General features: G+C 56.5%; 31 protein-coding genes (1 of these 31 cut by a window edge). 9 read left to right on the top strand and 22 right to left on the bottom strand.

Annotation, left to right across the window (positions count from 1 at the left end; translation table 11 throughout):
• Window positions 1-492: 492 nt before the first annotated feature.
• From ABSG47_RS00840 to ABSG47_RS00815, 6 genes are all read right to left on the bottom strand, one after another.
• Window positions 493-1,419: a proline dehydrogenase family protein gene (locus tag ABSG47_RS00840; RefSeq protein ID WP_424165113.1), complete on the bottom strand. Its 927-nt coding sequence runs from the start codon at window positions 1,417-1,419 to the stop codon at window positions 493-495.
• Window positions 1,420-1,461: 42 nt separating this feature from the next.
• Window positions 1,462-2,835 (bottom strand): glycoside hydrolase family 27 protein, encoded by a 1,374-nt coding sequence (locus ABSG47_RS00835; protein WP_424165111.1) that lies wholly within the window; start codon window positions 2,833-2,835, stop codon window positions 1,462-1,464.
• 481 nt (window positions 2,836-3,316) lie between these two features.
• Window positions 3,317-4,282 carry a ferrochelatase gene (gene hemH, locus ABSG47_RS00830; protein WP_424165109.1) on the bottom strand — a complete coding sequence of 322 codons (966 nt, stop codon included), beginning with the start codon at window positions 4,280-4,282 and terminating at the stop codon, window positions 3,317-3,319.
• Window positions 4,275-5,357 (bottom strand): uroporphyrinogen decarboxylase, encoded by a 1,083-nt coding sequence (gene hemE / locus ABSG47_RS00825; RefSeq protein ID WP_424165107.1) that lies wholly within the window; start codon window positions 5,355-5,357, stop codon window positions 4,275-4,277. The genes hemH and hemE overlap by 8 nt, the downstream gene beginning before the upstream one ends.
• A gap of 33 nt (window positions 5,358-5,390) precedes the next feature.
• Window positions 5,391-5,816 (bottom strand): hypothetical protein, encoded by a 426-nt coding sequence (locus ABSG47_RS00820; RefSeq protein ID WP_424165104.1) that lies wholly within the window; start codon window positions 5,814-5,816, stop codon window positions 5,391-5,393.
• Between the two features lie 107 nt (window positions 5,817-5,923).
• Window positions 5,924-6,286, bottom strand: a complete 363-nt coding sequence (locus ABSG47_RS00815; RefSeq protein ID WP_424165102.1) for a (2Fe-2S) ferredoxin domain-containing protein — start codon at window positions 6,284-6,286, stop codon at window positions 5,924-5,926.
• A 120-nt stretch (window positions 6,287-6,406) separates the two neighbouring features.
• Here ABSG47_RS00815 and ABSG47_RS00810 point away from each other — a divergent pair, with 120 nt between their 5' ends.
• The 3 genes from ABSG47_RS00810 (at window position 6,407) to ABSG47_RS00800 (ending at window position 9,504) form a co-directional block, all read left to right on the top strand.
• Window positions 6,407-6,883 carry a hypothetical protein gene (locus ABSG47_RS00810; RefSeq protein WP_424165100.1) on the top strand — a complete coding sequence of 159 codons (477 nt, stop codon included), beginning with the start codon at window positions 6,407-6,409 and terminating at the stop codon, window positions 6,881-6,883.
• 44 nt (window positions 6,884-6,927) lie between these two features.
• Window positions 6,928-8,676, top strand: a complete 1,749-nt coding sequence (gene recJ, locus ABSG47_RS00805) for a single-stranded-DNA-specific exonuclease RecJ (RefSeq protein WP_424165097.1) — start codon at window positions 6,928-6,930, stop codon at window positions 8,674-8,676.
• Between the two features lie 93 nt (window positions 8,677-8,769).
• Window positions 8,770-9,504: a Stp1/IreP family PP2C-type Ser/Thr phosphatase gene (locus ABSG47_RS00800; protein ID WP_424165095.1), complete on the top strand. Its 735-nt coding sequence runs from the start codon at window positions 8,770-8,772 to the stop codon at window positions 9,502-9,504.
• Between the two features lie 268 nt (window positions 9,505-9,772).
• Here the strand turns inward: ABSG47_RS00800 and ABSG47_RS00795 are convergent, their stop codons facing one another.
• Together ABSG47_RS00795 and ABSG47_RS00790 are read right to left on the bottom strand one after the other, a co-directional pair.
• Window positions 9,773-11,518, bottom strand: a complete 1,746-nt coding sequence (locus ABSG47_RS00795; RefSeq protein ID WP_424165092.1) for an MFS transporter — start codon at window positions 11,516-11,518, stop codon at window positions 9,773-9,775.
• A gap of 44 nt (window positions 11,519-11,562) precedes the next feature.
• The gene (locus tag ABSG47_RS00790; RefSeq protein WP_424165090.1) at window positions 11,563-12,444 is read right to left on the bottom strand and encodes an ROK family protein; all 882 of its coding nucleotides are present in this window, start codon (window positions 12,442-12,444) and stop codon (window positions 11,563-11,565) included.
• Window positions 12,445-12,560: 116 nt separating this feature from the next.
• Here ABSG47_RS00790 and ABSG47_RS00785 point away from each other — a divergent pair, with 116 nt between their 5' ends.
• Genes ABSG47_RS00785 through ABSG47_RS00765 form a run of 5 tightly spaced genes read left to right on the top strand, consistent with a single transcriptional unit; the run spans window position 12,561 to window position 19,459 of the window.
• Window positions 12,561-13,889: an NAD(P)-dependent oxidoreductase gene (locus ABSG47_RS00785; protein WP_424165088.1), complete on the top strand. Its 1,329-nt coding sequence runs from the start codon at window positions 12,561-12,563 to the stop codon at window positions 13,887-13,889.
• A 2-nt stretch (window positions 13,890-13,891) separates the two neighbouring features.
• A complete protein-coding gene (preA, locus tag ABSG47_RS00780; RefSeq protein WP_424165086.1) occupies window positions 13,892-15,274 on the top strand; it encodes an NAD-dependent dihydropyrimidine dehydrogenase subunit PreA in 1,383 nt (460 codons plus the stop codon).
• Between the two features lie 25 nt (window positions 15,275-15,299).
• Window positions 15,300-16,700, top strand: a complete 1,401-nt coding sequence (gene hydA / locus ABSG47_RS00775; protein ID WP_424165083.1) for a dihydropyrimidinase — start codon at window positions 15,300-15,302, stop codon at window positions 16,698-16,700.
• Entirely contained in the window at window positions 16,690-17,943 is a 1,254-nt protein-coding gene (locus ABSG47_RS00770; RefSeq protein WP_424165081.1) for a Zn-dependent hydrolase, read from the top strand. Before hydA ends, ABSG47_RS00770 begins: the two co-directional genes overlap by 11 nt.
• Window positions 17,944-17,947: 4 nt before the next feature.
• Complete coding sequence (locus ABSG47_RS00765) at window positions 17,948-19,459, top strand: CoA-acylating methylmalonate-semialdehyde dehydrogenase (protein ID WP_424165078.1); 1,512 nt, start codon at window positions 17,948-17,950, stop codon at window positions 19,457-19,459.
• Here ABSG47_RS00765 and ABSG47_RS00760 read toward each other — a convergent pair.
• The 8 genes from ABSG47_RS00760 to ABSG47_RS00725 all read right to left on the bottom strand — a co-directional run bounded on the left by ABSG47_RS00760 (window position 19,398) and on the right by ABSG47_RS00725 (window position 30,995).
• A complete protein-coding gene (locus tag ABSG47_RS00760; RefSeq protein WP_424165076.1) occupies window positions 19,398-19,700 on the bottom strand; it encodes a cytosine permease in 303 nt (100 codons plus the stop codon). The two genes, ABSG47_RS00765 and ABSG47_RS00760, sit on opposite strands and share 62 nt — an antisense overlap.
• 235 nt (window positions 19,701-19,935) lie before the next feature.
• Window positions 19,936-20,712, bottom strand: coding sequence for an SCO family protein (locus ABSG47_RS00755; RefSeq protein ID WP_424165074.1), 777 nt, complete (start codon window positions 20,710-20,712; stop codon window positions 19,936-19,938).
• A 67-nt stretch (window positions 20,713-20,779) separates the two neighbouring features.
• Window positions 20,780-21,085, bottom strand: coding sequence for an ASPIC/UnbV domain-containing protein (locus ABSG47_RS00750; RefSeq protein WP_424165119.1), 306 nt, complete (start codon window positions 21,083-21,085; stop codon window positions 20,780-20,782).
• 253 nt (window positions 21,086-21,338) lie between these two features.
• Window positions 21,339-22,490, bottom strand: a complete 1,152-nt coding sequence (locus ABSG47_RS00745) for a twin-arginine translocation signal domain-containing protein (RefSeq protein WP_424165072.1) — start codon at window positions 22,488-22,490, stop codon at window positions 21,339-21,341.
• 445 nt (window positions 22,491-22,935) lie between these two features.
• Window positions 22,936-25,242: a beta-glucosidase BglX gene (gene bglX / locus ABSG47_RS00740; protein WP_424165070.1), complete on the bottom strand. Its 2,307-nt coding sequence runs from the start codon at window positions 25,240-25,242 to the stop codon at window positions 22,936-22,938.
• A gap of 142 nt (window positions 25,243-25,384) precedes the next feature.
• Entirely contained in the window at window positions 25,385-26,533 is a 1,149-nt protein-coding gene (locus ABSG47_RS00735; RefSeq protein ID WP_424165068.1) for an acyltransferase family protein, read from the bottom strand.
• Between the two features lie 209 nt (window positions 26,534-26,742).
• Complete coding sequence (locus ABSG47_RS00730) at window positions 26,743-28,956, bottom strand: beta-glucosidase (RefSeq protein WP_424165066.1); 2,214 nt, start codon at window positions 28,954-28,956, stop codon at window positions 26,743-26,745.
• Between the two features lie 809 nt (window positions 28,957-29,765).
• Entirely contained in the window at window positions 29,766-30,995 is a 1,230-nt protein-coding gene (locus ABSG47_RS00725) for a hypothetical protein (RefSeq protein WP_424165064.1), read from the bottom strand.
• A gap of 327 nt (window positions 30,996-31,322) precedes the next feature.
• Here ABSG47_RS00725 and ABSG47_RS00720 point away from each other — a divergent pair, with 327 nt between their 5' ends.
• Window positions 31,323-34,733: a TonB-dependent receptor domain-containing protein gene (locus ABSG47_RS00720; protein WP_424165061.1), complete on the top strand. Its 3,411-nt coding sequence runs from the start codon at window positions 31,323-31,325 to the stop codon at window positions 34,731-34,733.
• A 118-nt stretch (window positions 34,734-34,851) separates the two neighbouring features.
• Here ABSG47_RS00720 and ABSG47_RS00715 read toward each other — a convergent pair whose 3' ends face one another.
• The 6 genes from ABSG47_RS00715 to ABSG47_RS00690 form a co-directional block, all read right to left on the bottom strand.
• Window positions 34,852-35,304: a DUF2147 domain-containing protein gene (locus tag ABSG47_RS00715; protein ID WP_424165059.1), complete on the bottom strand. Its 453-nt coding sequence runs from the start codon at window positions 35,302-35,304 to the stop codon at window positions 34,852-34,854.
• 61 nt (window positions 35,305-35,365) lie between these two features.
• Window positions 35,366-36,526, bottom strand: a complete 1,161-nt coding sequence (locus ABSG47_RS00710; RefSeq protein ID WP_424165057.1) for an NAD(P)/FAD-dependent oxidoreductase — start codon at window positions 36,524-36,526, stop codon at window positions 35,366-35,368.
• Entirely contained in the window at window positions 36,523-37,293 is a 771-nt protein-coding gene (locus tag ABSG47_RS00705; protein WP_424165055.1) for a methyltransferase domain-containing protein, read from the bottom strand. The genes ABSG47_RS00710 and ABSG47_RS00705 overlap by 4 nt, the downstream gene beginning before the upstream one ends.
• A gap of 514 nt (window positions 37,294-37,807) precedes the next feature.
• Window positions 37,808-38,611, bottom strand: coding sequence for a WecB/TagA/CpsF family glycosyltransferase (locus tag ABSG47_RS00700; RefSeq protein WP_424165053.1), 804 nt, complete (start codon window positions 38,609-38,611; stop codon window positions 37,808-37,810).
• Window positions 38,599-39,675, bottom strand: a complete 1,077-nt coding sequence (locus ABSG47_RS00695; RefSeq protein ID WP_424165051.1) for an NAD-dependent epimerase/dehydratase family protein — start codon at window positions 39,673-39,675, stop codon at window positions 38,599-38,601. The genes ABSG47_RS00700 and ABSG47_RS00695 overlap by 13 nt, the downstream gene beginning before the upstream one ends.
• Before the next feature lie 148 nt (window positions 39,676-39,823).
• Window positions 39,824-40,971, bottom strand: the 3' portion of a protein-coding gene (locus tag ABSG47_RS00690) for an exopolysaccharide biosynthesis polyprenyl glycosylphosphotransferase (RefSeq protein ID WP_424165049.1). It continues 325 nt past the right edge of the window; only the last 1,148 of its 1,473 coding nucleotides appear in the window; its start codon lies beyond the right edge, outside the window; its stop codon occupies window positions 39,824-39,826.

Here is a 40,971-nt window from a genome sequence, read left to right as displayed (position 1 = left end):
ATGCTTTACTCAGAATCAGCAGGAGAAAAAGCCACGGCCCGAACCCAAAAAGGATTCGGGCCGTAGCTCTTTCAAGGCAGCCGCGAAATTTTTTTTTCGAGGGTGTCCCCTCAAAAGTAACCACTCATGATAATCAATTAGTAAACACCGTAAATAATCGGTAAATTACACAAAAACAATCACATAGCGGCATAATTTCCCACTCTTCAAAAAACAGCCCTGCAGGGAAAACAAAAAGCGAAAGTTACTCCTGAAAAATCCTCAAACGCTGCCGTCCCAGGCCGCAACATGAGAGCATCTCTCCCCAAGGTATAAAGTTCGTGTGCCCCACCCTCGCCGCGTATTTGCTTTTGCGGCCAGGGGTCGCTCCACAGCAAGAGGAGAAATGCTCTAAAGGCTAAGGGGCTTTGGGACCAGAGGGCTAAGGGACTATCAAAAACCACCCGCTCGGAATTGATCCGAGCGGGTTTTACGTTCTTCCCTTTTCCGTCGTTATGATTTCAGCAGACTTTTCGCCAGGAACAATACATTCGCGGGCCGCTCAGCCAGCCGGCGCATGAAGTATGGATACCACTCGCGGCCGAAGGGAATGTAGACGCGCACGTTGTAGCCCTCGTGGATTAACTGCCGCTGCAGATCTCGCCGCACTCCAAACAGCATCTGAAACTCAAAGCGGCTGGGCTCTATGCCATGCTGCGAAGCGTATGATTTTGCCGCTTCAATCATCTTCGGATCGTGCGTTGCCAAACCGTGATAGACCGCGCTGTCCAACAGCTTGCAGCTCAAGCGGATGTAGTTGGCATCCACATCGGGCTTGTTGGGGAAAGCCACACCGGCCGGCTCCTTGTACGCGCCCTTGCATAGCCGCACGCGGATGCCGTCAGCCAGTAGCTGCTCAATATCTGCCTGTGAGCGATACAGGTAGGACTGGATCACAATGCCGATGGCGCCGCGCATGCCCGCCTGCGCGTGGACGCGCCGCACAATGTCCAGCGTGACCTGCGTCAGCGAGGAGTCCTCCATATCAACGCGGACAAAGGAGCCGATAGAGCGCGCGTGCTCGGCAAGATTGCCGGCAATTGTCTCCGCCAGATCGCGCGAGAGCTCGAGGCCCATCTGGGTCAGCTTGACGCTCACATTTGCGTTCAGTTTGCGCGCGGCAATCGCATCCAGAAGCTGGTGATAAATCTCAGCGGCCCGTTGCGCTTCGGCTTCGTTATTGACGCTCTCGCCCAGGGCGTCCAGCGTTACTGCCATTCCCTGGCGGTTTACGGCTTCAGTCACGCGCAGCGCATCGTCAATCTCCATTCCTGCCACAAAGCGGGAGCTGAGTTTGACGCCTATGCGGGAGCGCTCGCCAACGCGGCGAAGGCTGCGATTACGGGAGAATGCGATAAAAGTGGAGCGCAAGAAAGGCATACGTCTACAGCGTTATTTTCTCATGTTCAGCCGGCATCCTGGCTACTCCACGCGGTACAGTGCGCAAGCATGCGGCGCAAGCTCCACATGCAGCGCTTTTGATACGGGGATCTTCTTGGCTGCCCACACATCGTAGGCCGAATGCGGCTTATCCGTAAGGTGGAAACTGAGCCATGCGACATCTGTTTTGATGGGTGCGTCGCTAACATTGAAGACCGCGGCATAGGTTTTGCTGCCGACATGCGCGTACCACGCCCGCCACGGCAGCGGAGAACCGTCGTTCATGGGCATGACAGCGGGTCCGCTCTTGTCAGCCTTCTGGTCGATCTCCAAGGCCTCTTTGTTGGTTAGTAATGACCGGTTGAAATCGTCCAGCTTGGTCAGGCTTCCACCATAGATCAGCGGCGAGCGGGAGATGGCCCACAGGGTGAACTCCGTCCGCTGCTCGTCCTGCGTGTAGCGGGTCTGGCGCGGCTGGCCCCAGCCGGGATGCGGCATCAACGATCCTTCGGGCAACATATCCGGATCGGGCCAGAAGCCGGGCCGCGAATATTTGTTCCACGCTGCGATGCGATCGAACTCCTCGCTCAAACCGAAGGGAAACTCTGACTTCGTGTCGGAATTCTTCCACAAATCCCAGTGATCGTCGGTAATGCGCGACATCTGCGCGTATTTCATGACTACGTCCGCATTGGAGAGATTTGTCGGTCCCGGTGAAAGGCTCAGCACGATTGGCCGCCCGGTCTTGCGGATGGCTTCGGCGATCTGCCGAATCTCAGTGGGACGGTACTTGTGGTCGGAGATGCAATCCACCTTGATGAAGTCCAGGCCCCACTCGGCGTAGCGCTTCAGCATGGAGTCGTAATAGGCCTGGCCGGCGGCGTTGTCCTTCACGCCGTAGTTGGCGTCGTCCCAGGGGCAGGTCTCGGTGGTATCTGCCGCGTCTGCCGCGTGAAAGGCTGAACCGCCGATGGGCAGATTGGCCTCAACCACCTGTTTGGGAATGCCGCGGATAATGTGAATGCCGAATTTGAGGCCCTGACTGTGTACCCAGTCGGCAATCGGCTTGAAACCTGCGTTACTTGCCGCTGAGGGAAAACGAGCCTCGTCCGGCTCAAGCAGGCCATTGGCATCGTAAAGATAGTTGCGCTCCGCCAGGTTATGCCCAGCCGGATTCCGCATATACCAGCCCTCGTCGACGACGGCATATTGCCAACCCAACGCGCGCATGGAAGCCAATACCTGCACGTTAGCCTTGAACTGCGCTTCATCGATGGTGAAGCCGTAGGCATCCCAACTGTTCCAACCCATTGGTGGAGTAGTAGCCAATTTCTGCGCAAAGGACAAGGCGCACAGCGCCAGGACAAAAGACAAAACACCTGCCGTACGCTTGAGCGGAAGGAAAGTTAGATTCACGATGGATGCGCTCCGGTTAATTCTGGAGAATTATACCGGCTCCTGCGCAGTGGCAGAACGCTTGTGCTTGCGTTCACCGCGGCAGCGGAAGAGAGTCGTCTTGCGGCACTGGCCGCACTCCCAGGGATACATGCCGAAGTGCGTCCAAAATTTGAGTTGAAAAAAGCCTTCACGCTTGATGCGACGCAAATGGCCGCTTCCGCAGCGCGGACAAATCAATCCCGCAGGATTGCGCTCTGATCCCGGTTTGTACGGTCGTGCCTGCACGCCTTTGCCACCTGCAATAGCCGTAGCTTAGAGCTTCGGCCTGAAAGATTTCCAGCCCGCTCTCGCCTGGAATCCGTTCATCCGGATACCTGCATAGAGAACGTTCTGTTCATCTTGGTTTGACACAAAACGCGTAAATTGATTGCAGGCAATCTAAGAAATTTAAGGTAACGAAAGTTTCAACTTGGAAACGTTACTTCCGGTTCCATTCCGGTCAAGCGGTGCGGAGCTTTTTTAGCCCTCTTTCCGCCAGATCCGCAAGCGCGCGCGCCAATGTGGCCGAAGCATTCAGAGATTCCGGGCGCTCAAGACGAATTCCCTTCCCGGCGGCATATCTCCTAAACGCTACATCCACATCGTACAAGATTTCAACGTGATCGCACAGAAATCCTATCGGCTGCAGAATCAGATTCTTGACGGATTGTGACGCCAGTGAATCCAGCATTTCTTCCACTGTCGGCCCAATCCACGGGCCACCACTGGCCCCTTGACTCTGAAACGCAAAGTGCCATGCTGGAATTTCCGGCACGCGCATTGCTACCAGCTCCGCCGTTGTACGCGCGTCCTGTTCGTAGGGGTCGGCGCCCTCGCCCGGCCAGTGCCGCGGGTGGTTTTCGTCGGGAGCCGGCGGCTGGACCGTCCGCGCAGGCACGGAATGTGCGGTAAAGAGCACCGGAGCATAGCCGCCTGTTTCAGCTTTCATGCGAGCCTGCGCATCGTGTAGCCGCTCCGCAAAGGCGTCGGCCAGCAGCGGATGCTCGGCCCAGCCATCTGTAAAGTCGATCCGCATTGCGCCGGCCTCGGCCAGCGCTGCCCGCCGGTAGAGCCCTACACTGGTGCGCGAGTTCTGCGGCGCCAGGCAAATGACCGCGGCCTCTTCTACGCCGTCGGCGCGCATCTGTTGAACCACATCCGGTATATAAGGACGCCAGTTCCGCATGCCGACATAGACCCGCACGGCCTGACCGGCTTGCGCCAACTCCGCCTCAGTCAGCCGCGCCTGTTCGAGTGTCAGCTCCGTCAGCGGACTGTGGCCAATCAGCGAATACCGCTGCTGAATCTCCTCCACCACGTGCTGTGGCATGGGCCGCCCGCTCACCACGTTCCGCAGATACTCCGGAATCTGCTCCACCGTCTCCGGCGTGCCATGCGCCAGCAGCAGAACGGCCTGCTTAAGCATTTACGCTCTCCCACTTAAAATCCCGCACCATCTTCGCCACCGCCTGCACGTTTTCTACCGGCGTTCCAGGTACGATTCCATGACCCAGGTTGAAGATATGCCCCGGTCTGCCCGCCGCCGAGCGCAGAATCTCCTTTACCCGCGTCTCCAGAATCTCCACCGGCGCAAAAAGCGTAATGGGATCGAGGTTTCCCTGCACCGCTCGCGTGTGTCCCACCGCAGCCCAGCCTTCATGCAACGGCTGCCGCCAATCGAGGCCAATCACATCCGCACCGGTTTCCGCCATGGTTCCAAGCAGCCCTGCCGTATCCACGCCAAAGTAGATCACCGGCACTCCCATCTCCTGCACGGCGCGCACCAGCCGCTTGCTTACCGCAAAAGCGTAATCGCGATAATCCGCAAGCGAAAGCGAACCCACCCAACTGTCGAAGATCTGTATGACATCGGCTCCAGCCTGCACCTGCTGGCGGCAATACTCCGTGAGCACAATCACGATCTTATCCAGCAGGAGGTTCCATGCCGGAGGGTTCTGATACATCAGTTTCTTTGTCTCGATGTAATTCCTTGATCCGCCGCCCTCAATCATGTAGCTGGCCAGCGTATACGGCGCGCCGCAGAAGCCGATGATTCCCAGCCGGTCGCGGAAATGCCCCGCCACCTTCTGAATTGCGATAGACACATATTCCAGATCACTCGTGCGGTCGGTCCGCAGTGCGCGCACGTCCTCAGCCGTTCGTACCGGCCGATGCACCACTGGTCCTTCACCTGCTTGAAACTCAAAGTCCAGGCCCATAGGCTCCAGCGGCAGCAGCAGATCGGCAAAGATGATGGCCGCATCCACGCCGAGCTTTTCAGCGGCGGTAATAGTCACCTCGGCGGCTAGCTGCGGTTGTTTGCAAATCTCCACCAGCGTGTGATGCTTCCGTACCTCGCGGTACTCCTGCATGTAGCGCCCCGCCTGGCGCAGAAACCAAACGGGCGTACGATCCACGGGCTTGCGCAGGCAAGCACGTACAAAGCGGCTGCCGGCAAGCAGCGAGTCAGCGTTCGAATCAGTATTCTCTGTAGAGGTCATCCGGTATTAATTTTACCGGGCCTGACGCAACCATCAAAAACTCAGCTCTATGTACGCCTTGGTGTCGGCCATCGGTGCCGGTAGCGGAAGGCCATCTCGTTCCACGGATCGCAGCACGCGTCCATCCACGCTGACTGCATCCACCTCGTAGCTCAGCGTTGCCGCCGGCTGCGGGCGGTTCGCCTGCCAGGCGAACGGAATCTCAAGAGCACATCCCGCGCTGTTGCCAGAACCCTTCGCCGGCTGCTCCGCATTCGCGCCCGGCATGATCCGCGCGCGGCATACATAGATCGCGCCTGGTGGCAGCTCGCCCACTTCCGGATGAAACGCGAGCGCATAGATGCTCGTCACTGAAGCGCCCACATCCGCGCTGGGATCGGTCGCATTCGAACCATTCCGGTCCGGCTGCACTGCGACCGCCAGCATCCCGCACAACACAATTGCGCATATCGTTTGCATTGGAGTCCTCCATCTTTATCCATCGGACTCCCGCATCTGCTGCTTAAGAAAAATCTTCGTCTGGCAGGTAGGCGATACGGTACGAAAGTGTTCTTATGCCCTTATTCTCACGATTTGTGCGGGCATGTCTTGGCGTTCAAACAATCATCGGCAATCCGCAGGCGCTCTACTGGCCGCCCGTTCACAAGATGCTCTTCCACAATCTCCGCGGCGTCCGCTGCCGTCACGCCGCCGTACCATACACCCTCTGGATAGACCACCACCGTCGGGCCATGCTCGCACTGATCCAGGCATCCGGCCTTGTTGATCCGCACCGGACCTTTGAGAAATCCTGCCTGACTCGCTGCCCTTGTACGCTTCTGCAACTCCGCGAGCAGCTCGCTCTTTCCATCCACAGTGCACGATGCACGCGGCGCGTCTTCCGGCCTGCTGTTCTGGCAGACAAATACATGATGCTCAAAAACTGGCAATCGAAATTTCCTCCACCTTCAGACTAATGCACCGCTCCCAAGGTTCCTGCGCGGCGATTTATGTTGTGAGGCACATCTACCGCACCCCCGCCCCAATCTGCAACAATGAACGCTGTGAGTATGAGCAAGGACGATCTGATTTCGCTGAAAGACGATATGGTGGCCTTCATTGAAGGTCATGGAATGCAACGCCTCCCCGGCTTCGTAACCGAAGATGTGCCCACTGTCCTCTGGGACGGCAAAGACAATCCCGACTCGTGGAAAGACTTTGTCGAGATGGCCAAGCACGCCGGCGCACCCTTTGTAACCTTCAGTGAGGTCACGCTCGAGCATGAAGAGCTCGACGCCCTTGTTGAAGAAGCCAACGAGATGAACTACCCCGACGAGGAAGCCTCCGAGCTGGTGGAAGCCGATTGGCTCCGCAAGTACACCGGCATGTTGGGATACATTCAGCTTGGCTTTGTCTATCAGGGTGTCGTGTTTCTGCATGAAACTACCACCGAGTGGTACGAGCGCTATCAGGCGCTGCTTGAAGATATTGAGAGCTTCCAGGACATCGTGATCGATAGCCATCCTGACCACGACGACGTGGACTAGGCACCTGCGGTGCGGCTGGCTGCGCCTTCGGCGCGAAAGAACCGATGACTGTCAAGCAACGCTGGCAAATCTCTCCGCCGCAGCCCGACGCCGACAAGCTCGCGCGCGACGCTCATATTCCCCAGCCGCTCGCCGAACTGCTACTGGCTCGCGGCATCTCCACTGCCGCTGAAGCTCACATCTTTCTCAACCCCGCTGCGGATCAGCTTCACTCGCCCGCGCTCATGCTTGGCATGGACGCAGCCGTCGAACGCATCGAGCGGGCCATTGCGAAGAGCGAGCCCATCCTGCTCTACGGCGATTACGACGTGGATGGCACCACTGCCGTCGTTTTGCTCAAGACTGCGATTGAGATGCTCGGCGGTACGGTGCGTTTTCATGTTCCGCATCGCATACGTGAGGGCTATGGCTTGCAATCAAGCGTGCTGGAAGAAGCTCACGCCGCGGGCATCCGGCTCGTCGTCACTGTGGATACAGGCATGCGCGCCTGTGCCGAAGCTGAAACGGCACGCAGAATCGGCCTCGACCTCATCATTACGGATCATCACCTTCCTTCCGCTTCCGACCCGCTGCCGCACTGCGATGCCATTCTCAATCCCAATCAGCAGAGCTGCACGTATCCGGAAAAATCTCTCTGCGGAGCGGCTATCGCTTTCAAGCTGGCGCAGGCGCTGCTGGAAAATCATGAATCGCACCGGAACGATCCCACACGGCTTCGCGAAAAGATATTGCCCAGCTTCCTCAAGATGGCGGCCATCGCCACCATTGCCGATGCTGTTCCGCTGCGCGGAGAGAACCGCGTCATCGCAGCTCTTGGCCTGCGTGAGCTGCGCCGCCCTGCCGCAGCCGGTCTACGCGCGCTCTTTCAGGCTGCCACGCTCGATCCCGCATCCAAGGCCATCACAGGCTTCGACATCGCCTTTCGCATTGCACCGCGCATCAACGCAGCAGGACGCATGGACATTGCATCTGAGGTCATCGAACTGTTCACAACGCGCGATACGAATCGAGCGCGTGATCTGGCAAACAAGCTTGAGGTTTTGAACCGTCAGCGCCGCGATGCCGAGGCCTCTGCGCTTGCCGAAATCGAAAGACGTCTGACCGAGGACGCGGAGTTGAAAGACGCGCCTCTGCTTGTTGTGGATGGCGAAGGCTGGCACCGCGGCATTATCGGCATTCTTGCCTCACGCGTGGTGGAACGTACGGCGAAACCCGCTATCGTCGTCAGCATCGAGGACGGCGTGGCGCATGGTTCGGGGCGCTCCGTGGATGGTTTTCCGCTGCTGGAAGCGCTTGAATCCTCCGCGCCGCTCTTTACACGCTTCGGCGGCCACGCCTTCGCTGTTGGATTCGCGCTGCCGGCCGAACGGCTTACCGAACTGAAACGCGGCCTTGTCGCTTACGCTCACGAAAAACTTGCCAGTCGGGAGCCGGAACATCTTCTCCGTATCCATGCCGAGCTGCCGCTTGAGCGGATTACTCCGGTGCTGGCTGGATGGCTGCGCCGGCTTGAGCCATTGGGACATGGAAACCCGGAGCCGGTCTTTGTGACCCGCGGAGTTCGCCTGCACAGCGCGCCACGTGTGATGAAAGAGCGGCACATTCGGCTGGAGCTGGCGTCGGGCACGGCTATTATGCGTTGCGTTGGCTGGAACTGGGCCGCTCGCTGCGCTGCTCACGGCTTGAAACAAGGCTCGGTGATCGACCTTGCCTATAAAATTCGCGAGAATGACCACCCGGACTATGGCGGGATCGAAGTAGAGATTGCCGGCTTGGAAGTTCCAGCCAGGTAACCGGGCTTCGAGCAGCGGGTAACCATTTCTGGCACCTTAAAGGTGCCAATTATCCACATCCGGGTATACACTTCTTTACGGGAGTTTTATATAGTGGCCACCGCAGTTGTGCGCTTTACCGCTGCCGCCCTTACGGATCGCGGCCGGAAGCGCCCCTCCAATGAAGATGCATTCGGGTTCTCGGTCGAGGACGGAGTTTATGTTGTCTGTGACGGCATGGGCGGAGCTGCGGCTGGCGAAGTAGCAAGTTCGATCGCTGTGGATGAGGTGCTGCGCATCTTTCATGAACGCAACGGCTCAGCGGTGCTGCCGCGCGATGCGGAAGAAGCCGTCGAGACTGCGAATCAGGCCATCTACTCCCGTGCCCGGCGCAATTACAAACTCAGCGGCATGGGTACTACGCTTGTCGCCGTGGTGGTCCGCAGCCAGCATGTCTGGGTGCTCAACATCGGCGACAGCCGTTGTTACCGGCTCCGCGGAGGATCGCTGGAGCAGGTTACGCTCGATCATTCGCTTGTGGAAGAACAGGTTCGCATGGGGCGTATGACCAAGGCGGAAGCTGCCCGCTCGCCAATGCGTAACATGATTACCCGCGCTCTTGGAACGCAGGGTCAGGTTACGCCCGATTGCTTTAACTTCGATGCGCAGCCCGGCGATCTGCTGCTGCTTTGTTCGGATGGCCTGACTCGCGAACTGTCCGACTCGCTGATTCAGTCGCTTATCTCTTCCAGCCTGCCGCTGGAGCAGCGCTGTTCTCGCCTCATCGAAGCCGCCAAAAAGGCCGGCGGTCATGACAACATCACCTGCGTGCTGGTCCAGGCCGACTGAATCTGCCGCAGTGGTATCTGCAAACCCAAAAATATTTCTTCAAATCTGTGGAAATCTTTGCATAATAATTCGCGATTTCTGTCATACTCATAATCGATAAACAAAAAGCCCGAATCCTGATGGATTCGGGCTTTTCTATTTCCAGCCAGACAGTTGCACAGTTTCAGAATGAGGATTGCATAAAGATTTCTATAAGGACTGTGCTTTCGTCCGCAGTCAACACAAATGAAATAACTTCGGAATCATCGTTGCACAGGATAACTCTCAATTAAGCCTCAAAAAACTTCTCAATCTCTTCCAATGTCTTCCCTTTGGTCTCCGGCATGAAGAAGGCGGCGGTCAGGAAGTAGACGACTGTGAAGCCGGCAAATAGGTAAAACATTGTGGAGTAGCCGTACTTGCCCACTACCGGCAGGAAGATGGCGGCCAGCGTTGTGGAGACCGTTTGGTTGAGGACCAGCGCGATGGACATGCCGTTGGAGCGGATGCGGGTGGGCATCAGCTCCGAGAGCGCCAGCCAGACGCAGACGCCGGGGCCCAATGCGTAGAAGCCTACGAAGAGATAGAGGCAGATGGCTACGAGCCAGCCGTTTGTGGCCGACGGCACGGGCGTGATGTAGGCGTGCAGGATGCGGAGGGGGGCTGTCTGGGCGGCTTTGAGGTCGGCGAAGGGATTCTGGAAGAAGGCTGCGACGCTGGTCTCTGGAATGGATGAGCCGCGATCGATGGAGGCCGGATCGATGTCGCCGAGCAGGACGGGCTTGGTGCTGGAGGTGAAGTCACCATAGGAGTAGATGATGGCGAGCGATTGCGGACCGGTGGTGCCTGACGGCGCGCCGAGTAGCTTGAGTGAGGCATCGTCAAACTTGATGGCGACTTTGTTGTCCGTGGTGACGAGCGATTGCACGGCGTCGCGTGCATCGTAGCGATGACCCTCTGAGCGAAGGAAGAGGGTTCCGACGGCGACCATGGAGAGGATGATGCCGGAGGTGCCGATGGTGAGAAGAAACTTGCGGCCTTTTTTATCGACGAGCTGGAGCCCGACGACTGTCATGGCGAAGTTACAGAAGGTGAACAGGACATAACCCCAGTGGGCCATGACGTCTGAGAGGCCGCTCTGGATGAGGATGTCTACGTTGTAACCGATGAGAGAGTTGATGCCGGTGGCGGTGTTACAGGCGAGGATGACGCAGGCCAGGATGAAGGGGACGACGTAACGGCGGCTGAAGATGGAGTCTTTATGCGCGGCGCCCGATGTGCTTTTGCCCGCGGCGGCGAGCTGGGCCATTTCTTCAAGTTCCGTGGCGGCCTGCTCGGGTGTGCGGGAGCGCAGGAGCGCGGTGCGTGCGGCATCGATGCGGCCGCGGCTGAAGAGCCAGCGCGGCGACTCCGAGATGAAGAAGGCGGTGATGACGAAGAGCAGACCGGGCGGCAGGGACATCCAGAAGATGCTGCGCCATGCGAGGTCTTTGGTGTGATGGAGCAGATCGGGCGAGGCGGTTTTGGCGATCTCAGCGACGTGATAACTGAGGAAGATGCTCATGAGGGCGGCGATGAAGATGCCGAAGGTGAGCAGCCACTGGAAGATGCCGGTGCCTTTGCCGCGTGATTTGGCTCCGAGGCACTCCGCGAGATAAAGGGGGACGACGACGCCGACGAGGCCGCCGCTGACACCCTGGAGCAGACGGCCGGCGAAGAGCGGCGCGAAGCCGTGCGAGAGCGCGATAACGGGCACGGAGAGCGAGAAGGAGACGCCGGAGAGAAGCATGAGTGGCTTGCGGCCGAGCCAGTCCGCGAGCAGTCCGGCGAAGAGCGTGGAGAAGACGCTGCCGAGGAGCACGGCGGCAACGATGATGGAGATTTGGCCGCGGTTGAGGCCGGATGTGGCTTCAAGGTACGGGAGCGCGCCGCCGATGATGCCTACGTCAATGCCATAGAGAAGCCCGCCTAGTCCGGCAACGATGAGGAGAAAGCGGTTGTAACGGGCGAGAGTGGATTCTACGGCTGTGGGCATTGGGGCTCCGGAGGGTATTTGAATAGAGATGTCAGCTTATCAACTCAGGCGAAGGTTTCGCGCCAGAAGTGGCCGGCGCCGGCGAGTGGGGCTTGATCGCCGAGTGTGGCGGTGACAACGGTGAAGTTGAGGCCGGAGATTTCGCGCTCTGTGACGGGAAGGAACAGATGCGCGGAGCGGGCGATGCCGCCGCCGATCATGACGCGGTCAGGATGGAAGGGCGCGATGACGTCGCGGAGGACGCGGCCGAGGTCGGTGCCGAAGCCTTCAAATACTATGCGGGCGTCGGGGTCTGAGGCGGGGGAGGCGGCCAGGTCGGCTACTTCCCTTTCGTAGCCGGTGCGGGCGGCGTAGGCGGCTTTGATGGCGCGGGTGGAGATGAGGTCTTCTACGGTTCCGCCCTGGTAGGGATAGTTCCATATTTCGCCGCCGGGAGGGACGCCGGGGCCGCTGGTGACGTGGCGGCCATTGACGACGAAGGCGCAGCCGACGCCGGTGCCGAGGGTGAGACCGGCGGAGCGGGCGGTGCCTTTGAGGCTGCCTGCGCCGACTTCACCGAGGACGTAGGCTGCGGCGTCATTGAGGAAAAGGATGTGGGCGGGCGGGAAATTGAAGCGGGTGGCGAGGGCGGCGCGGAGATCCTTTTTATAGAGATAGCGGAGCTTGTGCTCCATGAGGCTGACGCCGGTTTCGTGGTCGAAGGGGCCGGGGACGGCGAGCGACGCGCCTGCTAGTGGTGTTCCAGCAGCGGCTTGCGTGCCGAGCGAGTGAAGGAGATCGGCGAAGGCGTCGAAGCTGGTGATTTCTGCGATGGAGCCGGAAGCGGTGTGGATGAGTGCGAGATCGGAGAGGCGGCAAAGGCCTGCGCTGATGTGGCTGCCGCCTACGTCAAAGGTGATGAGGTGTTGGGAGTCGGGTGCGGTCAAAGTATCTCCTGCGTGTGGCAAGGAACCTTTGTAGCATACGGTGCGTGAGTTGCTTCTGGCTCTTGATTCGCGGCGGGATTCCAATAGAATAAATACTCCTTTGGAGGTGTTGCTGCATGGAGAGACACCGGGCGCTGGGTGAGCAGTTGCCGCCGCTGACAGTTCACGAGGCCGCGGTGGAGGCCGACCGCTGCCTTTACTGCTATGACGCGCCGTGTACGCATGCGTGTCCGACGCATATCGATATTCCGAAATTTATTAAGAAGATTGCGACGCGGAATCTGCGGGGTTCGGCGCAGACGATTTATGCGGCGAATCTGCTCGGGGCGACGTGCGCGCGGGTTTGCCCGGTGCAGGAGCTTTGCGAGGGCGCGTGCGTGCTGAACGCGGAACATAAGCCGATTGCGATTGGGCGGCTGCAACGGTATGCGATGGATTACGCGAAGGCTGGTGGTGTGAAGCCGAAGGCGAGGGGCGTTGCTGCGGGTGCGGCGCGGAAGATTGCCGTGGTGGGTGCGGGGCCTGCGGGTTTGAGTTGCGCGGGTGAGTTGGCGATGCGCGGGCATGAGGTGACGGTCTTTGAGAAGCGCGAGTTGCCGGGAGGGCTTTCGACGTACGGGATTATTGGGCTGCGCGAGCCGGTGGATGTGGCGATTGATGAGGCTCGGATGATTGAGAGCCTGGGTGTGCGGATTAAGACCGGTGTGGAGTTTGGGAAGGATGTGACGCTGGAGCAGGCGCGCGCGGAGTTTGATGCAATTGTGCTGAGCGTGGGGCTGGGTGCGACTCCGGCGCTGGGCATTCCTGGTGAAGAGGCGATTGTGGATGGGCTTGCTTATATCGAGATGAGCAAGACGAATGCGGCGAGCCTGCGCGTGGGGCGCAATGTGGTGGTGATTGGCGCGGGGAATACGGCGGTGGATTGCGCCACTATTGCGAAGAGGCTTGGTGCGGAGCGCGTGACGATAGTGTATCGGCGTACTGTGCGGGAGATGACTTGCTACGCGCATGAGTATCAGTTTGTGTTGAGCGAGGGGATTGAGTTTCGATTTCTGGCGCAGCCTTGTGGTGTGGTGATGAGGGATGGAGAGGTTGCGGGGCTGGAGTGTTTGCGCGTGGAGCTTGGTGAGCCGGATGCGACGGGAAGGCCTGCGCCTGTGGTGGTGGCGGGATCGGAGTTTGTGATTGAGGCGGATCAGGTTGTGAAGGCTGTGGGGCAGGTAAGGCCTGCGCTGGCTGCTGCGATGGGGTTGAAGACTGAGAAGGGATACATTGCGGTAAGCGCGGATTTTGAGACGAGCGTTGCGGGTGTCTATGCGATTGGAGATTGCATTCGCGCGCGTGGGGCGGCTTCGACTGTGATGGCGGTGCAGGATGGGAAGCTGGCGGCTGAGGCTCTTCATGCAAAGCTCGGCGCGGTTGCAGCAGTAGCGGAGGTGAGATAGCTATGGCAGATCTGAAGATCGACTTTGCTGGGATCAAATCGCCGAATCCGTTCTGGCTGGCGTCAGCTCCGCCGGCCAACTCGGGGGCGCAGATTCATCGAGCGTTTGAAGCGGGATGGGGCGGCGCGGTGTGGAAGACGATTGGCGCGCCGGTGCTGAATGTTTCGAATCGCTATGGCGCGTGGCGGCAGGGCCGGCGGATGATGGCGATCAATAATGTGGAGCTGATTTCGGACAGGCCGATTGAGGTGAATCTGCGGGAGATTGCCGAGGTGAAGCGCGCGTGGCCGGACAGGGCTGTGATTGTTTCGGCAATGGTGGAGTCGAAGCCGGAAGCTTGGCGTGAGATTGTGCGAAAGATTGAGGACACAGGCGCAGATGGGATTGAGCTGAACTATGGCTGCCCGCATGGAATGAGTGAGCGGGGGATGGGTTCGGCGGTGGGACAGGTGCCGGAGTACTGCGAGCAGATTACGCGCTGGGTGATGGAGACGGCGAAGATTCCGGTGATTGTGAAGCTGACGCCGAATATCACGAACATTGTGATGCCGGCGCGGGCGGCGGTTGCGGCGAAGGCGAATGCGCTATCGCTGATCAATACGCTGAATTCGATTGTGGGCGTAGATCTGGAGACGCTGGAGTTGACGCCGAATATTGGCGGCAAGGGCGGACATGGCGGCTATGCGGGGCAGGCGGTGAAGCCGATTGCGTTGAATATGCTGGCCGCGCTGGGTACGGATGAGGTTGTGAGTGGGTCTCGGCTGCCTATCAGTGGTATGGGCGGAATTACGACGTGGGAGGATGCGGCGCAGTTTCTGCTGCTTGGGGCGAGCAGCTTGCAGGTGTGCACTGCTGTTATGCATTACGGTTATCGGATTGTTGAAGATCTGTGCGACGGGCTCTCAAACTGGATGGATGAAAAGGGCTTTGCGAACGTGGCGGATGTGGTGGGCAAGAGCCTGCATCGGGTTTCGGAGTTCAAGAACTTTGATTTGTCGTTTCGTGCGGTGGCGCGGATTGATGAAGCGAAGTGCGTGAAATGCAACCTTTGTTATGTGGCCTGCAACGATACTGCACATCAGTGCATCGACCTGATTGCGGCGGATGGAGGCCTGGTGCAGCCGTATGCGTATGATGTGCGCGCGAATGGCAAGGAGGAGGCGATTGAGACGCGTCCGCAGCCAATAGTTCGCGAGGAAGATTGCGTGGGGTGCAGGCTCTGCTATAACGTTTGCCCGGTGGAGGATTGCATCGAGATGGTGGAGCTGCCTTCAGGCCGCGAGACTGTGACCTGGCAAGAGCTGACTGAGAAGCAGACTGAGGTTACGGAAGACTGGGATGCGATGAAGGAGTACCGCGAGCGGGTGGGAATAGAGATTCATTAGGGACGAAGGACGAGGGACGAGATTGATGACGTTGTTAATCAAGGGCGGCGAGATTATTACGGCGAAAGAGCGGAAACGCGCTGACGTTCTTATAGAGGGTGAGCGGATTGCAGCGATTGGAACGGATTTGGCGGCGCCGCTGGATGCGGAAGTGATTGATGCTACGGGCAAGCTGGTATTTCCTGGGTTTATCGATCCGCATGTGCATATTCATCTGCCGTTTATGGCGACGTTTGCGAAGGACACGCATGCGACAGCGAGCCGTGCTGCGCTGGTGGGTGGGACGACGGCCTATATCGAGATGGTTTGCCCTTCGCGGGGCGAGGATGCGCTGGCAGGATATGAGCTTTGGAAGCAGAAGGCCGAGGGGAACAGCGCGTGCGATTATGCCTTCCACATGGCGGTGACGCGGTGGAATGAGAAAACTGAAGCACAACTGCGTGAGATTGTGCGCGATGGGACGGCGAGCTTCAAGATATTTCTCTCGTACAAGGATTTCTTCGGTGTAACAGACGAGGAGATGTTTCATACGTTGAAGCTAGCGGCGGAGCTTGGCGTAATCACTACGGCTCATTGCGAGAACGCTGAGTTGGTTGGCCAGTTGCAGCAGGAACTGCTGGCCGCGGGCAAGATAGGTCCGGAGTGGCATGAGCCTTCGCGTCCGGAGTTTGTTGAGGCTGAGGGGACGACGCGCTTTGCGACATTTTTGGAGGCTACGGGCGCGGCGGGGTATGTGGTGCATCTCTCCTGCAGGCCGGCGCTGGAGGCTGCGCTTGCTGCCAAGGCGCGCAGAGTGCGCTTGTGGATAGAGTCAGTGCTGCCGCACTTTCTGCTTGATAAAACATACTCGGAACGTGAAGGCGTGGAGGGCATGAAGTACGTGATGTCGCCGCCGCTGAGGAACAAGAAGAATCATCCCGCGCTGTGGCATTCACTTGAGGCTGGATCGATTGATACGGTGGGCACGGATCATTGCCCTTTCGATGTTGAGCAGAAGGCACTGGGCGCGGATGCGTTTACGCAGATTCCGAATGGGATTCCTGGGCTTGAGGATCGCGTGAACCTGATGTGGACATACGGGGTGAAGCGTGGGCGGCTGAGCGAGCGGCGCTTTGTGGAGGCGCTGAGCACGCAGCCTGCGAAGCTGTTCGGGCTGTATCCGCGCAAGGGTGCGATTGACGTGGGCGCGGATGCGGACATTGTTGTTTACGATCCGGAGTATCGCGGAACGATCTCTGCTACGACGCAACTGACGAACAACGACTACAACGGATTTGAAGGATGGAAGATTGAAGGGCGGCCCGCAGTGGTGACTGTCCGTGGCAAGGTGCAGGTACTGGATGGGAAGTTTGTGGGCGAACAGGGGCGCGGGCAAATGTTGAAACGCAAACCGCAGTATTTTCGGAGTGATGAACATGGCAGTTAATGCTGAACTGGCTATCGAACTGTTGAAAGATTTGCGGGCGCTGACTGCAGATGAGAACGGGGCGCAGCGCGTGGCGTGGGCGCCAATGTGGTTGAAGGCGCGCGAGTGGTTTCAAATATGGCTGCACAAGCTGCCGGTGAAGCTTCATGTGGATGCGGCGGGCAATAGCTGGACTACGTTGAAGGGTGCATCAGAGAAGACGCTAATCCTGGGAAGCCATCTTGATTCCGTTCCGAATGGTGGATGGCTGGATGGCGCGCTGGGTGTGTTGAGCGCTTATGTGGTGCTGAAGCGGATTGCTGAAGAGTATGACGGCAAGCCGCCTGTTACTGTGCGGCTAGTGGATTGGGCCGATGAGGAAGGCGCGCGATTTGGGCGGAGTTTGTTTGGCTCGTCGGCATTTGCGGGAACGCAGACGATTGAAGCAGACCGCGGTCGCACGGATGCGAATGGAGTGCGACTGGAAGATGCGCTCGCGGAATGCGGCGTGAAGATCGAAGCGATTGGCGAGGCACAGAGCGAGCGCGAGAATGCGGCGGCATATTTAGAGCTGCATATTGAACAGGGGCCGGTGCTGGAGAAGATGGGATTGCCGCTTGGCGTGGTGCTGGGGACCAAGGGTGTGGAGCGGCATGCGATTGCGTTTCATGGGCAGGAGGCGCATTCGGGTTCGACACCGATGACGGCGCGGCGCGATGCGCTGGCCGCGGCTGCGAAGCTGGCGCTGGAGATTCGGCCGATTGCGATGAGGCACGCGGATGCGGTATGCACGATGGGGAGCGTGAAGACGTTTCCGGGGATAGTAACGGCGGTCGTGGGGCGGTGCGAGACAACGCTGGACCAACGCGACCTGGATGCGGGCGTGCTGGCGAGTATGTATGCAGAGGCGCAGGCGAAGAGCAAACAGTTTGCCGAAGAAGAAGGCTGTACGGTGGAGTGGTCGCGGATATGGAATATCGCGCCGGCGCCGTTTGATCCAGAGTTGATTGCATTGGCTGAAGATGCGGTGCGTGAGACGGCGGGTACCGCGTATAAGCTGCCGAGTGGGCCGCTGCATGATGCGGCAGAGGTTTCACGAGCGGGAATTCCGACGGTGATGCTGTTTGTGCAATCGCTGAATGGAATCAGCCACAACAAGATCGAAGATACGCGTGAGGAAGATTTGAAGTTGGCGGTAGAGGCGCTGGATAAACTGGCGTCGAAGACGATGGATTGGATTCTGACTCGCGCAGAAGGCAGGTGAGGTTATGGCGACAACGACTACGGCAGTGACGACGGTGAATCATTGGATTGGCGGGGAGCATGTTGCGTCGAAATCTGGGCGCAACGGCGTAGTGCATAATCCCGCGACGGGTGAGGTGATTGCGGAGGTGGGCTTTGCTTCGGCGGAAGAAGTGGACCGCGCGGTTGCCACGGCGAAGGCTGCGTTTGTGGAGTGGCGCGCGACACCGCTGTCTCGGCGGACTGAGGTGATGTTCCGCTTTCGTGAGCTGATTGTGAAGAATCGCGCCCAGATTGCGGAGATTTTGACGCGCGAGAATGGCAAGACTACCGCGGATGCGTTGGGTGAAGTGTCGCGCGGGTTAGAGAATGTCGAGTTTGCTTGCGGGATTCCGAATCTGCTGAAGGGCGGTTACACAGAGCAGGCGAGCAAGGGTGTGGATGTGTACCAGATTCGGCAGCCGCTGGGTGTGGTGGCGGGGATTACGCCGTTTAATTTTCCGGCAATGGTGCCGCTGTGGATGATTGCAAATGCGATTGCGTGTGGGAATGCGTTTGTGCTGAAGCCGTCAGAGAAGGTTCCGGGTGCGAGTGTGCTGATTGCGGAGCTTGCGAAAGAGGCGGGCGTGCCGGATGGCGTGCTGAACCTTGTGCAGGGCGATAAGGTGGCTGTGGACCGGCTGCTGGAGCATCCGGATGTGAAGGCGGTAAGCTTTGTTGGCTCGACGCCGGTGGCTAAGCAGATTTACGAGACGGCGACGCGGAATGGCAAGCGCGTGCAGGCGCTGGGTGGGGCGAAGAACCACATGGTGGTGCTGCCGGATGCGGAGTTGGCAATGGCTGCGGATGCGGCGGTGTCGGCGGCGTATGGCGCGGCGGGCGAGCGGTGCATGGCGATCTCAGTTGTGGTTGCTGTGGGCGATGTTGCCGATCCGCTGATTGATGCGATACGAGAGCGCATTGCGCGAATCAAGGTTGGGCCGGGGAGTGAGCCGGGAATCGAAATGGGGCCGCTGATTACGCGGGAGCATCGGGATCGTGTGGCGGGATTTTTAGACAAGGCTGCTGGTGAAGGCGCGACTGTAGTGGTGGATGGGCGCATGGATGGTGCGGCTTCGAGTGAGGGATTCTTTCTTGCGCCGTCTCTTGTGGATCATGTGAAGCCGGGAACGGCTTGCTATGACCATGAGATTTTTGGGCCGGTGCTGAGCGTGGTGAGAGTGGGCACGTATGCCGAAGCGCTCAAGTTGGTGAATGAGAATCCGTATGGCAACGGGACGGCAATTTTTACACAGAATGGTGGCGCGGCGCGGCAGTTTCAGTTTGATGCGGAAGTGGGAATGGTGGGCGTGAATGTGCCAATTCCTGTGCCGGTGGCGTATTACAGCTTTGGCGGATGGAAGTCTTCGCTGTTTGGCGATCTGCATATATATGGGCCGGAGGGCGTGCAGTTTTATACGCGCGCGAAGGTAGTGACTAGCCGCTGGCCTGATCCGGGGGTGAGCAAGGTGGATCTGGGGTTTCCGCAGGTGCGATGAAGCCGATGAGAGCTACGACGACTCCGAGGACGAGAGCGATGAGATTGCCGAGGAGGACTGTGCCGACCGCCTGCTTCCAATCCATACCTTTGGCGATGAGCGATGAGGCGAGCTGGTAGGTGGTGATTTCCATGGACATGGAGAACCAGAGGGCGATGTAGTTGCATGTGCTCCAAGTGCGGGCTTCCAGTTGTGTGGGGCGAAGGTCCGGGTTCGACAACGTGGGGTCGATTGGGCTCACTCGTTTTCCTATTTCTTAGCAGTATGCACTGGAAGCTTGATTTGCCAAAGGAGAATTGCACGCGGCGGGATGGTCATTCATTTCTTCAAGCGGCGGGCTGGCTACGTAGATTTATTGAGGCATTCCAGTGGACGCTGCTTGTTACGAGCGATGCAAAACCGTTTCCACCATGTCTCCGAGCTGTCCAGCGGTGAACTGATTCCCTTCCAGGTTTGCCGCCAGCTTTCCGTCACGATCAATCACCACCGTGTGGAAGGAGTGCGTTAGAAACGCCTTCACTGCTCCAGAAGTTCATACCAAACAGTTCAGCCACGTTTTGCACGTCTTGAATGGTTCCGGTGAGAAAGTGCCATGCTGCGGGATCGGCCTTCCATGTGCCTGCATAGCGCTCCAGAGCTTTGCCGCGATCCTGATCGGGATCGATCACGATGGTGATGAGGATCAAATCTTTTCCGGCAAGCGTGCGAAAACGCCGTTCCAACCGAGACAGATTATTCGACAAGCGGAAGCAGTAGCTCGGGTTCGGACAGCGCGAATAGGTAAAGATGAGGGCCACCACTTTCCCTTTGAATTGCGCGAGACGGGTGGTCTGCTCCGTCTGATCGATAAGAGCGAAGTCAGGAACCGGCTTGCCTACAGCCACGACTTTTGCCGCCGCATTTGGATCCAGTGTTTTACGCAGGAGGGTCAGGCGGCCAGCTTCCATGGGCTCGGCTTCAAAGTTGGTGACATGCACTACCTGCAGATGCTCTGCGTAGGCCTCATTTTGTGCCTCCACCATGTTGAAGCGGACTGTTGCTCCTGGCGCGAAGGTTTTGAGATCTTCCGAACCACGCACGGTAAATGGCATGGTCATCGCTTCCATGTAGCCTGGAATTGCATCGCATGAGACTACGATTCGACGCTCTGCCGGATTTACTTCGAGGAGAATGCCCTGCGCAGAATGATGCTCGGCGGCCCAGGCATGAGCGCCTGCGAGCATTAATACGCCGGCAAGAAGTCTGTTCCGCATATACTTCAGACCCTCAATCAACTGCATCGAAACCGTTCCAGAAGAACTTACCATGAAACGCGGTTGCTCACTTAGAGCTTTGCGACATTGACGCGGCAGCGGGCGCGCTTTCACGCAAACGGAAGGGTTTACGCTGCAACGGCGTGTAACTGGGTGTGAACTCTTTGATTTCGATGAATTGATTCTTTGCGACATTGGTGAAATGCTGCCGCGTGTTGGAGGCAGGCCACCAGATGTCGAGCGTCACTGTGCTTGCATTGGGGCCAAGGCCGATATGCTGCTCCATTGGATTGGCACCAAATGAACTCGACTGCCCTACCGTTCGATACATCGATCGCGGCGGCTGGTTCCCGTCTTGAACGGTGACATGGATTTACGCACCCAAGACTTCACGATTGCTTTGTACGCCAACCAGGCGCGCCTGGTTTCGGGATAAAACGGTATGCAATCGCTTTGCCATTAGCTGGGAGTTTATTGGATCGGGTGGAATGATGCCTCCAGCTTTTGGTTGATCCCAAAAAATATCGATTAAAGAGCCTCAGCCTGCCGGCGAGTAATTTTGTCCCGGAAACAGATTGGGGATCTTGCGCATGCGCAAGATCCCCAACCGAAATCAACAACCAGGGTTAGAAGCGAATCGCAGCGTCGGCCTCATAAGCGAGCTGCTGCAATGTAGCCAGGAACTGCCTGCTCTGACCGGTGAACAATCCATCGGCGGTGAGGCTTGCAACCGCAGCCGTTGCGCCCGCAAACCTATCAGTCAGTGGACGAATGACCGACACCTTGGGAAGCCGGGAGTCGATGAATTCGCAAGCGACTGGAAAGATCAGGCTGGGCTGAACGACACTGGGCGGCTGCAGTGGCGGGTTGGTGAAGAAATTGGGAAACGACAGGCCGGATATGCTGTCCGTAAACGGCGCCACAGTCGCCTGCACGCCGTTGCCCGCGAAATCAACCCACTCCAGGAAGTGAGCGATCTCGTCTCCACCAATGCCCAGGGTAATCATAAGCACCTCTGGATCCGTCACTTTCTGGCTCATGGCTGCATAGAGACTTGTGCCGCCCGCCTCGATCATTCCAAAGTGAAAGGCGGCTGAATTGGCAATCGCCTGGATATGGTCGTTGCTGCCGGGTACGGGAAAGTTGGGGTTGGCCGTACCCATGAAATCGTTATTGTTTCTGGGAATCGTGGTTACATCGTTCAGCGTGATTGCTTGAGAAAAGGTAGCGCCCAAATCCGGGTTGGTCGTGCTGCGATAGCGAACGAACCAACTGGTGTCGACATTGAGGTGCATGAGGTTCGTGAGCCGCGGCTTGCCCGACGATCCTGTAGCGGTGCTTCCCTTCAAGGTCTCAAACTGGGTGAAGTTAACCGGCTCCGCTCCGCGGGACTCGAGATAGGCATTGATGAAGTTGGCGTGGCTTATTTCATCATTCGTGTTGCTCGTAATGTATTGTGGGCCATCAGTATCGAGATTTGACAATGCGCTCTGGTAAGGATTCAGCGACTCAGTCGGATCTAATTCAATCGGCTGGTTGTTGCCGATGCCACCCAGCTCTGCATATTGTGTCCAAAGGTCAGATTCGATCAGTTCTGCGGCTGCCAGAAACCGGAGGATGGCGGCATCGCCCGGATTGAGTCTGCCGCGTTCCTGTGCCGAGGATTTGCTTGCTAACAACCCGACGCCCACTGCAGCTGCGCCTCCTGTCAGTAGACCGGTCTTCATAAAAGAACGACGGTCGACTGAACGCGTTGTGGTGCTCACCGATTTTTTCATGGTTTACCTGCTGCCTCGCTGGATTTCAAACTGGCCTTCTCTTCAGAAGCCTCAACCACCATAGGCCCGGCAAAACAGCAAAGTTGTCACGAAGAAGTCAGAAGATTGTCACTGCGGGGAGCTATCAATCGATACCATTGAGCGTGTCTATCAAGAGCGGCGAGACGGGATCAAGACGATCCAGAGCGTTCCATGTATTGCTCCATGCAGTGGGGCTTCAAGCCAGCCTTCTGCCAGACGCGATGCGCGGCTACGGCACGCAGGGAAAGACGACACAGCGCAATAATTTTTTGAGCATACGAAATGTCATTCCTTTAATTCTTCTTATGAGCGCCCGAAAGGTGAGGCTTAGCGCGGATCGGTTCATCAAAGAACTTCACCTGATGTGGACAACATCGCCGCAGAGCCCGGGGCCACTGCCCAGGCTCCGCAGCGCGCTTGAGTTTTATTGAGTAGTTGTGAATTCCGCGTGGAGGCTTGCCGTTGAATCCTCTCCGGCCCACACGTCAAACTCGGTTGGCTCCACAACCCAGCCTTTCGATTGGGGATTCCAATAATGGAGTTGATCCGTTCCTAAACGAAATTTGAGAGTTTTGGTTTCACCTGGCTGAAGCGCAATGCGCTCAAAGCCCTTGAGTTCGCGGACAGGCCGAGAGGCCGAGCCGTAGCGCTGATGAATATACATCTGAGCTACGGCATCACCGGACACAGACCCAGTGTTTGTGACGTCCACGCTGACTTCATTCGTGTCGCTGACACTCATGCTGTTCTTGCTGAGTCTCAGGTTGGCGAATTTGAATGTGGAATAGCTGAGACCATAGCCAAAGGGATAGAGGGGCTTGGAGGCGATGTCCCAGTAGCGTGATTTGAAACCAGGACGATCTTCGGGATCATGCGTCAGATTATGGTTGTAATAAAGGGGCTCCGCACCCGCCTCACGCGGCCAACTCACGGGCAGCTTTCCACCTGGGTTCACATCTCCAAAGAGCACATCCGCAACGGCGTTGCCACCCTCGGTTCCCGGATACCAGGCTTCGAGGATCGCGGGGACATGCTCGGATGCCCAGCCGATGTCAAGCGGACGTCCATTTTCAAGGACGAGCACAACGGGTTTGCCCGTGGCAACCACGGCTTCCAGCATCTGCTCCTGAATACCCGGCAGGTCGAGCGTAGCTCGCGATGCAGCTTCACCGCTCATATTGGCCATCTCGCCTAAGACAGCCACGACCACATCGGCATCTTCAACTGCAGCCTTAGCTTTTGCAATCCAGTCGGCTGTCTCTTGCGGAGTAGGCGGTGGAATCGGTTTGCTGCCTGTCACCTGGTCCAACATACCGAGGTACACCTTGGATGGTTGAGCGCCTGTGACCAGCGTGACTTGCGCATCAGAGGCAAGCTTGTTCTTGATTCCGTTGAGGACGGTAACCGGATGGCTCTTGGAGCCATTTCCGAACAGGCCTTCCACTGTCCATCCACCCTCAACGTCGCGGGCAGCGTCGGCCAACGGGCCAATTACAGCGACCTTCTTTATCCCCTTGGACAGTGGAAGCACACGCCCCTCATTGCGAAGCAGCACCATGGACCGCCCCGCCAACTTGCGTTCCAAGGCGAGACCTTCCGGCCTGTTCAGGACGCTGTCGACCTTCAACTCATCGACGTAGGGATGGTTGAAAAGCCCAAGATCATATTTGGCTTCGAGAATCGGCAGTACCATCTGGTCAATGTAGGCCTCGCTGACCTTGCCCTCTTTCACCACTTTCAGGAGATTGTGCGTGTAAGTCAGACTCGCCATATCCATGTTCAAGCCCGCGCTAATGGCCTTGTAGGCCGCATCCTCCCCGTCACGCGCGTAGCCATGTGTCACAAGACTTCCTACAGCAAAAGCGTCGGAAAGCACGATGCCCTGGAAGCCCCATTCCTTGCGCAACACGTCGGTCAGGAGCCAATGATTTCCGCTTGCGGGCACATCGTTCAAGTCCATGTATGCACTCATAAAGCCACCTGCTCCGGCCTCAACCGCTGCATGAAAGGGCTTCAGGTAAACATTCTGCAGCAGCTCTTCCGGAACATACGACGAGTCATAGTCACGTCCGCCATCCGCCGCGCCATAACCTGCAAAATGCTTCACGCATACCAGCACACTGTCCGGTCCGATCTTCGTTCCTTGAAATCCACGAACCTGCGCCTGCGCCATCGCAGAGCCGAGGACTGGATCTTCTCCAGCACCTTCCACGATGCGTCCCCATCTAGCATCCCGCGCTATGTCAACCATTGGCGTGAATGTCCATTCAATGCCCGCAGCACGCGCATCCTGCGCAGCGAGATGCTGTGCCTGCTCCTCGACCGAGGGATCCCAGGAGGACGCCATCGCCAGCGGGACGGGAAATACAGTGCGGTATCCGTGGATCACGTCGAAGCCAAAGAGAATGGGAATATGCAGGCGGGATTTTTCCACTGCGATGCGCTGCAGACGATTAATCTCCTTCACATCCATCTGCCAGAGAATCGAGCCTACGCCACCTCTCTCGATCAGATCATCCGGCTTCTCTGTTGCGAGACCAGGTATCACCAGTCCAGACGACTCATTGAGCTGGCCTAATTTCTCATCCAGCGTCATCTGTTTCAGCAGAGCCTCGGCCTGCTGCTTCGCCCCGGTGCTGAACGGGCTGGTTTGCGCTTTCGCTACAAGGCAGCTACCTATCGAAAATAACGCCCCAAGCAGGGCAATTGCACAACATCTCTTCGATACCATCTTTTCTGTCCTCCCAAATCGAATCGATTCCTATGTCTCTGAGTGCATCGTGAAGAAAGTCATAAGTACCGAAATTGCCCCGCAAGGCATACAAGCCTTTCGATCACCCTCATCATGGAACCATAGACCACTCGGCGGGTGGTTATACGATTGCCCGCTTGATGCCGTAACGGCGCGTGAGCCAAGCGCGAACAGGCTCATCGAAATACTTCAGTGCAAGCCATGCAACGGTGATTGCGAGTGGCAGCACCACGAAGATCCAGGCGAGCAGTACGAGCTTGCCCGGATGTCTGGTCCCCGCGAAGTTTGAAATGACATATACGAACGGAATGTGGGTAATGTAGAGAGGGTACGAGAGCCTACCGCTGAGCTTGCAAAGCCGCATCATGCCAGCGCCGGCTTTCGAGTGCGCGCCACAAAGAATAATGAGAGGAAAGATAAAGAGCACGCACGCCACGTCGTAGAGCCCATTGAGAGAAAAGCCGTTCACGCTGGGAAATTTGGGCATCTGGAAGACCACGATAAGAACTATCGAGAGAACCAGAAGCCCAATCTTTGGATGGCGAATCCGAGATTGAATGCGATACAGCCAAAGCCCCATGACAAAGGAGACCGTCAACCGCAGAGGAGCCATCCATATCTCTGTATATCCCCAGCCTCCATCGAGCGAGCCTCTCACATTTGCAACCCAGATGAGAAGCAGTCCCGATACCGCGAAAATGATTCCCAGGGTAACGGCACGGAGCCGGCGAAGAATCAGGGCGTATGCGATGTTTCCCAAATACTCCTGCATAAGTGACCATGCTGGTCCATTGAGTGCCTGAGTTTCGTTGTGCCGTCCCCCGACCGGCGGTGAAGGCAACAGCAGCAGCGAGGTCAGGTAGGCCAGCAGAAGCATCGGAGCGGGAGTGTGATTGATTGCCTTGCCGAAAGGATCGAAGATATAGCCCAGAAGACCCAGAGTCGCACCCAGGAGCACGAGGGGATGAAGCCGGATGAGCCGGATGCGAAAGAATTGGGGGATCGACATCCGAGTCCAACGGTCATCATACGCATACGCTACGACAAAGCCGGATAGCCCGAAGAAGAAATCGACTGCCAGGTATGCGTGGCGCACCAGGCTCAGCGCATTGTCCCAGCCAAACGAATAGTTGAACAGGTGGAAGATGACAATGAGAAATGCCGCGCTTCCTCTCAGGCCATCGAGCACCTCGAAATGTTCTTTGCCGCTGCTTGTTCTATCCACTCGAACTGCATCCTTGGTCAGATCCAAATCTGATGTGTTGCTCACTTGAACGGCTCCTTATTCCTGGGCTGATATCCGGCTGATTTTCCTGGGCACCTTAGAGGCGATGTGGAGGTCAATTGTGCCGCTGACCTGACCCATCACGGGCGAGATCAGAAACAGAACGGTACATGTCAACAACGCCAATCTACGGAATGGATGCATGGCAAATCTCTCCGGTTAATAACAGAATGCCGGGTTCCGGGACGTGAACCTTACTGCACCCGAAGGCTTGCTTTCAAGGGAGTGTTATCCGAGGAAGATCCAACGACAACCTCGTATTCGCCCGCCGCGAAGTTCCACGCGTTTGTCGAATCGTCGAAAGTCTGCAATACCCGAGGATCAATTGGAACCGTGATACTTTGCGACTCGCCGGGTGCGAGTGTAACCCGCTTCCATCCGACCAGGCGTTTGAAGTGCTCGTCCGACCCTTCAGGGAGCGTTGCGTACACTTGCGCGATCTCTGTGCCTGCGCGCCTGCCACTATTCTTGACGGTGAAACGGGCAGCCTTCGCGGAAGAATCAACGGTTAAGCCAGAGTATGTATAGGACGTATACGACAGGCCAAATCCGAAGGGAAACAACGGCTGCTTGTGTTGAGCCTCGTACCATTTGTAGCCGACTTCCGGGCCTTCATCGTAGTGCACGGCATAGCTGGAAACGCGCGTGCCGGAGTTCACAGAATCGTTTCCCTGCCCTTCAGCGTCAGCCGGGAGAGTCGGAATAACAGGGCGCGGAAGGTCCGACTCACTTTTGGGGAATGTCATGGCAAGCTTGCCGGATGGATTGACGTCGCCCACGAGCACGTTTGCCAACGCTTTGTGTCCCGCACTGCCTGCATACCAAGCCTCAACGACACCGGCAACCTTGTCGATCCATGGCATGGTGACTGCGGTACCGGTTTCAAGCACAACGATAGTCCGGGGGTTCGCAGTTGCTACCTGCTCGATCAGCGCATCCTGGTTGTCGGGAAGCGAGAGGTTAGGCAGGTCCATGCCTTCGGATAGCCACTGGTATGCAAAGACGATTACGAGATCGGAGTTTCTGGCAAGATTCGCCGCCTGCTGTACATCTGTTCCGGAATCAAAGTTGATCTTTGTATTCGGCAACTTTGTTTGCAGTGCTTTTAGTGGAGAGGTCGGAAACCAGATATGATCCTGCCAGTGCGTTGCGCCTTTGCCGGGAGCCATGATGGCATTTCCTGCCGGTGGATCTACTTGTGCCGAACCGCCTCCGGAAAGCATTCCGACATCCGCATGACCTCCGATGATCGCAATGCTGTGAACCCGAGACGGATCGATCGGCAATACTGCCTGATTGCTCTTCAGCAGAACAATGCTCTTTTCTTCAATATGCTGCGCAACCTCAAGTCCTCGTTCGACGTCAACGACACCCATCTCAGGAGGATTGTCGACTATTCCAGAGAGGAACTCCGCATATAGGACTCTGCGCGCATGGTCATCGATCTCCGAAAGGGGTACTTTCCCTGCTTCCACCGCCGCTTTCAGCTTTGGTCCAAAATAGTCGGCCATTGGCTGCTCCTGATCGAGTCCCGCCGCGGATGCCTTTTCCGTGCTGTGCGTCCCGCCCCAATCTGAAATGACAAAGCCTCTATAGCCCCACTCCTTTTTGAGCACATCCTTGAGGGTGTACGAGTTTTCGCAGCCATAGTCTCCATTGATTCGGTTGTACGAGCACATCACTGCCCCTGGGCTGCCGATCGACAACGCTATATGAAATGCCAGCAGATCGGACTCCTGCATCGCCCGTTTCGAGATGATGGAATTCACAACGAAACGTCCGGTCTCCTGATCGTTCACCGCATAGTGCTTGATGTCGCCAACGACATGCTGGGCTTGCTCGCACTTCATCATGTTTCCGACAACCGTGCCGGCAAGGAGCGGATCCTCGCCGGCATATTCGAAGGTACGTCCGTTTCTCGGTTCGCGAGTGAGGTTCAGTCCGCCTCCCAGGGTCATATCGAATCCTTGTGCCCGGAGTTCGCCGCCAATCACTTGGCCAAATGCACAAGCAGACTCCAGATCCCAGCTAGAAGCTGCACCGAGATTGGAAGGCATAGCGGTCGAATACCGCCCGCTCGCGCCACTCGACCGTACTCCGTAACCCGCATCTGAAATGATCAGAGGCGGGATACCGAGTCGATCGATTCCTTCAACGTAGCCCGCGCCCCCGTTTGTGAGATGGGTCAGTGGCATGGTCCATTGCGGTTCATGCGCCATTCCATTTCCGTGCACCAAGGACAGTTTTTCGTCGAGCGTAAGTTGCTTGAGCACCAATTCGGCTCGTTCTTCAGGGGAAAGTTTCGCGTTCATCCAAGGCCGCTCTGTTTGCTGGGCGGCAAGGCAGTGGGCGCCGAAGAAGAGTGCAATGGCTGCGAGAGTTATGGGAAGACGCTTGCGAATCTGCATATTTCTCCTGGCGCGCCCTCAGTATGCCGTGGCTCTTGTCAAAGAATGAGCTGGTAACTAGAAAAGGGTGCGAGCAATTGCAGAATCAAACGGTTGGCGCGGACCAGAGAAGCCTCAACGGGTATGGAGTGCTGGACTACTGCTTAAATAGCCTTGAATCTATAAGATGAGGATGTAAGAGCGGCACTGATCGAGGATGTATCATACGAGTCTCCCGGCAGCATCCCTGGCTTCAGCCGCGCTATCTCGCTCTACGCGGCGTCCCGATCAAGATGAATGTGTGATCTGTCGTGTGAAAATCCTGCAGGTAGGTAACCCCGTTATCGACAAAGGTTGTGATGCCGGATTTTGAGTGCTTTACCTCAACCATTCGGGCAGCGAGAGTGATTGGATCCCGCCTGTTCACTTGAATGGTTAGCTGGACTTGCGTTCCGGCCGGGTCTGTCCAGGTCATTCTGCAGGGCCCTTGCGGTATTTGAATATCACCGACGCGTACATCCGTCGGGAGGAAGAACCCCTCCGAATTCTTTGCAGCAAGCATCGGCAATGAAAAACAGGTAGCCAACACGACCAACCCCAAAGTGTATTTCACGAGAGTTCCCTCCGGCGCGTGACGAAACCTGCGAAGTACTCGCAGGTTGTACCCCCGGTCCAACACTAGGCTTGCCTGGAACATTTCGTGAAGCTACATCGTGTAGCAGCCTTATGCCTGATACCGCTATCTAATTTATTTTTCAGTTGGATACATTCTCAATTAAAGAGACCGTTTTGCACTACGTATGATACGGATGTTCAGGGAATCCGCTCTCTCACCACGTCTCGACGGCGAGGACGGTCGGAGGGCCCGCGTGGTCGTCAACGACATTTGTCTCTATCACGGCCTCCAGATTGAGCTCGGTCCAATTCTTCGGCGCTTTTTCCAGCATTGCATTTAAATACGTTGGATTGGAGACGACCTCACTGGCCGCTTCGGTTCCTTCGCCTAGAATTCCCGCGAGAATAATGACCGGCTGGCCAGTGACGTTGTCGTGAATCCTCGCAACGATGGCGTAGTCCTTCGCCAGCTTGGTATATGGAACCTGCCATTCGAGGGTCCAAAATCGCTTTTGCGCGCTCTTGCGATCTACGACCTTCCGCACCTGTGAGTCAACCTCAAAACCGAATGGCAAATCCTGGGTAATCCGCATCGTCCAAACGTTGTCAAACGCGCCAATGAGGACAAACGGACCTTCGCGGAGTTGGGTAAAACCGATGTCTGAATCGGAGACTACGCGAAATGCGCCGTTCTTAGGAACAAGAGGAACAACGGACCGCGCTAACGTGATCACGTCCGAAACATGAAGGCTGCCATAGAGCGGCATCCCGTTGGGCGTCGTGCGATTCCGATCAACCGCATCAACGGGTTGTCCCAGGCAGTATGTGACTCTGCTTGAGGTGGCCGTAATAGGCTCCCAAAAGCGTTCCATATTTGTTGGTCGTCCCGGAAGCCGAATGCGTCCCGCCCCAAAGCCGACCAGAAGGGCAATCAATAAGCAGGCAGCAAACAGCGTCCACGGATGCGAGTTCTTCACCGGGACGATTTCGGAGTCCAGGGAATCCTGGGAAGCGATATCGCTGTTCTCCGAGTTCACCGCTTCTGGAAGCAGAGCCGTCTTTAAGATAACCGGATCCCGGAATATAGGGACATAAGAGCCGACCAGGAGCTCAATCACAAGCTCTCCCGTGTGGTCCGTGTTGTAGTAGTACTGGATCAGCCTTTTGCGTACTTCAGCCGCGGTTGTGCGGACAACCGGGTCAAGATTCACGTCGTAGCTTGGCTCACGGCCGAAGGCTTCAACGCCGATTGTCCGTTCCTTCAATTCATGCGCATGGCCAAGTAACGTCTTCTCCACGGTATATGCCAGAAGCACCGGGTAGCGCTTGCTGTTCGTGAACAAGGGGTGGGCAAGGAGCCGCTTCAACTGCTCGCGAACCGCCGCGACACTCGGCGGAGATTTGGCCCAATTCGCCTCATTTTCGGTTTGTGGAGACTGCAGCATGGTGAACTCTACGTTTCTTTTGCTTCTCGGCGCTATTGCTCCGCGCCTTTCGTATCTTGTCGCTCCGAGGCGCGGATTCCGCGACACCTGGGATTGCGGCAAAATCGACCGACCAGCATCAGTCCATCATTATTCCACAAGGATGTTCTCCAACGGAGTATCATACATCCCCTTCTGTCGCTACATGGCGTGCCTAAGTAATTGAAAGATAGGGGCGTTTCCCGATGCCTATCGCATTACTACCCGATGGGCCTTATCCGTGTTTACCCATATCCGTAGAGTCACAGTCGAAGATTCTTCCGGAAGTGAAAGCGGGCACACGATCCAATGTCAGTAACGATCGGCTCATTCAAGATTGGCGGTGGACTGCCAATCTTCCTCTGCATCATGGCGATCTTGAGCACAGGGAATTTTCTTAGCTGTGACATGTGGGCGCAAGCCCCAGTTGCGAACTGGGCAGGGACGCTGCGTAAAGATGGAATCTCGTCCGTCAGGGATGGGGCAGTCCTGTTGGAGTCAGACGCGAAGCACTACTCGGCACCCGTGAAATCGGACGGCACTTTTTCGTTCCGGAATCTGCAGCCGGGGGTCTACTCTCTGACAGTTAATTCCGGCGGCCATCTTTACCACAGCATCACCAAAGTATCGGTTTCCTCGACCGCCTCGGACGTGACACTCCTCCTGGGACGCGACGGCTCAGTCGAGATTGCCGGTTCGGAAGCTGGAAAAACAACGGATACAGATCAACTCACCAATAAGGGAGTTAACGAAATTCCCCTCAATAAGCGGGATTTCAGCCAAATTCTGCTTCTCGCCGCAGGAACCGCCAGCGATTCTAACGGCGCGTCGAATTTTACACAGCAGTTTGCCATCAATGGGCAGCGCGGAGTCGAAGCAACCTTCGGGCTGGACGGGGCAGACATAACCGATCCTGCGATGGGCGGTGGCACGTTTACCAACTTTAACGTGGATGCCATCTCAGAGTTGCATTCATCCGCTGGCGTCATGCCAGCGGAAATCGGGAACGGAGCATCCGGATACACTAACATTCTCACTCGCAGCGGACTGAACAGTCTCCACGGGTCATTTTTTGAATTTTTGCGAAACTCGGCCTTGGACGCTCGAAATTACTTCGACCATCCTTCTCCCGTGAGCCCAGGACGTATTCCACCTTTCAGGAGGAACGAATTTGGATTCACGAATGGTGGTCCTCTTCTCCCCTCAAGGTGGCTCGGCGCAGACAGACCTATCTTCTATTTCATCGAATATCAAGGTTTCCGGCAGGTTCTTGGGACGACGCAAATTCTCTCGGTTCCAACTGCAAATCAAAAGCTGGGCACGGATACGACCGCGTTTGAAGGTGACACGCTCTTTGTCCCCGTAAATACTTCCATCAGCGCGATACTTGCACGCTATCCGTCGCCCAATTATCCGGTTGGTACATTCGGCGTGAACACATACGCAACCTCATCGGAGGTTGTTACCAACGCCGACCAGTTCTCCGGAAGGCTCGATTTTCAGTTGGGCACCAAGGATCGCTTCATGGGACGCTTTTCCCTCGATAATCTCACCGGTCCAACGACGAATCCCGATCAGACCGTGATTGACCCGAGCTTTGGTGTGGAATACGTCGACCACCAGCGCAATGGCGTCCTAACCTGGCTGCATACTGCGTCGCCACGACTTACGTTTGAGTCGTCCCTGAGTGCCACACGAACGACACCTTCATTCCCGGCGCCCGATCTTACCGATCCTGCGGTGAAATTCAATGACTCACTCTTTGAGCCGTTCAACGCCCCTGGGGGAACGGTTACCAGAGACTATGGGAATCTATTCCAGGCCCGTGAAAATATCATCCGGATCATTCACTCCCACACCTTAAAATCCGGCGCCGACTTTCGGTTGGTTCTGAACGCTGGATACTATGGAAGCAGCCCCAATGGCGAATATGATTTCGGCGGTGGAACAGCATACTCTCCAGTCGAAATCAAGTCAGCAAGCGGCTCTCACGATATACATGTTGGAGATCCGCTTCCTGACACCCTTTCGGCTTTGCTCACGGGCAGTGCGTTTGCTTATACGCGCGCAGTAGCACCCTCCTATTTCTCGAATGGCCCCAATATCGGCCCCGCCGCAAATACGCGAAAAGCAATCGCGCTTTATGTGCAGGACACCTGGAAAGTAACGAGCCGTTTGTCTATTGAATACGGGATTCGATATGAGATCTATACGCCAATGGCGGAACGGGGAAATCGCACCTCCGGATTCTTCCCTTCTCCGAATGGCGGTCAGGTATACCTCATCAATCCGGAACCGCGCTATCGGACCTGGATGAACAACTGGGGACCACGCGCTTCGATCAACTATCAATTGAAAAGAAGCCTCCAAATTCATATCGGCGCAGCCCTGACAACTATTCCACCCAACCTCTGGCAGGACAGCCTGCAGACTGGCAACCTTCCTTTCGTATTTTCTCCTCGAGTGACCGCGGGGCCTGCGGCATTCGTTCCCTATGGCTTTCAATTCACTCCGCAACAGTTACCGCCTGTCTATACGCCTGACGGCACAAACATTTTCGCGGGCAGAAGAACCAACGATGTTCCCCACAACACTCAAGTCGATATAGAGCGGCTGGAGAGCGACATTGCCGATGTATCCGAGGGAGAAACCACACCATTCAACGTTTCAGCTATCAGAAAAGATTTTGGCAATGCGGCTCTCGGAACCTGGTCGTTTGGATTAGAGCAATCAATCGGTCAAATAACTGTCTCCGGTAACTACGTGAGCACTACCGCATATAAACTGCCGCGCACCGCTTTCCCTAATGCCTATCCAGGAGCAACAGCAGAATTCGCTCCGTATACTCAATTCAATTCCAGCGGTTTGGCCATTGGTGGGTTTGGGACAGAGACTGAAATGACGGCTACTTCTCACTCCTCATACAATGCGCTTCAGTTCTCTGTTCAAGGCCAAACTCCACACGGTGGACCTGCGCTCCAGGCCAACTACACGTGGTCCAAGTCGATCGACGACACCAGCAGTGTAAACGGAACATCCGCCACTAGCTCAGTCGGAGCGATTTCCGAAGCAGCGCCACAAAACCCTTTCGATACTCATTCAGAGCGAGGTCCGTCGACCTTCGACACAACGAATTCCTTCTCGCTGAGTCTTACGCAAGATCTCCCGGTGTATGCGATCAGTCCATTCAGTCATGTGAGCGACAAGCTTGTACACGGATGGCAGCTCATAAGCATCTCAACTCTTTCTGGTGGAACGCCCTTCACGGTCTATTCGGGAATCCAGCAAACCGGTGTAGGGTCCGCAAACGCGGATCGGCCTGACCTGATAGCCAAGCCAGCCCTGTCCACTGCGCGCGCAGACAGAGAAGATTATTTCGGGCGCGGATTGGACAACGCTTCATTTTTCTCAATACCAATAGACTTGCCGGGAGGTACTGGACCCAACCAGGGTCGCTTCGGAACTCTCGGCCGGGATACATTCCGGGGACCGGCGTTCTACGATTATGACTTCTCGTTGGTGAAGGACACGCCAGTAGGCCGCCGCAAGGCAGGTACAGAGCTGACCAATGTACAGTTCAGGGCCGAGTTCTTCAATCTGTTCAACATCGTGAATATGGGCTTGCCATCAAACACCATCGTTGGAACAGGCTTTGGTGAAATCAACCGAACGGCGAACGATTCTCGCCAAATTCAATTCTCACTGAAGATCGAATATTAAGTGCGACAAGAACAAAAATAGCGTAGCCGATTCAGGAGTGCGAAATCATCTGAATATACCGAGGCCTCAGCGCGACCGTCGCTCGCGTAAAGCATTGTTTCGCAATAAGGCCAAACAGTCAGTGCGTTCTTGTGTCGATGCAGGATGGAACTTTCACCGTAACGCGCCGCCAGATCTCCGTTTTGCCGAAGATGGGCATCCCAATGTAACCACGAAGCTTCAGGATGTCCCCTTCGACTGCCATTGCGCCACTATACGTGTTTCCAGATTTTGGATCATATAACGTTCCACCTGAAGCATGAGTTGGATCAGTGAAATGAAACTGGCGACCGATTTCAAGACCACAGAGAGCGCGATGCCGCTGAGCGGGGTCGGGATTATGAACATCAGTTGAGATGGGAGCATTCGGACTCAGATCTATGAGCTGGAGGCAGATGTCACTGGAACATCTCTCGATCCGGACGATCGAGCCTGTTGGCTCTCCCCAATCACCGAGAATGGAAGATGCCTGAGCGTTGAATGGTGTTGGACTGACTGTAAAGACAAGCACGGCGAAAGCAAGCAATCGCATACGAATACTCCGGAACAGATGGAACGAGCATGATTTGACTGAAGAAAAACAACGAAAGAGCTTAAGGACTTGCGGCCCGTATCGCTGCGTCCGGCACACGCGTGACCGTGAATATTTCCGACAGGACGGAGGGCCACAGCCTGACAGCTTGTGCGAGCGATGGAATAGCAATGAGCAGACGCGAAAGTATCGTCCCAAAGTAGAGCCGACGCTCGAATTGGTTGCGCACTTCCTGATGAAAAGCGGCTGGAGTGGATCCTTCAAGATAAAGCTGAGCCGCCCGATAGGCTGTATAAAGCGCGAGCGCCATTCCGTCGCCGCTGAACGATGGAATAACAGCGGCCTGATCTCCCAGGCGCCAGGGCGAGGGATCATTCGTGGATCCTTCCGCGCAGTAGCCATACGGAATTGAAGAGATCGCCATCGGGCGCTCGAGGATGGGCACGGCTCCCCTCAGACGGCAGGCAAGATGAGCAGAGTGCGTCTGCATGTGATCGAGCAGATGATCCCAGCGACCTTCGAGCGACTGCAGCTTTTCCCGCGTGATGAGCGCGCAGAGGTTGGCGCAGCCTCCCTCCACCATCTGCAGCCCCGCGTATCCTCCCTCGTAAAGGATGATCTCCACATAGCCGGCCAATTTCGCCTGCTGCTCCGGCGAGAGGGTGAAATACATCTTGAGAGCAATCAGTCCGCTCTGAGTCCCCTTGGGAGAGCGCGACCAGCCGCGGAGGTCATGCTTGCCCGTAGCAAGAAATGCATCTGCGGCTTGAATCGAGATGGAGGTGTGTGTGCTGTCTGTTATCTGAGCCCACCAGAGATCAGAAGTTTCTCGTCCAGGTTGATGTGACAGGCTCTCCGCCGTGTAGCCGCGCAGCAGGCTCACCCCTGACTTTTGTGCTCGTCGCAGAAGCGCTTCATCCAGGACTTGCCGAGTTAGCGAAAGCGCCGGAGCCGGCAGGAGAACCTCCGCTAAAACATCCCGAGCAGCCACCCGAACGGAGTGGATCGTCTGCGCTCCAAGCTGCTCTGGATGGATGCCGTGGTGGCGAAGAAGAGGCAGGCTTTCAGGGCTCAGAAATTCTCCGCAGACTTTATGTTGCGGCCGTTCACTCCTCTCAATCAGAACCACCTGTCGTCCGGCGTTAGCAAGAGCAATGGCGAGGGTTGATCCGGCTGGACCACCTCCAATGATCAAGGCATCATGATAAAGCGACGTGATCATGGCTCTTTTATCCTTGCAACGCAAAGGCGCGCAGGCCAGCGAATATCGATATGAACGGAGCCTGCGGGAAGGCCAGAAGCCTCTGCATACCGTCTCCAGTCTGACGGCAGAAATGCCCTGAGGATGGAAACCGGCCCATCGCGACGTACCAAATGGTGCCAGCGCGCCGCCATAGCCAGCGCCTTGAATCCGACATAGGAGACCCGGCTCCGGTAGAGATCATTGATAAACCAGCCTCGGCGCGCTACGCTCTCCATCCAGGCGAGAACGCGCACGATTTCGTCATCTGCAAGATGGTGAGTGAACAGAGAACAAATGACGAGATCCACGGGATCGGATGCTGTGTCGATCGAATCCATTTTTCCAGCGATCCATCGAATTCTGCTGTCGATCGGAGTGAACTCTCGTGCAACGCGAACAGCCAGGGGGTTCAAATCAATTCCTGTGAGCCGAACGGATATCCGTTTGCGCACAGCCCAATGCTCAATCCGGCGCAGCATGTCGCCCCCGCCGCAACCCACATCGACGATGTGCAATGGGCGCATCGCACGCGATTGCCGCACAACCTGCTGCAACCACTGGAGTGTGGGACGATACGCGAGCGTAATGCGGTTGACTTGCGCGAGATCGTGAAGGCACTCGCGAAGATCAGAGTACGAGCAAGGTTCGTCCATCCATTCGGAAAGCTGGGCGCGCGGACGGAAGTCGGAGGGCTTCTTCAGCTCACTGTTTTTCGTCGTGTCAGCAAGTGCGGATTCAAAGGACATGGAATTTCATCGTCTCCGCAGTGAGTCCCGGTCCGAATGACCTGGCGCATCGTGCTGAATACTAGAGCGTTCCTTTGCGCTGAGAGCGAGGCGATCCAAGACGCACCGCTGAAGATGTGGAGCAAAATGTTCGAACAGCTTCATTCGCTTTTCAGTTGTCGAAAAGTTTCCTGAGAGAAAGAGGTTCTCTCCATCAAGCGAATCCGATGTATTCCCGCTTCCGGCCTGAACGTATGAGTATCGATGGTTAATACCCGCACGTTGGACCATGTGATTAAGAACGGATCGCGCACGCGGATCGTAGAGCATCCCCGATGCATATTCGCTAAACGCCGCATGCACATCATGGGGAGGGGTGGCGGTCGCGATTCGTTGAATACACACAGAAGTCATAGTTTCAGTGCTCGATATTTGATCGCCCATGCATTGTGAATAAGACGCTCAGTTTCATCCGGGGTGTTAGTCGGTCTAAGGAAGGACATACTTCCTCTCTGAGTTGATTTCAAGAGACACGTTAGCCAACCAAGACTTCAGTGGCCGGTGGGCGGCCTTGAGGAGAGAAATGCCTCAGACCAAAGCGCTGCAAGGTGACAAGAACGAGATATGCGGGATTCAGGTAAAGATAGCGGCGCCACAATCTACGTGGCTCGGCAAGGAGACGGAATAGCCATTCCAATCCGAGGCGCTGCATCCACGGCGGGGCCTGAGGCAGCACCCCGGCTAAGAGTGGGAAAGCAGCGCCGACCGCCAGCACGGGAACTGAGAGACTTCCACGTAATTCGTAGGCGAAAATCTCCTGTCGGGGACAGCCCAGCCCAACAAAGACAATGGAAGCGCCCGATGACTGAATCCGCTGCTGGAGAGCAACTTTTTCATCTGGATTCAGCTTGCGAAACGCGGAGGGCTCGGCGCCAACAATGTTGATTCCGGGGAACATTCTCGTGAGGGATTCAGCTAACGACGTGACGACCGGTTTTGTGCTCCCATACAGGTAAATTGAAGTGCCTTCGCTCGCTGCTCGCTCGCAGATTCGTCGCATCAGTTCAGGCCCATAAACCCGGTCGCGCATCTCAGTCCCATACAGCCAATTCATCACCCAGCGGACTGGTTGACCGTCGGGAACAAGCAGGTCGAAACCATTCAAGCGGAACTTGTGCTCCGGATCCAACACGCCCGTCATAACGCCGTGAACGGCAAGAGCGGAAATCATCGCTCCGCGGTTTTTTCCAGCACACTCGAACACGAAAGAGATGGCGGCCTCGTAATCCACCGCATCGATCAATATCCCAAGGATATTTTTCTTCCCTAGATTAAGCATCCCGCCCCCCAACGCTCTGCGTTCAGCTCATAGATTTGCCGCAGAATTTCCGGAACGCCGAAGCGCAAGGACCAATCCGGATAATCAGCTTTGAAACGGGACAGATCACTGATCCACCAGACGTGATCGCCCCTGCGGTTCTCGTCAACATAGGTGTAATTCAGCTCGTTGCCGGTGATGGTTTCGCAGAGCTTTACAGCCTCCAGCATTGAACAGTTGCTAAAGCGGCCACCGCCGATGTTATAAGTCGCTCCGCAACGTGGGTTCTTAAAAAACTGATGAAATGCCTGAATCAGGTCGGCGCTATGGATGTTGTCGCGAACCTGTTTTCGCTTGTAGCCGAAGATCGTATACGGCGTGCCCACGACGGCACATTTCATCAGATAGGCGAGGAACCCGTGAAGTTGAGTTCCCGAGTGGTTTGGCCCCGTCAGACATCCACCACGAAAACATGCTGTCCTCATGCCAAAGTAACGGCCATATTCCTGAACAAGCGTATCTGCGGCTACCTTTGACGCGCCGAATAGGCTATGCAGCGTTCCGTCAATTGACATGCTCTCCGGGATTCCACCAACATATTCATGCCCCGAATCAATTTCCCAACGGGTATCCAGTTCCACGAGAGGCAAGAGATTGGGCCGATCTCCATAGACTTTATTCGTCGACATGAAGATGAATACCGCTTCAGGAGCATGATTCCGTGTTGCTTCAAGGAGTACGGACGTACCGTTTGCATTGACGGTAAAGTCCGTGATGGGATCGCTGGCTGCCCAATCGTGCGACGGCTGCGCCGCAGCATGTATGACCAGTTCGATATTCGTGGAATACTTAGCGAAAACACGGTTTATTGCAGATGCATCGCGGATATCCACGTCGTAATGTGTATAGCCCCGCAGATCTTTCTTCAGCTTGTCCGTCATCCACTGCGTGGAGGCGGACTGGCCAAAAAACACCTCCCGCATGCCATTATCGATCCCCACCACGTCGAATCCGAGAGCTGTGAAGTAAGCAGCCGCTTCCGACCCAACTAATCCAGACGATCCGGTGATGATTGCGACACTCATTGATTTCCTCGCAGACGGATATGGTAAGTGACCGTTACTGTGCAACGAGAATCGCGTGGGCGACAACCAGGACCACAGCCGTCACATGTGCCACATTGTGTCGGGAACAGGGATAGCCGATATCGCGTCGAGCTTCGTTGAGCATCCGTCATATCCCACCCCGCATTGCAAAGAGCAACGTGTGAATCAGAATCGCGATATCCATAAAGAAGCCGCGGTTGCGGAGGTAGTAGAGGTCATACTGGATGTTCTCGTGGATAAGGAATGCTCTGTCCGCGCTCAGTTGCCACAGACCCGTGATTCCGGGTGCTACCTGGAGTCGTTGCCGCTGCTCGGAGGTATAGGTTTGCACGATGAAGGGCATCTCCGGCCTCGGCCCGACCAGGGACATATCTCCCAAAAAGACGTTCATTAACTGGGGCAATTCATCCAGGCTGGTCCTCCTGAGAAGCCTGCCAATCCTGGTTATTCGTGGATCGAATGGCGTAGTCGGCGAAAACTCATATCGCGGCGTGCCTTTGTGCATCGAACGAAATTTGTACATCTTGAAGATCGCTCCGTTGCGGCCTACTCTCTCCTGAACGAAGAGTGCGGGACCAGGCGAGTCGAGCTTCACTAAGAGTGCAATGAGGAATAAAGGAGGAGCGAATAAGAGCAATAACAACGAGGACCCGATCAAGTCCACAATGCGCTTTGCGATTGAGTAGGGCCCGCGCTCGAACGACTCAAGCATAGGGGTGAGCGACAGACCATCGATGTCCATCGACTCTGTCCATTTCTGTTCCTGGAGTTCGATAGCGGAAAGAAACAGGACCCGCGATCCTACCTGCTTTGCCGCATCCACGGCGGTGGCGATTTGCTCCGAGGAGAGGTTCGGAAGCGCCATGACGAGGGTGCTGCACTGACAGGAGTTCAGTAATGCGGATGTGATGGGCCCACGCTGCACCGGAACAGAACGGCGCCGGCGGTATCCCATCTCAGGCATGCATTCTCCATCCAGGGAATCATCATGCGTGATCACTGCTATTGGATCGAGTCCCAGCCTGACTGAATGAGAAAGAGCCGAGAGGATACGTTTGCCTGTGTCCCCTATCCCGTACACGATCACTCGGTCAACGCCGCATCCCCTTGCGTGCAGTGCGCGGATGACCGCAACGAATGCATGCTTTTGCAGGATCAGCAAGACTGGAATCAGGACGAGCGCAACAGGAAAACCCACCCTGGAGAATTTCAGATTCAAGAGAAGGCTGAATGGAAGCATGACGAGCAGGGACTGAACAGGGATGCGAATCGCGC

This window comes from Occallatibacter sp., from assembly GCF_049510455.1.
GTDB lineage: Bacteria > Acidobacteriota > Terriglobia > Terriglobales > Acidobacteriaceae > Telmatobacter.
The sequence above is the reverse complement of the archived record's forward strand: the minus strand, read 5'-3'. Positions and strand labels throughout refer to the sequence as shown.

Excerpts from the sequence above, each read along its gene's own strand:
- hemE (WP_424165107.1), bottom strand. The coding sequence starts at position 5,357 with ATGACCTCTACAGAGAATACTGATTCGAACGCTGACTCGCTGCTTGCC.
- bglX (WP_424165070.1), bottom strand. The coding sequence starts at position 25,242 with ATGGTATCGAAGAGATGTTGTGCAATTGCCCTGCTTGGGGCGTTATTT.
- ABSG47_RS00715 (WP_424165059.1), bottom strand. The coding sequence starts at position 35,304 with ATGCGATTGCTTGCTTTCGCCGTGCTTGTCTTTACAGTCAGTCCAACA.
- ABSG47_RS00840 (WP_424165113.1), bottom strand. The coding sequence starts at position 1,419 with ATGCCTTTCTTGCGCTCCACTTTTATCGCATTCTCCCGTAATCGCAGC.
- ABSG47_RS00730 (WP_424165066.1), bottom strand. The coding sequence starts at position 28,956 with ATGCAGATTCGCAAGCGTCTTCCCATAACTCTCGCAGCCATTGCACTC.
- recJ (WP_424165097.1), top strand. The coding sequence starts at position 6,928 with ATGACTGTCAAGCAACGCTGGCAAATCTCTCCGCCGCAGCCCGACGCC.
- ABSG47_RS00700 (WP_424165053.1), bottom strand. The coding sequence starts at position 38,611 with ATGCTTAATCTAGGGAAGAAAAATATCCTTGGGATATTGATCGATGCG.
- ABSG47_RS00745 (WP_424165072.1), bottom strand. The coding sequence starts at position 22,490 with ATGAAAAAATCGGTGAGCACCACAACGCGTTCAGTCGACCGTCGTTCT.
- ABSG47_RS00765 (WP_424165078.1), top strand. The coding sequence starts at position 17,948 with ATGGCGACAACGACTACGGCAGTGACGACGGTGAATCATTGGATTGGC.
- ABSG47_RS00785 (WP_424165088.1), top strand. The coding sequence starts at position 12,561 with ATGGAGAGACACCGGGCGCTGGGTGAGCAGTTGCCGCCGCTGACAGTT.
- ABSG47_RS00705 (WP_424165055.1), bottom strand. The coding sequence starts at position 37,293 with ATGTCCTTTGAATCCGCACTTGCTGACACGACGAAAAACAGTGAGCTG.
- ABSG47_RS00695 (WP_424165051.1), bottom strand. The coding sequence starts at position 39,675 with ATGAGTGTCGCAATCATCACCGGATCGTCTGGATTAGTTGGGTCGGAA.
- ABSG47_RS00770 (WP_424165081.1), top strand. The coding sequence starts at position 16,690 with ATGGCAGTTAATGCTGAACTGGCTATCGAACTGTTGAAAGATTTGCGG.
- ABSG47_RS00820 (WP_424165104.1), bottom strand. The coding sequence starts at position 5,816 with ATGCAAACGATATGCGCAATTGTGTTGTGCGGGATGCTGGCGGTCGCA.
- ABSG47_RS00810 (WP_424165100.1), top strand. The coding sequence starts at position 6,407 with ATGAGCAAGGACGATCTGATTTCGCTGAAAGACGATATGGTGGCCTTC.
- preA (WP_424165086.1), top strand. The coding sequence starts at position 13,892 with ATGGCAGATCTGAAGATCGACTTTGCTGGGATCAAATCGCCGAATCCG.
- ABSG47_RS00755 (WP_424165074.1), bottom strand. The coding sequence starts at position 20,712 with ATGCGGAACAGACTTCTTGCCGGCGTATTAATGCTCGCAGGCGCTCAT.
- ABSG47_RS00710 (WP_424165057.1), bottom strand. The coding sequence starts at position 36,526 with ATGATCACGTCGCTTTATCATGATGCCTTGATCATTGGAGGTGGTCCA.
- ABSG47_RS00720 (WP_424165061.1), top strand. The coding sequence starts at position 31,323 with ATGTCAGTAACGATCGGCTCATTCAAGATTGGCGGTGGACTGCCAATC.
- hydA (WP_424165083.1), top strand. The coding sequence starts at position 15,300 with ATGACGTTGTTAATCAAGGGCGGCGAGATTATTACGGCGAAAGAGCGG.
- hemH (WP_424165109.1), bottom strand. The coding sequence starts at position 4,282 with ATGCTTAAGCAGGCCGTTCTGCTGCTGGCGCATGGCACGCCGGAGACG.
- ABSG47_RS00725 (WP_424165064.1), bottom strand. The coding sequence starts at position 30,995 with ATGCTGCAGTCTCCACAAACCGAAAATGAGGCGAATTGGGCCAAATCT.
- ABSG47_RS00795 (WP_424165092.1), bottom strand. The coding sequence starts at position 11,518 with ATGCCCACAGCCGTAGAATCCACTCTCGCCCGTTACAACCGCTTTCTC.